Below are 57,671 nucleotides of genomic sequence, written 5' to 3'. Positions count from 1 at the left end.
ACGTAGGTCGATAACTTGCTGATAGCTCTCGCGGTCTTTAGGCACCAGACAAGCCATAATAGCGCGAGGACGAATGGCAACTCCCCATAGCTGCCACTGAGAAGAGGTTAACTCGGAATTCGAATGTTGGTATTGTTGAAAACTTAATTCGACTTGTTTCCTTAACTGCGATTCAAAGTTGGGATTTTCTACGATAACTTGGAGGTAATTATTTTCCCAGATTAAGTCTGCTAGAGTCAGGTGAAAGCTACCTGGCGGTAAGGGAACGAAGAACTTTGATTCTAAAGATAACGATAATTGTCGCTGAATGGTTGCTATTTGGCGGTAAAAGCTTTGGTTGACAGTATCTTCTTTTCCGGGAGGAGTAATGACGCTGTAGCCTGGAAAAGAGGTAGCTTTTCCTTCGACAAATTTCGGCGACTGTTGAATGGTATCTAGCTGTAACGAACAAGTAGCGGGTAGCGTTAGCCTAGCTACTCGATTGATGTAATCTTGGTATGACTCGTCCAATCTTGCCTCTCTTTAGTTAACTTAACTAATATTAATAACAACTTTATATGGTTTGAACCACTGGCTCTGTGGTCAATTATGCTTTTTATACACTGATACTATTGTGCCTTCAAAGACAGTATTTGGGCGAATAAGTTACTTAAAAGCTGGGTTAAAAAACTGATTCAACCCAGCTTCGTATTGAATAAGCTCGGTAATTAAATAATGTTAAAGGTACGTAAACCAAAATATAGTCCGAGAGCAATACCCGTATATAAAATCATAATTGCCGTGAAATAAATTACACCAGTCATTTGCTTGGAGCTCCTTGTGTTGAATAGTTTATCGCTCTAAGCTGCTATTTTACCCGATCGCCATACTTTTAAGCATCGTTAGAAGGTTCGAGCAGGCGATGCACAGGCAACTCCGAAGTTTAGATAAAAGATCGTATTCGGCAGCAGAAAAACCCACTGGCAACTGAGTAAATTAAGTTTTTACTTAATGCAATATATTTTTAATAACTATACAATCTGCTTCTTACCTTTTCAAATTTTGTGTCTGCGCTGCAAAATACCTGTAATTATTCCCAGAACAAAGATACCTAGAATAGCGAACCCTAGCATTAGCTTGCCCGATTCCAATAAGCCCGCCCCTAACGCAACTATCGGCGGATTGGAAATAGCAACACTAATCAGCAATGCAGGAATAAAATTTTGCCAGGGCGTTCTTGTCAATCCTACTCCATAGCTGACAAAATCAAACAAGCCTGTCATTAAAAAAGCAGTCATTAGAAAAAAATTATTCTCTAAATTTCTTTGACTCAGGCGATCGAGGCGACTGAGAGCACGATCGCCTACTAGCTTAATAATCAAACTCCGACCATATCGCCGAGATAGATAAAAACTCAAACTACAAGAAATTATATCTGCCAAACAAATTGTAATTAATCCAGGCATAAACCCAAATAATCCCCCTGCTAAAACCGAGTAAGCCGTACCAGGAAGGGCAGGTATAATAACGCTGGTTAAACGCAATCCTCCAACAGCTAGAAAACCCCAAATACCCAACTGTTCTACGTTAGCCCGAATTTTAGCAACCCCGAAGCGATTGATAAACCAAATTCCCAGAATAACTGCTAGGGCAGTCGCACTAAATTTTATAATTTGAATTAATTTACTATCAAAATTTGAATTCTTCATTGCGATCGATTAAATTTATAATCTTAATTTTGCCTCTGCTCCATAACTTTGTTCTTTGTCAACGAATAGCGCGTCTTGCGGGTGAACACCAGTTTCTTTGTTTCTCAATTAATGAAAATTAATATCATTAAACCATGCCGAGAAAATTGATGAAAAACTTATCTAGCAAAAATCGCAAACAACGGCTGCCTTTATGTCAATCTGAAAAAATGAGAACCGTAATTGAAGGATGAAACTCAACGAGATATTTAAATACAAGATATTGCTTTTCGCTTCAGTTCCCTAGCTATAATAAAACTATAGGATAGCTTGAAATATAGTCTTTGAGTTATTTACTACCCATACTCTACCGATTGCAGCAATGAGTATAGACGATCGCGAATCTGAAAAAAATCTCTCTATTTACCGCCAACTTCAACGGGGATTTATATTTTTTAGTGCCGCAATAGCGATTGTTTTATCGGCTGAATCTGGTTTAACTAGTGAAAAAAACAGTAAGCTAGCCGTATCGACAACTAGTTACCCCATAGTAGAATCAGCGAGTTTAGATACCAATTTAGATGTTCCTTGGTCAGAGCCAGTCAGAATTCAAGACCCATTTGAAGGTGAGTTTGTCGGCATTTTCGACCGCCACTTTTTCTATAGTCGAGTGCTCGATACTAGCGCTAGACTAGAAGTAGTTAGTTTGTGGAGTCCAGATAAAATTCGTTTTCTATTAGCCTACAGCGATCGCGACTGTTATTACAGCTCTAGTTTTTACCACCCGACATTAAGCAGAGATTGTTTGGCATCTAATGCCGCACTTAAAATTACCGATGTTTATCTCAAACTCGGCGAAGAAGTCTTTCGTCTCGAAAGTGACAATAATAGATTTGAAGTTGACGAGAAATTAGCAACAGCACTCAAAAACTCGCCGACAGAAAATGTGGATATTCGATTGATAGTAGAAAATGGCGAAACGGTGGATAGTTTGATAGGTAAAGAAACAGTCAAAGCCTGGCAAAGTATTTATTAATTGTTAGTTATTAATTGTTAGTGGTTAGTTGTCGATACTCATTACTTGTTCCCAAGCACCTGCGTCTGGCTACTTTTCTATCTCACGCAATACAGGAAAAGCATAGCCTCCTAGAGCGATGGTCAAAGCCATACCAGCACCAACTCTACTGCCAAAAATATTGCTAAAAAGCCTAGACAACGTGAGTTCGATGAAAAAATTTGGCTAAAAGAAAAGCTGAGAGGTAAACTTCAGAATGCCTATTCAAAAGACCATCTCAGCTATGACAACTATTGTATCTCGCCTCGAGCTCACGCAAGTTTTCTGTGATGTAGATGATTTCTACCAAGATTTGGAACGGAAGTATCGCTATCTACTCAACGGGTCGCGGCTTTGTGGAAAGCCGCGCTTCTGTTGAGCGTTGCTCAAATTATCTACACAAGAGCAACACAAACCCTGTCGCTCTCGCTTATGTGTGAGCGAAGTGATGATAATCGCGATCGCTTTTCATGGCTCAGGAGACAAAACTTTCAAAGAATTCTATACCAACGAAGTCTGGAAACACTGGCAGTCCGATTTTCCCAATTTAGTCAGCTACAACCGTTTTGTCGAGTTAATTGTTGTTATCTTGTTTTCTCGATACCCGTAAAGGGCAGATGACAGGAATCGCCTTTGTTGACTCTACGCCAATTGAAGTCTGTCATCCTTGTCGTGCTAGAAGCCATAAAGTCTTTGGCAACTTACCACAATGGGGTAAAAATTCGGTGGGCTGGTACTACGGCTTTAAATTGCATCTGATTACTAATGACAACCGTTATTGCTTATTAAGGGGCGTGGACTCGCTCGCTCGTTACTTATTCAGAAATTGGTAAACAGACGCTAAAACAAGTTCTGCCAGGATTAGATTCCACAAAAATAGAACCCTGATGGCGATTTTCGACAATACGCCGTACCGTTTCTAGTCCCAATCCCGACCCCTCTCCAACGGACTTAGTGGTAAAAAATGGCTCAAAAATCCGCGATCGCACTTCTGGGTCAATACCGCTACCCGAATCGATAAGCTCGACACGAATCAAGTTATTTTGCTGTCGGGTAATGATTTCTAGTTTTCCCCGACCCTTCATGGCCGAGATCGCATTATCGATGAGATTCGTCCACACTTGATTTAATTCGCTACCGTAAGCCATAATTTGGGGTAGTTGCTTGTCATAGTTGCGCTTGACTTCAATTCCCTGTTTGAGTTGATGGATAAATAGTTTGAGGGTGTCTTCGATTCCCTGATGCACGTCTACTTTTTGGCGCACTCCTCGATCTAAATAGGAATAAGATTTCATCGAACAGACTAGTTCGGATATTCTTTCTGCACCCCGCAAACCATGTTTGATTGCCGACATCACTTCAAAAGAAAGAGCCAACCAGCGTAGCCCCATTTCTCTTAATTCCGTAGGATCGTCTCGCCAACGTTGGGTCAGACGAGCTAAAGTTTCTGTTTCCATTCCTGCTGCTGCTAGAGGTTCGGTGAGTTTCCAAGCATCTGCTACACCGTAATTTTCTAACCATTCCTCCAACATATATTCGCGATCGCTCAAGGTAACTGGGTCGATGCGATCGTTAAGAATTGCCTCGTATCCCGCATCTCTAACTTTGAGCCATTCCTGAGTGTGTGCCTCTTCCACATTACGCTGTCCGTAGACCAAATTCATTCTTTGTAGTTCCAAAATTGCAGCAGGCATTTCTTTTAAGGAACGTACCAAAGCAGCAGTAGGGTTATTTAGTTCGTGAGCCAAACCTGCTGTCAAAGTCCCCAAAGCAGCCATTTTTTCTCGTCCGCGAATAAAAGATTCCAAACCTCGCATCCTCCGCTCGAAAACCCGGAAAATAATGCGCTCGAAGTCACGACATTCGTGAAGTAATTTGCGAAAATTATCACCGTCTATTTCATATAGATAACAATCGCTCAAAGCTCTGAGAGTAACAGGTACGAGGTTATCGGTCAACACTTGTACTTCCCCAAAAAAAGCTGGCGCATCGTGCCGTCCGATGGGAATTTCCGCCCCTTCGCTACGACGGGTAATTGCCATTTCGCCTTTAATCAGGACAAAAAAACCGCAATGGGGTTCTCCTTCTTTAACTAAAATCTCTCCAGTAGTTAATTCGACTACTCTGGCGCAAGCGCACACCCATTCTAATCGTTCTCTGGGAAGGTGTTGGAATGGTTCGAGGGCAATTATTTCTTCAATACAGAGCATGGTGGTAAAAAATGAAGGATAAAAAATGAGTGATGAAAAATAACTATTAAAACTTACTTAAATAACGGTGAATGAATTGAACGGAGATCGCTCCTTCCCCGACTCCCGATGCTACTCGTTTGACCGAGCCATGACGAACATCTCCTGCAGCGAAGATACCAGGGACGCTGGCTTCTAGTAAGAAAGGTTCGCGGTCTAAATTCCAGCCTTTGGGTGGTTTGCCGTCACGCATTAAATCCGAGCCAGTCAAGATAAACCCTTTTTCATCCCGTTCGACGATGCCATCAAGCCAGTCGGTTTTGGGCATTGCACCGATAAAAATAAATAAGGAGCTTGCCTCGATGGTTTCTACTTTTGCCGTGTTGTTATTCTTAACGACAATTACCTCTAAATTTTTCTCTCCTTTAACTTCTTCTACTACACAACCTAAACGAACAGTGATGTTAGAAGTTTCATCGATCTGGTCAATTAAATATTGCGACATACTCTTATTCAAGGGCGAGCGCACTAACATGATTACTTTCCTAGCATATTTAGAAAAGTGCATTGCTGCCTGTCCTGCGGAGTTTGCTCCACCAACTATATAGACTGTTTCTCCCTTACAGGCGATCGCTTCAGTCATGGCTGCACCGTAGTAGACTCCTGCACCGGATAATCGCTCAATTCCAGGAACATCGAGTTTGCGATAGGATACCCCTGTAGCAATTAACAAGGCATGACAGGCAATTTCACTACCGTCTGCCAACTGTAGTATGCGATATGAATTTTGCCGGCGAATTCCTGTAACTTCTTGAGGAGTGAGCATTTCTACCCCAAAGCGTTTGGCTTGGGTAACGGCGCGACGAGTTAAATCTGCCCCACTCAAACCGACGGGAAAGCCTAAATAATTTTCGATACGGGAACTAGAACCTGCCTGTCCCCCTGGTGCTTCCCGTTCTATGGTAATAGTAGTCAATCCTTCGGAAGCTCCATATACAGCTGCTGCCAGTCCTGCTGGTCCACCTCCGACGATCGCTAAATCATAGAAAGGTCTTTCGGGTTGGGTTTGCAGACCGATTTTACTGGCCAGCTCTAAATTAGAAGGCTGAATCGAGTGAGAACCATCGGGAAATAAAACTAAAGGCAAACATTGCTTACCATTGGTTTGGGCGTAGGTTAATAATTCCGTTGCTTCTGCTTCTAGTTCGATATCCAGCCATTGATAGGGTATTTGGTTGCGTGCTAAAAAGTCTTTAGTTTGATGGGAAAGGGGCGACCAACGATTGCCAATTACCCGAATACCCTGAAAGGGAGGACAAAAGGCAGCCAACCAATCATCTAGTAGATCGTCTAAAATGGGATAAAGTTTTTCTTCTGGTGGATCCCAGGGTTTGAGAAGATAATAATCGAGTTTGGCACTATTGATCGATTGAATGGCAGCATCGGTATCGGCATAGGCGGTAAGTAAGGCTCGTTTGGCATCGGGAAAAATTTCTTTGGCTCGTTCGAGAAACTCTACTCCACCCATTTGAGGCATTCTCTGATCGACGAGAAATAAAGCTACCGATTCATGGCGTAATCTGATTTGCTCGACCGCACCTAGTCCACTCATCCCCGAATCTGCCCGCACAATCCGAAAGCGATTGCCGTATTGATGCCGCAAATCCCGGGCCACTGTTTGCAAAACATCTGGATCGTCATCGACGGTTAATATTACAGGTTTTGCCATAACTCAATTTAAAAAATCTGCTTATTGAATAATTTATGCTGTTTGGGTAATTTAAAAAGCTCTTAGGGAACAGTAACCCTTCATTGATAATAAAATAATATTCAGTTCTCAAAAGTAACAGGAGCTTTAAATTTTTAATCTTTAGAAAGCAACTATAAATAAAATATTAAGCAGTAAAATGATTTAGCATGAGTGGAATCATCGCTATATAAACAATAGATTTCCTGACTTCGGGTAGTCTTTTATAATCTTTACTCAATCTTCTGTGCTTTCCCAACCAGGCAAAAGTCCTCTAGATTACTAATCTTCGTCGTATCTACTTTTCTTTTGAATAAAAAAAATGGAACAGCCTAAATCATACTTACGATCGAAAATTTAGTCAATCATTAACCATTTAGTATTATCTTTTAAGTGTTTGGTTTACTTTTTACCGAGTAAAATTCTGCCAATACGAAACAATTGCTTTGTCGTGCTAGTGCGATCGCTGAGATTACTAGCTGGGATAGTAAACACTTCATATTCTAAATTTTCTAATTCATCTTGAATATCGCGATCGCGTCGCTGTCTATCCGAGTTACGGTGAAGATGCCGACTCATACCATTTAATTGTTTCTACTTTGAGTAAAGCAGATATATATATATAGTTAAACAACTTAGGCTCGCACCATGCCATCTTAATCATGCCATCTTAATAAGGTTGATGAGGTTTATTTTGTATTTATATTATGAGAATTACTCCGAGGCTCGAAAACATGGTTGCTCGATCGGAGGCTAGTACATACTATTTTCGGCTTAATTTTAAGACCGCGATCACCAATTAAGCTACTAATACCTAAAAAAGTGCGATCTTGTTTGAAGGTTACCAAAACATGATTCTTTTTGTTTAAAAATAACTGTTTTCCTTCTGTAGATATCTCGATCGCTTGACCCTGACACCATCTTTTAGTTTCAGAATCTTTTAAAATAACCGATGATAGATGGGTTAATGCCGACTCTGGGGCGATCGCGGTAAAAGTGTTTTCCTGTAGCTGGCTTTCTAGCTCGGCAAAAGTCAGGCTATTTTCTAGCTTCATGCCACAGCTTTTAGTACGGATCAAATTGGCTAGAGTACCTCCCGTGCCTAACATCTGTCCTAGATCGCGAGCGATCGCTCTAATATAGGTTCCAGAACTACAGCTAATATCTACCTCTATTTCGGGAAACTCCGCCGCTAGCTCAACAGCGATTAGTTGGATATTTTCTATAGTTACGGTTCTGGAAGGAACGTCTACTTTTTCTCCTTTTCTGGCAAGTTCGTAGAGTTTTTGACCATCTCGCTTAATGGCACTGTAGATCGGTGGAACCTGTTCGATGGTACCGACAAAATTAGGTAAACTAGCAGCAATTGTTTCTCTGTCTATCTCGATGGTAGGAGCCGTAGCCACAACCTCTCCTTCGAGATCGTCAGTAGTGGTAGTTATCCCCAAACGAATACGAGCGCGATAGGCTTTATTTTCAGGTAAAAACTGTAATAAACGCGTTGCTTTACTTAGTGCAATTGGTAATACTCCAGTAGCAGCAGGATCGAGCGTACCTCCGTGTCCAATTTTTTTAGTATTTAACAACCGTCTCAATTTAGCCACACAGTCATGAGAAGTAAAACCCGCCGGTTTGTTGAGGTTAATAAAGCCAAACATTACAATTACCACTTACTGAATACTGATAAGAGAGGAGAAATGAATTTTAAATCTTTACTGTTGACTGTAGGGTAATACCAGTTATCCTATAATTCTAAATTTGAAAACCAAGTTCTATTTTATCGACCTCTATGTCTACTCAGATAGTTACGGGCGTCGCGGGTTTTATTGGCTCTCACTTAGCAGAAACACTTTTAAACCGAGGTGATCGCGTTATTGGCATCGATCGGTTTAACGATTACTACGATCCTCAACTCAAACTGCAAAACGTAGCTCATTTAAAATCTCATTCGTCTTTTAAGTTAATTAAAGCTAATATCCAAGATTTGAATTGGCAGGAACTTTTGGGAGAAACCGAGGTAGTCTACCATCAGGCAGCTCAAGCTGGAGTCAGAGCGAGTTGGGGTGAGGGTTTTCGTAATTATACGGAAAGAAATATTAATGCCACCCAAGTAATTTTAGAAGCGGCAAAACAAACTCCGTCTTTAAAGCGTATTGTTTATGCTTCGAGCTCTTCGGTGTATGGCAACGCCGAAACCATGCCCACTCCCGAAACTATTTGCCCTCAGCCCGTATCTCCCTACGGTATTACTAAGTTAGCAGCAGAACGTCTATGTTGGTTATATCAGCAAAACTTTGACGTACCCATTACCGCACTACGCTATTTTACCGTCTATGGTCCCCGTCAACGTCCCGACATGGCTTTTCACAAATTCTTTAAGGCGGCAATTCAAAACGAAACAATTTCTATTTATGGTGACGGCAAACAAACTAGAGATTTTACTTTTGTCAGCGATGCAGTGGCAGCTAATTTGTCGGCAGCAGAAGTACCAGAAGCAGTAGGGCAAGTATTTAATATTGGTGGCGGTAGTCGGGTAGTTTTAACCGATGTTCTCGATAAAATGGAACGGGTAATGGGAGAACCGCTTCGTAAAGAATACGTAGAAAAAGCCAGAGGTGATGCGCGTCATACTAGTGCTGACGTTACTAAAGCCAAAACAATTTTAGGCTACGATCCGCAGGTTTCTCTAGAAGAAGGATTGACCAGAGAATGGGAATGGATTAAACCTCTATATGGATAATCTGTATGGATAAAATCGGTTGTACGTATTGTCGACGAAAAGAAGACAGGGTATTGGAAGCCAACTAATCGAGAAAATTATCCGACAGGCTAAGCCACACTTCGAGGTACTAAATTTAAGAACTAATAATGGCAAAGCGAATAAATTCTACCTAGCGTAGGGTTTTCAACGAAGTTACGAGCGACCGGAATGTACGCACATTTTATATTTAAAGTAGATTGAGATCGAAGCCAATCGAGATGAAGACTAGGTTTTTTGAGGATCGCTCTAGCTAAAATTGATAATATCCTGGTTAAAAAATGCTCGATTGCGTCCTCCTGCTTTAGCTCGGTACAGAGCGCGATCGGCGGCAGCAATTAAGAGCTGGTATTCGGCTTCGGGGCTGGGAATCATACTAGACACTCCCAAACTTAAGGTGACGAACTGACTAATTGGCGATGATTGGTGACTAATTTTTAACTGCTCGACATTTTGACGTATTTTTTCGGCGACTTTTAAAGCTCCAATTTTATCCGTCAAAGGCAAAACAATGGTAAATTCTTCGCCACCATAGCGAAATGCCAAATCCCCCGGACGTCGAACCCCCTTAGCGATCGCCTGCGCCACTTGATAGAGACAGCGATCGCCAAGCTGATGCCCGAAAGTATCATTGTAAGCTTTAAAGTAATCTATGTCGCAGAGAATTAAGGAGAGATATTTTCCTTCACGAGCGCATCTCGACCACTCGTTGAAGATATATTTATCAAAACGACGACGATTGTAAATTTTAGTTAGGCTATCATAATTTGCCTGGGAGCGAAGCTCGATATTAGCTGTTTCCAAAGCAATTTCAATTTGCTTGCGATCGCTGATATCTCGAAAAGTCATTGCAAATCCATCTCCTAACTTAACAGCTACAATCTGAAACCAAGCCGCAAAGGTAGAGCAACTATAATAATATTCTTTATTTAAAACGGTGCACTTTTCTACCACTAGAACGAACGAATCTAATAATCCTTCGAATAAACTCGATGATTCTTCAGCGAACAAGTGCTTGCCAATTAGGTTTTCTTTAGTTTGTCCTACTGTCATTACTGCTACTGGATTGGCGAGTAACCATTTAAAATCGACAATTTCTCCCTGAACATCTCGAATAGCTTCAAAAGCTGCAACCCCATCTAAAGAACTATCTAATACCCCAGATAAAAGGCTTCTAGAACATTCTAATTCTTTTTCTGCAACTCGCCTTTCCTCTAGCTGCAGTTGGACAATTCGTTGGAGTTGTTGGTTTTTGCTCAGTATTTCTAAATGTTTTTGGATGCGAGCGATAATTTCTTCGATAAAAAACGGTTTGGTAATATAATCTACTGCTCCTACTTTGAAGGCTCTAACTTTATCAATTTCCGAATCTAAATTACTTAAGAAAATAACTGGGATGTGGCGCGTATATTCCTGAGATTTGAGAATCTGGCAAACTTGATAACCGTCAATAGTCGGCAAGAGGATATCTAACAAAACTAGGTCGGGAAGCTCTGCTTTGATAATATGTAGAGCTACTTGTCCATCAGTAACGCAAGTAACTTTATAGCCATGTTTGATTAACAAACAAGACAAAAGTTGTAGGCTTTCTGGAAGATCGTCTACGATTAGGATATTTCTGGGCGATTCGAATTCATCTTTTTGGTTCATTTACCAGATGGTTGGTAATGAATAATTTTAATTACACTTACAGTAAAGTTAGTTATTCCAAAACATCTTCCATTTTGAACATTTTGAAGTTAAATACTAGATATAGATAAATCTAAACGTAAATAATGTAAATAAAGAAAAAATTTAAATTAAAACCTCGACTAACTTTATGTTCAGTTCGTCTGAGCACTCGAGCGACAATAGCAATTTGTCACCTAGATCTAGCATGGTTGCTTTATTCCGCTCCAGCTGTTATTTACAACTCGACCAGGTTAAATTAACAATACGACCTTTATATCACAGACACAAAAGTACTGTAAATAAATTGTCAAAAAATAGCCTAACCAGGAAATTAGATCGACCGTTAATTCGATCGAATATATTTGAGAAAAAATTAGGCAAAAACACTGGGTTTATCTGGCAACAGGCAACTCTAACACAAGATAATCAAGCCTGTACTCGCTTTTTTCTGAACTGCAAGAGCTAATTGGTTTGAAATTTCTACTTGACCCGAGCTCAAGGAATTAATACTCAAACTCTTCTATAATCCTGGCTAAAAGTTATGTCTATGGCTTAGGTCTAAATTTTTTAGATTACTTAACTTAATTATAGAGTGGTCTAATGAACTCAGATCACGTACGAGGCTAACTTTTTAAGATTAGATACTAGTAGATCTCTTGCATGAATAAATAATCAAAGCTTTTTTTCTTATGACCTTTCCCCTTTTCACCCTAGCTTGAGTAGTTAATGATGATTCGTGCAAGAAGTTTAGTAAAGACTAAATTTGCCTAAAATAATGGTTTTTCAAACTTTAAAGATTAAATGTTCGGATATTATAGTAGCTTTCTTTTTGAGTTTATCAGGTGGCTTTTTGCTAGAGGGACTAACTTCCGATCCACAAAATAACAGTCATAAAAATAATATTGACACCAGCAAACTTTATCCTTTTTGTATTGATAATTGTTCTAAATACGGCTATATCGATCGAGAAGGAAACGTAGCTATAAAACCTCAATTTGAAGTTGGTTACAGTTTAGAAAACCAGTTTAATTTTTTTAGCGAAGGTTACGCTGTAGCAAGCATTGGCAGTGTTTCAGGATATATAAATACTCAAGGTAAGTATGTTATTAATCCTAAATATTATAGCTCACTACCATTTTCAGAAGGTTTAGCTGGAGTTTGTGATAATAAATGTGGATTTATAGATAAAAAAGGTGATTTGTCTATTCCTTTGCGATATGATAATATTTTAAATTTTTCCCAAGGTTTATCCGCAGCCAAAATAAATGATAAGTGGGGGTATATTGATAAACAAGGTGACTGGGTTATTAATCCACAGTTTGACTATGGCTTTGGTTTTAAAGAAGGATTAGCTGCTGTTGTTATCAATGATAAAATTGGATATATAAATAAACAAGGTGAATACGTAATTAACCCTATTTACGATTTACATAATAGTTTTATTAGCTATTCTATTTTACCTTTTAAACCCAATATACCAAGCTTTTCAGAAAGTTTAGCTGCTATTTCACTCAATAAAAAATATGGATATATTAATCAAGAAGGGGAGTTGGTTATCCGCAATAAATTTGACAGTAATTTACCTTTTACAGAAGGAATTGCTGGAGTATTAATTGAGGATAAATGGGGTTTTATTGACAAAAACGGAGATTGGGTAATAGAGCCAAAGTTCGATCGTGTATCACCATTTTATGAAGGTTTATCTGCTGCTAGTCTTGGTGGTAAATGGGGATTTATAGACCGACAAGGAAAATTTGTAATTAATCCACAATACGATTTTTCTACACGGTTTATAAATGGTTTAGCTTTGGTGACAGATGAAGATGATGATAATACGAATTTTTACTACATAAATAAAAACGGAGAAATAATTTATCAATACCGTATAGAAAAAAAAGAAAATTAGTAGCAAATATTTTTATTGAGAAAGTAATTTTAATTAATGAATACCTCAAGCAAATCCTCAAGGCTGGAAAGCATTCTGTAAAGACAACCATTCTTTTCAGTATAGGTTTGATTATCTATTTTCAAGACAGATCTAATGCTCGCTATTAATAAAACCAAACGATCGAGCCATTAATCGAAATAAATAGCTTTTTTTCTCATTATCATTGTCTAGAATAGTTAGATATTAAAAAGTTTGAGTTTTTCAAGTGAAAACTCAAACGATATGATTTCAAAATATAATTAAATAAAAAATTTAAAAACTTTGGCGGGATGCTAGTTTTTCCACAATTGCCTGAGATTCTTGTAGCATTTGTTCCCTGCTATCTGTTGCTTTGGTAAGAGTAGGTACTAAGTTGCGAGCCTGTAATGCCATGTGTAACTGCAATTGAGCGACATATTCGCTAATATCTTCACGAAATAATTCTGGTTCTTTATCTGCGTGCTTAATATTCATTAATTCTGTCCCAGTCAAATTTTGTATAGTACGGTACTTTTAAAAAGTACCACGAGCTGTAAATTCGATCTACTAATTGAGTGTAGTTTAAATATTTTGCAACATAACTCGAGAAATACATTGGTTTAAATTTGATGTCTGCGCCGATCGCCTGGAGCGACGATCGTAAACAGTAGGGAAAAATAAGACAAGTTTAACTGGGGAAGCTCGCTGAGGCGATGGTAAATTTTTTGGTCGGGAAAAGTAGCTTTTTCCACGATCCAACTAGACTGAAGTAAGTTTCTGGCTCGTAACACCTGCCATACTTGTCGATACACCGAATTAACTTTGAGCAACACCAGCGCATCTGCCCAGTCGAGTACGGCTTCGAGTTCGGCAACGCTGTAAATAGCTGGTAAGATAGCCAGACGTTCGCTGTTAACAGTAAGGGGTAAGTTCAATTCTGAAGCGATCGCCACAGGCGAACAAACTCCCGGTACCGTTGCTACCCGTGATTCTGGATAGAGTTGGCATAAAGTCTGGGATAGATAAGTAAAAGTACTATAGAGACTGACATCTCCCAAACAAGCAAAAGCTACATCTCCCAGTTGCAAATATTGCCAAACTTTCCTAGCCGCAGTCTGCCAAGCTTGCTGTAACATAGCCTCGTCGTTAACGTAAGGAAAGTTTAACTCTAAAGTTTGTTGTTCTGGTTTGAGCCAGGCTGAGATAATCTCTCGTGCTATCCCAGGACGACCGCCTCTACCACAAGGAAAAGCTACCACGTCAGCTTGTTGCAGAATACGCAATCCTTTAAGAGTAATTAATTCCGGATCCCCAGTGCCGACGCTGATGCCATAAAGTGTACCCAATCTCTCAATCTCGATTAGCGATGTTCGATCTATAGTTTTTACCACAACGCGATCGTTATTCAAATAAATGCTTAACTTAAATTAATCGAACTAATTAGAGGAGATTTAACAACCGTGAATGCATTCGAGAGAGCTAAAACTTTAGACATGACTGCTAAAATTGCTTCTGTCGTTAATCTATTCAAGTTGCAGTTTCCCGATGCCAAAGCCGATCTCAAACCTTGGAAAAACGATCCCGAAACTTTAGAACTAGTCGATCCAGACTCTATCGATATCGGGTTTCATTTTCCAGGCTGGAGTAGACGTTTTCAAAGCAATAGCATTTTAGTTCAAATTCGCTTTCATCGAGAGGCTTTGGAGGTAAGAGAAAAGCTGATTGGAATCGAAACCGCCGGTTTTAGCCATCTGGGACGAGTTTGGCGATTTTCTACAGTCGAGAATTGGCAGTTTGTCGGTCAATGCCAACCCTCTGAAGATGTCGAACAAAAACTCAAACTATTTTGTCGTCAAGTTTTTGAGTTGTTCGGCATCTAGCTATGCCGATCTTGTTTCGGTCGTTTGATTAAAGATCGAGCTTTCGAGAGTCAAATACAAACTTTCTCGATTTTTAAAACTGTCTAATCTCTGTAACAAATTACCGTTGTCAAACAACAATAAAGTCGGCAAATTTTGAATGCGGTAAGTATTAGCTAACTTAAAATTCTCATCAGCGTTAATTGAAATTAACTCGAGCGGGCGTTGAAAATCTGCCTGCAATTTTTCCAGCATAGGTTCGATCAGTTTACACAAACCACACCATGGTGCCCAAAAGTGGACTAATACTAGTCGATTCTTTTTTAAAACCTCTCGTTCAAAGTTATGTTCGTCGATCACAGATGACATATTAATTGAGTATATTAATTGAGTAAATTTTTCGATCTTATAAAAAAAGTTTAATTTGAATTATGCTACTATCGATCGGGAGCTAGTGAAAAGCATCTTCAGCTAAAACTACCAAGATACTCTAGCAGTTGCCTGCATCAGCCAGGGATGAGCCCACCACAGGAGTAAAACAAAAGCCAAAACTCCCAAATAAGAAGGACGTAGAAACTCTTGCCATTTTAAACGTTGACGACCATCAATAATTGCCAGAAAAGGAATTACCGAGGTACGTTGCTTTACTTTTAAAAAAGCCGAGCCGTATTTGCGTTCCCAACGGCGATCGCCATGCCAAACTGCAAACAAGTGATGGGCAATTAAACCCACTGAAGTCAATAGGGTGAATGTGGTACCTAGCCAAAGAGTATGAGCGATACACCAAATAACTTGTCCGACCATTTGAGGATGGCGACTGATGCGGATGATTCCCGTCTCATACAGATGAACTTCTGGTTTTTGCACGGCGGCAATTTCCAGTAGATTAAATGTAGCAGGATAGAGAAAAATAAACGACATCGCCGACAGCAACCAAACCAACTGGAACGTACCCGTTATTTCCCGAACTTGCCATAACTGCAGACCATCATAGCGATGATTGAAAAAGTAAATAATCAACACAGTGGCAAATGGTATGCTTGCAGTAGCAAAAATAACTCGATAGAGTCTCGCGCCTATTCGAGCTTCAGCCCACGGTCTTAAGGCTGCCAAACCACTATGCACCAAGGCAAACCCTAGAAGCAGTCCTAACATAATCCCATGACTGGCAGTAAACCAAGTCGAAACAGTCATACAAATACCTATATAAGTGTGATTTATCATAATCGATAGTAGCAATAATTAACTAAAAATCCGAGCCGATCATGGTAGGGTGCAAATTGTAATAAAAACTTTTTAAAGATTTACACTCCAACTACAAATTAAATTAAAATTTGACTTTATAAAAATAATATGTATGATATTCCTTTTACTTTGGATCAGCTTCGCATTCTCAAGGCAATTTCCTCTGAAGGAAGTTTTAAAAGAGCGGCTGACAGTCTCTATGTCTCTCAACCCGCAGTTAGTCTCCAAGTACAAAATCTAGAGAAACAGCTAAACGTACCTCTATTCGATCGCGGTGGTCGTAGGGCACAGTTGACCGAAGCGGGACATTTATTATTAAGCTATGGGGAAAAAATCATTTCTCTGTGTCAAGAAACCTGTAGAGCGCTTGAAGATTTACAAAATTTACAAGGAGGTACCTTAATTGTCGGTGCTTCTCAAACTACGGGAACCTACTTAATTCCCCGAATGATTGGTATGTTTCGCCAAAAATACCCCGATGTTTCGGTACAGCTACAGGTTCACTCAACGCGCCGTACTTCCTGGGCGGTAGCTAATGGACAAGTAGATCTGGCAATTATTGGCGGAGAAGTACCTGCAGAACTCGGCGAAATTCTCAAGATCGTTCCCTATGCCAATGACGAATTGGCTTTAATTTTGCCCACCGTACACTCTTTAGCACGAGAAGAAAGCATTCACAAAGAAGATTTATACAAATTGCAGTTTATCACCCTCGATTCTCAATCGACGATCCGCAAAGTTATCGACAAAGTTTTAACCTGCTACGAAATCGACCCTAAACGCCTCAAAATCGAGATGGAACTCAACTCGATTGAAGCGATTAAAAATGCCGTACAGTCGGGATTGGGAGCAGCTTTTGTTTCGACGACGGCGATCGAAAAAGAATTGCAAATGGGCGTGTTACATCGAGTTAAAATTGAGGAGGTTACTATCGAACGGACACTTTCGGTAATTATCAATCCCAATCGCTATCGTTCTAAAGCAGCAGAAGCTTTTAGCAAGGAAATTCTGCCTCAGTTCTCGACGTTCGAAAATTTTCAAGCCCTGGATATTTCATGCCATCACCCAATTACGGTCGGCTCCGTCATAGAACCATAGAAGCGTACGGTTTTTGTCCACCAGACCTCATAAAATACGGCGCTTCTCAGTACTTCATCAATAATCTATTAGTTGGGAACTTGCTTGTAAATTAATCGTATTGGCAAGCAAGTTCGATAATCGTGCAGATAGTTTCGCTCAACCTGCGGCTTCGGCTGGTTTTTGACGGGAAACTCTACCAGCTTGACGGTTGGCATTTCTGCGGCTCATTTCGTCTGCTTCTTCTATAGGTGCAAATTCAATATGATTTAACAGAGTAGTTACGAAGGCAAACAGCAAGAAAGGTAAGGATAATACTAAAACAATGCCCACAGTTGCCAAAGCATAAATTTGACGAGTACTGCTCCAAAGAGCCAAAGTAGTAGCTAGACTAATGAAAATAACAATTAACCAGACGATAATCTGACCGTAAATATCGCCAAATTTTAGGGTGCAGATCATCTTATATTTTTGGAGTTCGTTATCCATGAGTTTGATTTTTCTCGTAATATTATTTTTCGTATTATCTTTTAATGTATATAAAAATTTTACGACCGCTCTTTATTCATCACAACATCTAAATATTTGTTTCAATCCTGCAATATCTGTTTACAATTTACGTGGTAACTAACAAGTATAAATACTCAAAGATTATTTTTCCAGCGAAACAACTTCTAGAGAGTTGTAGGCTAGAAATTTATGTTCGATCTTTAGTTTAAGTAACTTTAGCTTGGGCTTGTTATGAGCTTAACTCAAACCAAAAATCAGTTTATCAAAGGTGATCGTAACTATGGCTGAAGGTTCTATTATAGAAGACCGCGATTATACATTGATTATCGATAAAAGCGGCAGTATGTCTATCAACGACCGCCCGGGAGGTAAAACCCGTTGGCAATCTGCTCGAGATTCTACTCTAGCATTAGCAAAAAAATGTGAAGAAATTGATTCTGACGGTATTACCGTTTATCTATTTTCTGGTCGTTTTCGCCGTTACGATAATGTTACTTCCGACAAAGTAGATCGGATCTATGAAGACAACGATCCTATGGGACGTACCGATTTATATAGTGTTCTGTCAGATGCTCTCGATAACTATTTTCAGCGTAAGGCCGCAGGAAAGACCAAAGAAAATGGCGAAACGATTTTGGTCGTAACCGATGGCGAACCTGACGACTATAAATCGGTCATGCGTTTAATTATCGATGCTTCTCGACAAATAGACCGCGAGGATGAACTGGGTATTTCCTTGATTCAAGTCGGCAACGATCGCAAAGCAACTCAGTTTCTCAAGGCTTTAGACGACCGCCTACAATCTGCGGGAGCAAAATTCGATATTGTCGATACGGTTACGATCGACGATATGGAAGGTTTGACTCTATCGGAAGTATTGCTCAATGCGATTACCGATTGAAGTATCAATTATTTTAGATAGAGTGCCCTTAGAGGGGGTTTAAAATTAGTGAAGGGTAACAGGTAAGGAGTAGTCTAAGGGCGAGGCACTCGGCAGTAAGTCAGATAAATTGCTTCGTTGCCAATTCTACTCTTATCTCTTACTCAAACTAAACCTATTGCCGCTCGCCGTTCTAATGATTATGGTCGCTTATCTACCATGCCGGATCGTCATAAACGTTGACTGTGAACTCAGGGCGATCGCCAGGTACGGAACTAATACAAGAACGTATCGCCGTTCCGTCCTCTAATTCTACCTCGCAAGCGTGACAGCTTCCCATCAGACAGCCCGTAGCAATAAATATCCCAGCCCGTTCTGCAACCTGTAGCAGGGGTTCTCCTGGTTCTGCTGCCACGGTGACATCATCGGGCAGAAAACGAATTTTGACACTCATACTTTTTTGTTAGCTCTATATAAAATTTAGCTTCCGCTCTTGCTTTCTTATTACTAATTTACTAAGATTTTATCTGCGAGTTAGTGAAAATGTACTTAAGTCGAGATTTTGCTCCACCAAGCTAGCGATCTCATTCAAGGCGGCTTCTCGTTGCTCTCGATAATTAGCAATCCCCGTTGCCAAAGAAGGTATTCCCCGTTGTTTGCGTAGTTGATTCAACCAAGAGCGTCGCCAAGCTCCATTATCAAATAAACCATGAATATAGCAGCCCCAAATCGACTGACTTTTATCCACCATTCCTAAATTGGGATCGTCAAAAATTGGTTGGTAGTTAGACTCTATATCTTTGTGTTTGTATTTGCGAGCGATTCGGCTTCTTCCCTGATGGATTTCATAGCCATCAACGGGCAAACCTACTTGAGGTAGGTTAGAAGTAACTTGTCTTTGACGAGCAACTTTATTGTTGGCTAGGATGGTGGTTATCGGTATCAAACCGAGCGCATTAAACTCTCCTGCTTCTCCTTCAATTCCTTCTGGGTCGATAATCTGTTGTCCGAGAATTTGATAACCGCCACAAATACCTAAAATCGTGCCACCAGCTGCGGCGTATTCTTTGATTTGCCGTGCCATACCGCTTTGTTCTAGAGCTAGCAAATCGGAAATGGTGGTTTTAGTTCCCGGAATGATTACCGCATCGGGGTATCCTAAAGTTTCATTGATGCCGACATATTTAATTGAAACTGTCGATTCGGCATTTAAAGGATCGAAATCGGTAAAGTTGGCAATTCTGGGTAGACGGATAACGCTAATTTCTATGTCTTTGTTAGCCTGCTGAAATTTTCTTTCTAGTAAATCGAGTGAATCTTCCGCCGGAAAAGCCGACTCTTGCCAAGGGATCGTTCCCAAAACAGGAATTCCGGTGTGCTTTTCGAGCCATTCGATTCCTGGGTCTAGTAACTTTTTGTCGCCACGAAATTTATTAATAACTATACCTTTAACCAATGCTCGCTCTTCAGGTTCTAGTAATTCTAATGTGCCGACTACATGGGCAAAAGCTCCTCCCCGTTCGATATCGACAACTAAAATTGTCGCTGCTCTCACATGCTTGGCAACTCTCATATTAGTTAGGTCGCGATGTTTGAGATTAATTTCTGCTGGACTACCAGCTCCTTCACAAATAACTAGATCGAATTCTAGAGATAGGCGATAGAGAGATTCTTGAATAACTTCCCAACCAAAATTAAAATATTTATCATAGTATTCTGTGGCATTAGTAGTTCCTACCGCTTTGCCCTTAATAATTACTTGAGAGGTCATGTTGCCTTGAGGTTTGAGCAAAATCGGATTCATATCCACTTGCGGTACCACTCCGGCTGCCCATGCTTGTACCGCTTGAGCGTAACCAATTTCTCCTCCTGTAGCAGTCACATAGGCGTTAAGAGCCATGTTTTGCCCTTTAAAGGGAGTTACTCGCCAGCCATGTCTTGCTAAGATGCGGCACAAAGCAGCAGTCAAGAAGGATTTTCCTGCATGGGAGGTAGTCCCCACCACCATAATCGCTTTCATCAATCTAGCCCCTGCTTATTTATAATGTATTCACTGTGACAACGGTCGCTAACTTATCTAAAGTGACCATTTTAACCAACGATTTAGCCAATTGGAAACTCTAGCGATCGAGTTAGGCTGTGGCAGTGAATTGGCACCTCGTTCGTAGGAGGCTACTATTTGTCTGCCTAAAGGAGTTAGGCGAAAACTATCGGTCAAACCCTGTCCGTCTACCTCTCGCCGTAATAAACCAACTTGGATCAACCATAATAATCGAGCTTCTGCTCCAGATTCGGTTAGTGATTTTTGAGTATATCCTGCTTCAACTCCCGTAACACCTGCAATCTCGCTCAAGAGAACGCTCTGATTTCGCATTGCCTGAAATAATTTTAGTTGAAATCCAGAGCAAGTTAAGGCTCTGGTAGCTCTGATAATGGTACGGCGAGGATAAACTAAGGATTTGGAAGTAATGCTGGAGGTCATTTCAATAAAATTTTAATTGAAAAATTACCGAAGAATTAATCTCTGATTATAATTAAGAACAACATTTTGACAAAAGTTGATGCAAGTTAATTCATCCACAGAATCTACTCTTATTATGACAGGGTTTCATGCCCTTTCCGTTCCTTTACGTTTGGCTGTGGTCGATTTATTAAAAGACCGAGAATTATGTGTATGCGATCTTTGCGAACATTTAAATGTCAATCAATCGAAGCTTTCGTTTCACCTTAAAACTTTAAAAGAGGCCGAATTAATTCGTTCTCGTCAGCAGGGACGTTGGATTTACTACAGTCTCAATTTGCCGCAGTTTGTAATTCTCGAACAATATTTAGCTGAGTTTCGTCGTTACGCTACCATTTTTCCCTTAAGAAATTGCGATGCTAAGTTCTAGTGCAAGGAATTAAACAAGACCCCAATGCTCTAGGATATTTTGGCTATGCTTATTATGAAGCCAATCAAGACGACTTAAAAGCCTTGGCGATCGCTCGCGGCGATGGAGCAGTTTTACCTTCTCGCCAGACAGTAGAAGCGGGGGAATATCAGCCTCTGTCTCGTCCGCTGTTTATTTACGTTAACTCCAGTGCCGCGCAGAATAACCCCAATCTCAAAGAATTTGTAGAATTTTATCTAGATGAAGTTCCCCAAACTGTCAGCGAAGTTGTTTATATACCGCTACCAGAAGATGGCTATCAGTTAGATAAAATTCATTTTGCCAGAGGTAAAGTCGGTACGGTGTTTGAGGGACAAGCCGCTCTCAATCTAACCATTGGCGAACTGTTACGCAAACAGGCAAACTTCTAAGATCCTTAAATAAATTTGAGTCAAGATTTCCATGTTATCGACTACTACTAACTTATCCGAACAAAAAGTCAACCAGCAATACGACAAAATGGCTAGTTGGTACGATCGCCGGTGGCAGGGTTATATTGACAAAACGCTTGCTTTTTGTGTGGATTGGTCGCAAATTTCCGAGGGAGAAAGAGTTATAGATGTGGCTTGTGGTACTGGAGAGTTTGCCAAACTAATTCTCCAACGAAATTCCACTCAGCAAATTTCAGGAATCGATCTTTCTGCCAATATGCTTCAGGTAGCTCGTCAAAAATGTCGGGCATATCCTAATGTTGAATTTCAACAAGCAAAGGCGGATAAATTACCCTTTTCGGCAGAAAGTTTCGATGTTATCGTTTGTGCTAGTGCTTTTCACTATTTTGACGAGCCACAGTTAGCTCTATCGGATATGAAGCGAGTTTTAAAACCGCAAGGTAGACTGATAATCTTAGATTGGTGTCGGGATTTTTTTACGGTAAAGTTTTTAGATCTAGGACTAAAACTTTTCGATTCAGCCTATACGGGATGTTACACTCAAGCAGAACTGCATTGCTCTCTATCTTCGGCAGAGTTCACCATACTTAGAGCTGAAAAACGCAAGTTAGATTGGTGGTGGGGGGTGGCGATCGCTACTGCTATTAAATAAAAAACAAGATTTAGTTCGATCGAGAAAAAGTGTTTTTAATTATTTTAGTAGCATACAATAAAGCTGCTAATGCGGCGAGCGCACCGATGACTGAAAATAAGATTTGTCTGGGATCGTTATTTCCAGACAGTAAATTAGCCCCTACCGAAGCAAGATAAACGTACAGTCCGATAACCGGAATCGTGCCTAGCCAAGAAACCAGCAAATATTGCCAAAAATTAATTTCAGTTAGGCTAAAACCATAGTTAAGTAGATTAGAAGGTACGATTGGAGCGAGACGAGCTAGAAAAACGATTTTCCAGCCTTTTTGAGCTACAGCGCGATCGAACTTTTCCCATTCGGGACGTTCGGCAATCCACTGATTGACTTTTTGACGGGCGATAGTTCTACCCAAAACATAGCAAATGGCAATACTTAGAGTATCGGCAACAGAAACCAGCAACGAACCGGGAATGAATCCAAATAAACTACCAGCACCAATAAACAAAAAAATTGTCGGTAGTCCAATCGAAGTTACCACAATATACAAAACTATAAAAGTAGGATAGGCACCGTAACCTAGAGAACTGAGCCAGTCTTGTCCTCGTGTCAGCCATGCTCCGATCGAAAACATAAAATAAAAATAAATATGGTGACTTTGCAGTGACTAGATAGTTTACAGTTTTTTACAAATTCATTATGACTCTTAAACGCCATAATTTTCTGTTATTTTTAGGGGCTACTGTTGGTACTCTGCCCGTAAGAGCGATCGCCAAATCTCAAAATAGCTGGCTTACTACAAGCGAGGGGGAACGGCAACTGCCCAAGCCCAGATAGAGACCACAATCCCTACTCCAGGTTTTCAACCAGTAAGGTTGCCACTACCATTGTCTCAGAAAAGATTTCGCCAGAGGAACAGATGATAACCTAAAGCAGCTATGAAGTGCGAGACGATTCAATCTTACCGGAAGGATATACTTACGATGTAATTACTACTTGGGGTGATGCTGTAGGAGATTCTAGAGTTTGATTATAACAATGGCATACAATATACAATATTCTTACAGCAAATGAAAGCCCACGCTTTCCAAGCGTATGGATGAATCAGCCACGAGTTTTCTGTTGAGCAATGTACTTTTCGATGGTAGAGGACGAAACATTGCCAGCAGTAGAACAGAAATAGCTTCTTGTCCACATCGAAGGTAATTTCATCAGCTCTGAAAATTCTTGTCTGAGATATCGAGCAGTATAGCCTTTGATTCGGTGCATCACTTGTGATGGAGCAATTGTAGGAGGACAGTTGAGAAAAGCGTGAATATGGTCGGGCATCACTTCGAGAGCCACAACTTCAAGATCGATTTTTAGAGCAGCCTCGTAGATTAACTGTTTTAGCCTTGGTTGTACTAAACCAATTAACACTTTTCTACGCCTTCGCGGACACCAGACGAAGTGATAGTTAATCAGGCTGACAGAAGTGTTTTGGTGCCTGTATTTTTGTCCCATACAATCCTAAAATGTGTCTATTTTCTAAGTTCGTCGAACTCACTTTAATATTAGGCGCTCGCGCGCTATCATTGTTGACTAATTTGAGCGATCGCTCGCGGTAAAATTACGGTAAAAGTCGAACCTTCACCCAACTGCGACTGCACTTCTATCTCTCCTTGAAACCGCTGAACTAGTTTATTGACGATCGCCAAACCCAAACCGGTGCTTTGAGGAAGATAATCTTCCGGGCTACCGACTCGATAAAAAGGCTCAAAAATTCGTTTTTGGTCTTCTTCGCTGATGCCTCTACCGGTATCGCTAACGGAAAATGTCCAGCGATCGCGATCTAGCTGTTGACAGACGATCTCGATCTTACCCGAGTCACTATAGCGTAGAGCATTACTAATCAGATTAGAGATAATCTGCCGCAGGCGCAAAGAGTCGCTTAAGACTATTTCTGGGGCGCGGGTACAATCTATTGATAGTTCTAAGTCTTTATCGCCAATTGAAGTTTCTAAAGCGGCAGTAATATCTCGAATTAGAGTTTTGACATTGACAGTTTCTATATTTAACTCGATACGATCGCTTTCATAGCGAGAAACTTCTAGGGCATTATTGATCAGACGCAACAACTGTTGTCCATTGCTTAAAACTCGCTCGATAGTTTGTAAATTTAAAGAAGTACCTTCTTGTTGTCTGGTTCTTTGTTGTTGCTGCAACAAGAGAGTCGAGAAACCAACGATCGCGTTGAGAGGATTTTTTAATTCGTGTGCTAGATGGGAAAGGTTGTCTTTTTGTGTTTCTACCAAGCGAGTTAATTCTTGATTGGTGAGTAACAGTTGGTTTCGCACCTGTTCGACCTCATGCATTCGCGCCTCGATATAGCTTTCTAGAGATGCCGCGGTTACTTCATCTAGTACGATATCGATTGTCTTAACTGCTTGTAACACTTCCCGTCCCGAACCAGTAAGTAAGCAAGGTTCTAAAACCGAAAAAATAACTTGCCGCAATAAGCGATATTCTCGAACGATTTCAGCAGCGTCATATCCTTGTTCTGCTCTAGTTAAACCATGTTCAAAACTCTTTTGTTCGACTTCTTCGGGATCGTCATCAAGTCGAGACTCGGTTAGTAAAGTAGCGATCGCTTCAATAATAAAGGGAATACTGTTTTTTACTGCCTGATGAGTCAATTCTCTGGCACTATCTATTTCTACGTCTCGGCAAACTGCTTCAATCCAGTTTTCGACAATCACCTCTCTTTTTGTCAGCAGTTCTTTACCGATATCTTTCATGTACGTTACAAATTAGACAGAAACTTAAATTGCTTTGGGTTACAAAAAGTTTATTATTACATCTAACGATTGCTACTTTTATCTATTAAATCCTCGTCAGAGGTTCGAGGGAGCAGATCTTTAAATAATGAAATAAAAATATAGTGCCAACAATCATGCTCGCACTATACTTCAGATAAGTTAAATTTTAGTCAAATCTTAAGAGGCAGTGTTTACTTTCTACCGCCAAACCATTTAGCAGCTATTGCACCCAAAGCCGCTCCTACTAAAGGATTGCTGAGAAACTTGACGATGGCTGGCTGGTCTGCCATAACTTCTTGGAAAATATCGGGATGAGAGTGATAGGCAAAGTTAGCAAGTTTGCTTACATCGTCGGCATTCATGCGGCTGGCATGATGGGTAGACAAACCCAACTGTTTTTCCAAGTCGCGCTCGCTCAAGCCTCTTTTTTTGAAATGTTTGAAGAATTCTCGCGCCACATCATCCCGTTCGTTGGGCTTAATTTTGGCGATCGCCTCTCGCAATTCTGGCTCCATTTGGGCTGGCGGAATGTTATTGTGGTTGAAAGAACGACCAAACAAACCCCGTCTCTCTTCTCTAGAGGAACGCTGGGCAAAGTCATCAAAGTTTTGATATTGACTGGCCAAATTATCTGCAGTAGTATCGTCAAGAGACTCCACATCCCCTTGCGCCAAGTCATTCATAATTTGGCGTTTGTATTCTCTATTACTAGACATATTTTTATTTACCTCGTAAACCTAAGATTTATATTGAATTTGATTTAATTTTTGGTCGTACTGAGCCGTAAGAATCAACTCTTTATCTGGTGCGTAGATTAAGACTGCCAAATTGCGATCGGGAAAGTTTTTATGAAACCCTTGAGTTAGGGATCGCGCCAAAGTTTTCACTTCCTCTGGTCTTACTTGGGGCGTAATTACCACTCCCAATTTATTGTCATCCCGTACGTAAGCATCTTGAATCAGTCCCCTGCTTTTACTAACAACCCAGTCACCAAACTGTTGACCCGCAACGCTATTGCCTCGTTCTAGCTGGCTATAGACCTGTCCGTTACCTACGGGAGCTAGTTCTCTATTTTGGGCTGTTGGTGCACCGCCACAAGCGGTGACGGTAGTCAAGATTAAAACTAAAACTGCCGTCACGATTAACTGACGACTTTTTTTGAAAAAAGCGGACACTTCTTCCTCCTAAATAAGTAAATTAAACCGAGTATATCGTTAGTATTTGTACATTATCGATATTCAATCTTAAATAAAAAGCTCTATTTATCGCTCCAGCAAAAGTATTATTTTTCGTAGGATCGACTACCATTATTATTAATTTTTGTAAAAAACCGCTCGTTCGCCAAGATCGATAAATAAATATTTGCGATTTTTTGTTGGCTATTGCCTACTTGCCGAATCATTCATTTCCAAAACTGTGATGAAATCGATTTTTAGAAAAGCCAGTACCATTTTACTCGCCCACTACGCCCATATGCTCGAATACAGAGCCGAAATATTTTTATGGGCTTTGTCTAACTCTCTACCGATCATTCTTATGGGAGTATGGGTTAAAGCATCTCAAAATGCTGATTTTGGGTTGAGTTCGGTTGACTTTATTCGTTATTTTTTTAGCGTTTTTTTAACCAGACAATTTACAAGCATCTGGGTAATTTGGGAATTCGAAAGGGAAGTGGTCGAAGGAAAACTCTCTTTTCGCTTGTTACAGCCTATCGATCCCGTATGGCATCATGTCGCCCGTCACTTAGCCGAAAAGTTGACTCGTATCCCCTTGATAATTTTGTTTGCAGGTTTGTTTTTCCTGCTCTATCCCGATGCAGCTTGGATACCGAGCACTCGACAGGGGTTGCTATACGTTCTGGCGATCGCTATTGCCTTCAGCCTGCGCTTTATCATTCAATACACCTTTGCGATGTTGGCTTTTTGGACGGAAAGAGCCAGTGCGGTGCAGCAGTTTTGGTTCTTATTTTATACTTTTCTGTCTGGAACTATCGCCCCATTAGAAGTGTTTCCCGCCACCATCAGACAAGTAGTTCAGTGGACTCCTTTTCCCTATTTAATGCATTTTCCCGCAGCTTTGCTGACGGGATTAGAAGTTAATATCGGACAGAGCATCGCCATAATTATCGGCTGGACGATAGTATTTGCGATCGCCAATCGTTGGCTCTGGCGTAGAGGTTTGAGGCAATATTCGGGAATGGGAGCCTAAAGACTTTTGCAGAGACAACGAAAGGGAAAAAAGTCAAGGATAATAATTGTTTTCTTGCCTCCTCGTCCCCCTGTCTTCAAGTTCTTTCTTGCTCCTCTGCTTGCTTATTACTATTTTCTTTCATTCATCGCCCAATCAAAATGATACTTCTCATTCAAGATCCTAGCTATTTAGAGCGACTTAAATCCCTGGTTCGCCAAAAATATCCCGTTCAAGCCAAAAAAATCGAACAATTTTGGAATACCCACAGCGGGGATTGGCATTGGTTATCAGAAAAACCCATTCCTATCGCCAGTCTCAATCGCGATTTGTGGCGCGCTTCCGTACCTTCTCTGAGTTTTCATTTTCTCTTGGGTATGTCGGGCATTATCGCCACTTTTGGTTTGTTGGGCGATAGCGTTGCCATTATTATTGGAGCGATGATTATTGCACCTTTAATCGGACCGATTGTCGGCATCGCCTATTCCATCACAATTGCTAACCGTCGCTTGCTCAGACGTTCGGTTTTGACTCTGTTTACAGGTGTCAGTCTGACCATCGCAATTTCTTGGTTGACCGCACTCATCGTCAATTTAAAAACTGTTGGACCCGAAATTTTAGCCCGTTCTAACCCCACTCTCATCGATTTGGGAATTGCTTTAGCCGCCGGAGCCGCAGGAGCTTTTGCCAACTCCCGCAGACGCATTGCCGATGCTCTACCTGGTGTGGCGATCGCCGTCGCTCTCGTACCGCCGCTAAGCGTCATCGGCATTGGTTTGGCTTTAGGGGAAAAATCTCTCACTCTCGGTTCGTTAGTATTATTCTTAACTAACTTGACGGGAATTGTATTTAGCGGCGTAATTATTTTTTTATGTCAGTCCTACGGTAGTATCGAGCGAGCCAAGCACGGTTTAATATTTGCAGTAGGAATTTTAGTATTACTGGGCTTACCTCTGACTTTGTCTTTAAGAACTTTAATTATTCAAAAAAATGTCCGTTATACAGTTAATGAAATAGTCCGCGAGCGATCGCCAATTTTTGCTCGCTCTGACATTCGCTCGATCGCCGTTAAACCCCAAGAGGATTATTTACTAGTAGAGATGGAAATAGCAGCTCCTGCCAATTCTATCTCACGCGACCGCCTCGAACGAGCGAGAAATTTGTTGGCTAGCGAACTAAATCGACCCGTAGAATTGAGAGTCAAAATCATTCCCATCGATATCTTAGAAATTCCTCCACGACCACTATAGATTTAATTCTCCAATATGATTCCATCCTGGCTAATCATCGGCGCAGCTACCTTAATCGTCGCTTTTGGTTTCAATCGCACCCTCAATTCCAAAGATCTCCGTTGGTTTAAACGCCTGACTCGTCCCAGTTGGCTGACATTTGAATGGGCAATTCCAATTATTTGGACGGTAGTTTTTATTTGCGGTGCTTGGTCGGCATATATTGTCTGGGAAGCTAACCCCGGCACTACTGGCACTTGGTTGTTGATGGGGTTTTATTTATTAGTTGAAATTGCGATCGCTCTCTACACTCCAGTAATGTGCAAAACTCGCAGTCTCAAAATTGGCACGATTATTGGCGGTACTGGTTTTATCTTGGGCTGTTTTTTGGCTCTGACGGTTTTACCGATTAGTTCTACCGCAGTCTGGTTACTTCTGCCCTACTTATTATGGAGTCCCGTCGGTACATTTGTAACTTGGCAAATGATGCAACTCAACCCGATGGAAGTTTGACGAAAATTCGATGATGACTGAAAACTCAAAAATCTAAACCACAAATTAATCTCGATCGACGAGGTTGGCAGCAAACTGTAAGGCTTCTTGAGGCGTTGCAATTTTTTCTTCTAGATAAGCAATGTAAATTTCTGTGAGCAGCTTACCAACGAGCGGAGAAGGTTTAAGATTCAAGTTGGCAATTAGCTCGTTACCGGTAACTAGGGGTTGGGGATAGACTACGCGATCGTCAAGGTCGAGATAGCGTTGAATTAAAGGTGTGGTAATTTCTCGACTGACTCCTGTGGCGATCGCTCTAGTTATCAAAATGGGAAAAATATCTCGAACCTGTTGAAAAAAGAAATACTGTTCCCTCAAACTCATTAGAGATTTGGCTGTTTGTAATTGGGGTAAGTGCTTAACTGTCGCCACGATCGCTTTGATCTCAGCACGAGAATATTTTAAATCGCTCAATTCGGCTTCGGCTGTCTCTGGAGAGGAGGAAACTAAAGTAGCAATTTTGGCTGAATTTTGCCAGTTAGGACAGCGTTTGCCAAAACCCTCCCAGGTGGAAGTTAAATAATTTGCCGCCTTTTCTACTGCCGTTAGCTGCTGAATCTTGTCGGCATCGACTGTCGGAAAATAAAGTTCTAGTAACCCATCTTGCCACAAAGCTGCCAGCCACTTATTGCCTAGATCGCTGTCAATGAGATATTCAAATTCTGTTCGCACTCTTTCAGCCGCAACTTGGGGTAGCCACGATGCTAGGGAAACGAGCGTTTTTCTGGTTTTAGCTTCAATGGTAAAATCTAGCTGTGCTGCTTGGCGATAAGCTCTTAATATCCTTAAAGGATCGTCTTGCAGGTTGGTTGGTGAAATCATGGCGATTTTACCCCGTTCGAGAGCTTCTACTCCACCAAAAGGATCGATTAATTGTTGAGAGCGAAAGTTATAGGCGATCGCATTAATTGTAAAATCTCTTCGTTGTAAATCGTCGGTTAAACTGTCTCCTTCTTGTAAAGCAAAATCTAGGGTTCCGGTAGGAAAAACTACTCTAGCAATCTGTCTGGCTTCATCTAGGACGACAAATCCACCCCGATAACGACGAGCAATTTCTCGCGCCGTTTCTATTGGTTTGGCTGGTAAAACTAAGTCTAAATCGAAACTAGCTTTAGTACGCTTAAGCAATCCATCCCTTACCGCACCACCAACTAAATAGGCGGTATGGGGTAACGAACTCAAATCGAAAGGAAGGGCGATCGCTGAAAAATACTCGCGAAGCGTGGGGAAAATCATATAATAATTATTTCAACAAATACTCAAACATAACTTAAGTTTGAGCTAGTTTAATAAGTAAGGTAAGAGCTAATTTGGAATCAGGTTATGTGTATTTGTGTAAATTGCTACTTCGTAGACCAATGTCAAACTTATAACGCAGTAGAAACTCAACATCAACAGCCCCATCTCACCGAAACCCCAAGTTTTGAACCTGTAGAACCGACAATTAATGTCAATATTCGCACTAATTCAGATACTATTGAAATGGAATGGGACGTTGTCGGCTGCGCTAGTTTCCGCCAAGAAGTAGGCAAATGGGCTAAACTACGTCCAGGCGAACCAATTCCCACTTAGGTTGAGGAATGGCGTTTGCTAAACCCTCTAGTCCCCACGTTCGTAGCTAAATGTCCATCGAGTTACTCAGTTTAGATAATGCTTTAGAAATTGCCCGTCAATATGGTTACTGGGCAGTATTTTTAGGAATAGCGGTCGAAAATACAGGTATTCCCATCCCAGGAGAAACCGTCACCATAGTAGGTGGTTTTTTGGCGGGAAGCGGTAAATTGAGCTATTGGTGGGTGTTGGCTAGCGCGATCGGTGGTGCAGTTTTAGGAGACAATTTTGGTTACTGGATCGGTAGATGGGGTGGCTGGACTCTACTGGTTAAAATTGGCGGTTTCTTCAGAATTCAGGAGCAGCAGTTAGAGTCTGTCAGGGAACGCTACAGTAAAAATGCCCCCCAAGCCGTTTTTTTCGGTCGTTTTGTAACCTTGCTCAGAATTTTTGCCGGTCCTTTAGCAGGAATTACTGAGATGCCCTACAGACAGTTTTTACTCTGTAATTTTGGTGGTGCGACAATCTGGGCTGTTACTATCGTTAGCTTATCTTTTTTTCTGGGCAAGATAATTTCCTTAGAGCAGATCGTTAGTTGGATTTCTCGGTTTGGAGTTTTGGCTTTAATTTTAGTGATTTTATTTCTCTTAGCTCCGACTCTTTGGGAATACGGACAGACCAAGATGTTATCTAAAGATTAAAATGTCTCTACATATTAGCTTATAGGTTCAACTGACAAATTAAGATTAGAAGCTTTTCTTAACTTGCTGCGATTTCTTCACCCTATTACCTTCTTCTCCCCCATCCTTTCTGCTTTTCAGAGTTTCTCAGCCCAACAGTAACCATAAAACTAAAGGCAAAGTAGCAAAACTAATTACGGTCGAGCCAACAATTGCTCTGGCGATAAAGTTCACATCTCCTCCAAACTCGCTGACTATAACTAGAGAATTAACGGCGGTAGGCATAGCACTTTGCAAGACTAATACCTGTAAACTTAATTCTTCCATTTGTAAAACCCTGCCGACTCCATAAGCGGTTAGAGGTGCGATTAATAAACGGATGGCGATTGCCAAAGTTTCTCGCTTACCCAACTCAAAACGGGTAGTGGACAGCTGCATTCCCAGCAAAATTAGGGCTACGGGTATAGCTGCCGCTCCTAATTTTTGGATCCCCGTATCCAGTTCGAAAGGAAATTGTACGGCAAACAATCGTAAAATCAAACCGATTAGAATCGACCAGATCAGTGGTAGCTTCACAGTTAATTTGATACCATACCAAATTCCTTTGCCTTGCAAAATAGCAGGACCGAAACAAAACAATAAAATGCTAGAAGCAATCAGACAGACGACCGCTCTTTCCAATCCCGCCGTACCCAAAGCAAATGTCACTACTGGTAATCCCATATTACCGTTGTTGGCAAAAACTGTTGCCGCAATTAAAGCTTTATTCGAGGCTGTAGATAACTGCGCGATTTTACCTAGCAACCACATTCCCAGATAAATTAATAATGAAGTTAGAGTAAAACCTATCAGTAATTTTTGGGAATTTTGTAGCGATAAAGTCGTTCGATATAAACTATCAATTACTAAGGCTGGGGATAAAACAAATAAAATTAACTGAGAAATAGTTTGTCGCTGTAGTGGTAGAGTACGTCCCACGATAAAGCCTACTAAAATGATCGAAGCGACTGGCAAAACCGCAGGTAGCAAGGTAGTCATATAAATTATTAACTGTTACCGAACAATAACTTTCCGCAGTATTAATTTATCTTAAAAGCCAATTAAAGGTAGCTGTTTGACGATCGCGATCGCCGTCATTGGGTATTTTATTTTGTTATGTTGTTAATAACAATTACAATGATAAATAAATGTGTATGTATGACTACAATATCCTTAGTAAATGACACGATACCGGAAACTTGTATTCTAAAAAAAGCTTGGCAAACAATTCACGAAAATAGTTGTCCTTATACGTACAATTTTCATCTACACACCGTATTTTCAGACGGCAGATTGACTCCTGAGCTATTAATGCAGCAAGCGGTAAAAGTTGGACTAAAAGGTTTGGCGATAACCGATCACCATTCAGTTGATGGCTATTTGGCAGTGCGACGCAATTTGGACAAATTACGCCAGCAAAATAACGGTAAAACTTTACCTCATGTTTGGAGTGGAGTTGAAATAACTGCCAAGCTTCTGAGACAAGAAGTACATATTCTCGGTTACGGATTTGCGATTGATTCTCCCTTTCTTCAACCTTATTTACAAGGTTATGCTCCAAGAGGTGAGCGAGCAGAAGCTGCGAGGGTAATTAACGGCATTCGGCAAGCAGGAGGGTTGGCAGTTTTGGCACATCCAGCTCGCTATCGTCTTCCTCCTCAGAAATTAATCCCTGCCGCCGCTAAATTGGGTATAGCGGGAGTAGAAACCTACTATGCTTACAATAATCCCAAACCCTGGCAACCTAGCTCGGCACAGACTGCAACAGTCAAACACTTAGCGGTTAAATATAATCTTTATAGCACCTGTGGCACTGATACTCACGGCTTGAGTTTATTGCAGCGTATCTAAACTGTTCTTTACTTTCGAGAATCTTTATTAGCATAGTTGAGCGGTCGAGGTTAATCTAGTTGTATAGCGACCGCCATACTATCTTCAAAGCTTTACCAATAGCTCAAAAATAAATAATTTCATTTAGAAAGGTCAAAATAATTAAGAAAAAGACCAAAAAATCTAATATCGGTCTTATAACAGCGTCGATCGTCTCAAAAACCGCATGACTGTTCTCTACAAGATATTTTAGTGTTCGACAAATTGCTGAAGACTATTGTTACTAGTCTCGATTGAGTTGCATCTAAAACATTTAATTATTTTATGTTGCGATTTTACCTGGCGACATTTACCATGATTTTTCAGTAACGCCATCCCTTCAGCTCAATCGATGTATCCCTCGGCTCGAGAAAACTAGATAACTGGACAATATACTTAAAATTGTATTTACCAAGATTTTCTAAGGAATATTGTATGATTCTTATTTTAGTAATGTCAATATCAAGAATTTAATAGTCGTCTATGTTACCTCATATTATTTTGATTGACACGAGCGATCGCTATCTTATACTACTCTTAGGGAAGATACTCACAGATGAGTTTATATACCAGAGTATGTTTGGTTAATTGTAAAGATAAATAAAAGATGCTTACCTATTTGTCGAAAATTCTATACGTTCTTTCTAGTTCGAAAATTAAGCTTATATTCTTATTGCTGTGCTTTACAGTTTCTTCTATTTTAGAAGCTATTAGTATTGGTTTACTCAATCCATTTATTAGCTTCGCTTCCGATCCCAACTTTGATGATTTACCATTATTTTTATCTAACACTGCGATTGAACTTAACATAGATACTAGTAACGAACTATTGTTGTTTTTTGGTTTAGTAATAATCGCATTTTTTTGCATTAAGTCGATATTATATTTTTTGGCTCGATCGTATATTATTTATTTCAGCCTCAAGCAAACAAGGAAGCTGATGTCTAGACTAATGACAGCTTATTTAACAGTTCCTTATGAATTTCATTTAGGTCGAAATTCTGCCAATCTAATCAAAAATCTTATTCTCGAATGCACTCATTTTTATCACTTTTGCATTTTGCCTTTTCTCAATCTCGTTGCTAATTTTGTAGTCATCTGTTTCCTTTTACTATTACTAGCTCAAACAAACTCAATTTTATTGGCAATAATTTTAGGAATTTTTCTACCTATTTTTATTTTATTTCAGCTACTAGGAAAAAAATTTCAACAATGGGGTCAGATAGCATCTCAATCGAGCGGAGAGATAGTTCGTGCGATCAATCATGGATTGGGAGGATTAAAAGAAACGCGAGTTATTGGCTGTGAAGCATATTTTCAAGAACAAATGGAATGGCAAGCTTATAGAAATACCAGAGTAGCAACTTTATTTCAAAGCTCTCAAATACTACCCCGCGTTCTAATCGAAACAATCGCGATCGTATTTTCAGTATTATTCATATCTCTGTCCCAAATTTTATTAAGGCAAAATATACAAGATTTTACTGGAGTACTCGGTGTTTTTGCAGTTGCTTCTATACGCTTACTGCCAGCATCTAGTCAATGTATACAGTCACTAAATCAGATGCGCAAAGGTTCTCACACTCTCAATCTGCTTTATCTAGACCTTAGAGAAATTGAGAAAGAAAAAATAGACGACTATTTACATCCTCTAGCTAACTTAAGAAATACAAAAACACCCTTTAAGAAGATAACGAGTCAAGCAGTTGCTTTTAAAGCTCGCGTGGAACTTAATAAAGTGTCTTATCAATATCCTGGAGCCTCGGGCAAGGCGATCGATAATATAACTTTGAGCATTAAAAAAGGCGAATCCATTGCTCTAATTGGTAAATCTGGTGCGGGTAAGACTACATTAGTAGATATTATTTTAGGTCTTTTAGAACCAGCTAGTGGGGATATACTAGTTGATGATGTATCGATATATAACGATCTTCGTTCCTGGCAGAATTTGGTCGGCTATATACCTCAGTCAATTTTTCTGCTAGATGACACGATCGAAAAAAATATTGCTTTTGGTGTTTCACATAGTTCGATTAACTCAGAAAGATTAAATAAAGCGATTGAGGCGGCTCAGTTACGAGAACTAGTCGACGAGCTACCTAGTGGTATTCACACAGAGGTAGGCGAAAGAGGAGTACGCTTATCTGGAGGTCAACGCCAACGAGTAGGAATTGCTCGTGCGCTGTACCATGAGCGAGAAATTTTGGTTCTCGATGAGGCTACTGCTGCATTGGACAATGAAACTGAAAAACTCGTAAGTGAAGCAATTAAATCTTTGGCTAGAACGAAAACTTTAATTATTATTGCTCATCGTCTTTCTACAGTCGAGCATTGCGATCGCGTTTATGCATTAGAGAAAGGTCGTATAGTTCGAGCAGGTAGTTATCAAGAAGTAGTTTTAAGATCATTTTAAATATTATTTAGTGTGAATTAAAAAGATTATTATGAATGAAAAAGAGTAGGCAAAGCGAAATTAATAATATACAATTACTTACAATAAATTAGTTATGTAAATAAATTAGTTATGTAGTTATGAGCATGAATAGCAAAGTACACAATAAAATCACTGTTGATTTTTTAAATGAAAATCCAAGACTAGAATTTATTGAACTTATTAACCAAGCTATACATGAGATAGAAAATCTAAAGATAAATGATTCAGCGGGATGGATTAGATCTTACATCTCCAAGATGAAAAATAGTCCAACTTATCCTTTAGACATTTCTTTAGTAAACAAATATTTGCCTCAACATGCTTCTATCTGCGAATACGGAGCTGCTCCTTTCGTTTTGACAAAAGCTTTAAGTTTAAGAGGATTTGATATCACTGGTATAGATTTAGCACCAGAACGATTTAAGTATTTAGATAAATTAAAGATAAATATAGTTAAGTGTAATGTAGATAATGAACCATTGCCTTTGCAAGACAACTACTTTGATGCAGTAATTTTCAATGAGTTATTTGAGCATTTAAGAGGAAATTTGGTATTTACAATGCAAGAAGTATATCGAATATTGAAACCTGGAGGTATTTTATTTTTATCTACTCCTAATCTAAAATCTTTAGTTGGCGTTATAAATTTTTTTTTACGAAATAAGAGTTATTCTTGTGCAAGTGACTTATTTCATGAGTGGAATAAAATAAATACTATTGGTCATATGGGTCATGTTCGAGAATACACTGCTATTGAAGTATCCGAATTCTTGTCTAAATCAGGATTTTCAATCGATTGTATTATTTACAGAGGCTCTTATAAAAATATGAGTAAAAAGTTAAAACTTTTAAGTATTCCATTCTATGTCTTACCAAATTTAAAGTCATGGTTGAAATCTAATTTTACTGTTGTTGCATTTAGGCCATCTAAAAACTACGACTACTGAGGTGTAAATAAATAACTTAAATCAATAGTTAGTATGGTTAATATACAGATGGACGAAAATTCACAGAAACCAGAGATGTTCATCAATAATTCTAATTAACATTATAGCTTTTATATATTAAAAATTATCGACCAAAAACTACATCAAGAGTTAATTTAAATGATTTTAATTAATTTGGGAGTTTCCAAACCTTAATTCATATCAAGTGTATTTCATGAAAACCACAATGCTAACAAATACTAAGTTACAAAGAATAATTTAAATGTTTCAACCAAGAGATAAAGTTTTATTTATTTTAAATTTATGGAAAATAGAAGCTCAAAAATATATATTCACATAGGGTATGCAAAAGCTGCTAGCACTACCCTTCAAAAGCATCTATTTGATAAACATCCAGAAATTAATAATCTTGGAATATACCCGACTAATAATCTTGGAAAAGATAGTAGCGAAATAAATTATAAATGTGCATATTTTGAAAATGAAAGTCTAAGAAAATTTTACCATAATCTTGTTATGACAGATGGAATTGAATATCGTCGTAGTAACAATATTCAATTATACAAAGAATCAATTAAGCCACTGTTTAAACTTGAAACTATTAATTTATTTAGTAACGAAAGATTTACATCGGTTGCTTTTTCTCATAGTGATATAAAAAACAAAGCTGATAGATTAAAAGAAATATTTCCTGATGCAAAAATTATAATAATTTTAAGAAATCAGTCAAATATAATTATATCCAAATATAGAGAATGGCCCTTCGATCCGCGTTGCGTAATGATTGGCAAACCCGTGTCTCTTGATAATTGGATTAAAATTGCTCTCGAAGATAATCATACTAAATATCTTAGTAATTTAAAATATTATGAAATTGTAGAGCTCTATTCTGAGATGTTTGGCAAAAGTAATGTAGGTTTATTTCTTTTTGAAGATCTAGTTTACAAGCCTGAATATTTTGCTCATAAATTTTCACAGTTTCTAGGTATAGAATTAAAATACACACAATTGGCTTTCAGGAATAAACATGAAAATTCGTCCTTGTCTTACAGATATAATATATATAGGATGCTCTGCAGAAAAAAACTATTGCCTAACTTGAATTCAAACAAGCTAGATAAAATTATGCCAGATTATTTTAAACAAATTATCTTGGATTTTTTAAGGAGTGGGAAAAGAAAAGAATATAAAATTAGTCCGTTTATGCAAATTAAAATAAATAATTATTTTGGGAAATCTAATAGCAAGTTGCAAGATAAATATAAATTAAATTTAAGCGATTATAATTATCCAGTTTAACAAACTGTTAAATATCTAAGTTTTAAGAAAAATAAACATATGAAAATTGAGCAATATTTGAAATCATTTTCTGGTGAACCGATATATTACTGTCCTAATCCAGGTAACTCAGGCGATTCTTTAATTGCTCATGCAACTTTTCAAATTTTCAAAAAAAATAATATAAATTATCAAATTATAAATTTTAACGAGTTCAAGCCAAAAAATAAAATACTATTTTATGCTGGTGGAGGCAACTTAGTTAATAATTATTATGGACATGCAAGGAACATAATTGAGGCATTTCATTCTCATGTAAAAAAATTGGTAATATTACCACACACTATTAATACTCATGAAGATTTGCTTCAAGAATTAGGTAATAATGTAGAAATTATTTGTAGAGAACAAATTTCCTATAATCATGTAAAAAGGTTGGCAACAAAAGCTAATATAATGCTAATGGATGATTTGGCGTTTAGTTTAGACGTAAAAGATACTTTTGCTCAAAAGCCAGTTTCATTATTAAACAGTTTAGGTATCAAAATGGTTTCTAAGTTAAAAAAAGATGAGCGGCTAGAATATAGTGTTCCTTCACCAGTTGTTATGTTAGAAGATTATCTTACTAGGTTACAAAAGTCTATTGAAAGAGTATTTACCAGTGGTGAAAAAAAGATTTTAAACTGTTTTAGAACAGATGGAGAAAGAACCGATCTCAAAATCCCTAAAAATAATGTAGATCTGTCACTAAAATTTAAATATGGAACAAAAAATGAGCAACTTGCCTTTAATTCATCATACCGATTACTTAATATAATTAATCAATACGATAAGATAAAAACTAATAGACTGCATTTAGCTATTGCCGGAGCACTACTCGGAAAACCTGTTGAATTTTACTCTAATAATTATTATAAGTGTAAAGCAGTATATCTATATTCCATGAAAGATAAATTTACTAATGTCCAGTGGATGGAATGAATTGTAAAACTAGATAAATTAAAAAATGTTAAACAAATGTGCAAATAATATATTTTAATATATATTTTTTTGATGTTACATAAAATTAAAGTAGGATTTTATCTACAAAATCAAGGATGTAGTGATGTAGATCTGAGGTATCCAGAAAGAGGAAATCCTGGGGTTGGTGGTACTCAGTTTACCACAATTGCCACAGCATATTATCTAGACAAATACTATGGAGATCGCGTAGAGCCCATATTACTTGCTAATAGTCTAGAGTTATTGCCTCCTTCTTTGAAAACTTATCATGTAGAAGGCGATCTCGATGCCGTCGCAAAAAGTGAAACTTTAGAATGTGACATTTTGGTCTTTAGGTCACAAATAGGAAATCATCCAATATACGATCGCCTAGAAAAATCTAAACTTAAGGCAATAGCCCGTTCCAATAATACACCTGATTGTCGGGGATTAGAGCGAATAGCAAACTGTCCTCAAATAAAAGCTCATGTTTGTGTAGGTCACGAACAGCTAGATCTACTACGGGATCATCAAATTTTTGCCAAATCAATCCGTATTTTTGACCTATTTAGTTTTGAAAATTTTGTTCCCAAGCAGGAAATTATTAAAGAGGGCAATAAGGTTGTGTTTCTGGGAAACATTATTCCACCAAAAGGATTTCATCATCTCGCTAGAGTTTGGCCTTCTATTACTAAAAAAAGTCCTGATGCCAAGCTCATTGTAATCGGAAGCGGACAGCTTTATGACCGTGTCAGTAAACTAGGAAAATGGGGAATTGCCGAAGAAAATTATGAGAAACAATATATCCGTCCCTTTTTGTCTGACAAAAACGGCAAGATAATGAAGTCCGTCTATTTTGCTGGTTTGTTAGGCACAGAAAAAATTGAAATTTTGCAAAATGCTGATGTTGGAGTTATCAATCCTTCTGGTTTTACCGAGGTCTGTCCCGCAAGTGCTTTAGAAATTCAAGCTTGCGGTACGCCAGTAGTTTCTGGTGCCAAGTGGGGACTACTCGATACCGTACTTCACAAGCAAACGGGACTATTAGGAAACAATGACAGGGAGCTAAGGCAAAATATTTTGTATCTTTTGAATAATCCTACCGTAGCTAGAGAGCTTGGTGCGAATGGAATTGATTTTGTCAAAAATAATTTTTCTCCTCAACTAATTACTAAACAGTGGTTGGAGCTGTTTGTGGATATTTGTAACGATAAACCTCCACAGCCTCAATCAATGAAACCCAACTATTATTACAATGCCAAGTTTGTCAGAGAAAATATGCGCAAGCTCAAGTATTGGGTACCACTGCTACGAAAACTTCCTGCCGTCGTCGAAGTTAAATCACTAATTTTAAAAGCCATCGGTCGAATTTAACTAAAATTGGTAGTGCTCGAGATGTAATGATTAAGAGTGTAGAAATTTTTGCCATTGTGATCGACTCATGCCGACTTGTCCCAATTGTACTTCTTCTCAAACTGTCAAAAACGGGCTCATTTCTGGGGTATCTTGCCAAAATGCTCTTCTATCGATTCTTTCAGGGACTCTTTCCTCATGGGAATAAATATCTTATTGTCCCATTCTTCCCTCTATCCGTTTGATGCGATTACCCTGAAGTAGAAAAATAAAAAACTACAGGTTTCAAATTAGACGCGATATATATTCCCTATTTGACCCTACATGTAGTATGTCTACTTTTAAATTTGCTTCTGTAACTTCAGATCGCGCCTCAAAAATACTTCCATTTTTATTCTTGCTATTTTTTATCTCTGGTTTTAATGCCCTGCTATATCAAGTTGCTTGGCAGCGAATGTTGGGCTTGTTTTCTGGTTCTGATGTACGTTCAGCGACAATCATTATCACTTCCTATTTGTTGGGCTTGGGAGTAGGAAATACCATAGGGGGGATAATTGGCGATCGCCTCAATAATCCTCAACGGGTGAGAACATATGGCTGTTGTAATTTGGGAATTGCCAGTTTCGCAATTTTGAGTCGGTTTTTATTTTACGATTTATTGTTTCTCAAGTTTAATTATCTGGCAGACTCTTTACCCCTAACTCTAGCGATTGTTTTTTTTTGCTTGCTAATTCCCACAACTTTAATGGGAATTTCTTTACCTCTCTTGTCTCGGGTAGTCAGCAACAGTATCGCTCAAGCTGCTTCTCGGATCGGTTGGCTGTATGGGTTTAATACTCTAGGTTCTGGTTTGGGTACCTTGGTTTCTGGCTGGTATCTTGTCGGTACTTTAGGTTATGCGGGTACGGTTTATTTGGGTGCGGTTGCTAGTGCTTTAGTGGGGATATCTGCGTTAATCTTATCTTTTCAGTTTACCTCTCGAGGTAGAAAAACTGGAAATGCTGTCAATAATGAAATTACTGCGTCTTCTATCGGCGAAGAAACCTCACTTCAAAAATTGCCTTCTCCAACCACTTCGCCTGCAGAATGGTATTGCTTAGTATTTTTATCGGGTTTTGGAGCTATCTGCCTCGAAATAATTTGGTTTCGGGTATTAGATATTGCGCTTCAGTCTAATGCTTATACTTACGCTCACCTGCTGGCTTTTGTGTTAGTTAGCAATGCCTTGGGTAGTATATTGGGGGCAAAGGCAGTTAAATATATTCGTCAGCCTAGGCAGGTATTCTTACTAATTCAGGGAATGGTTGCTGCCTATAGCGCGATCGCCATCTGGGGAATTAGTATCTATTGGCAATGGCATCCAGAGTTGCGCTCGGATATTGGCTATATTAATCCTAATAACATTGACACTGCAGTATGGTTTAAATATTTAGTAGTGCCTACGGTAATGATGGTCATCCCTAATTTACTTCTAGGCTTTTACTTTCCCATCGTGCAAAAAGCCGTCCAAACGCAGCGCGATCGCATTGGCAAAAGAGTTGGTTTTTTAATGCTATTTAATATTTTGGGCAATACCACGGGAGGTTTACTAACTGGCTTAGTATTACTAGATAAATTAGGAACTTCGGGTTCTTTGAGATTGCTTGCCTTGCTCGGCTTGGGCTTGATTTTTGCGATTCGTCCTAACTGGCAGCCATTTAAATTTACCACTGTTTTGGGAAGTATTTTAGCAGTTATCATTATCTTTTTTCCCAATAATAATCGCCTTTGGGCTGCCTTACACGGAATTAAACCCGATACTTACTTCATTCATGCCGAAGATTCTACCAGCGTCGCTGCGATCGCTGAAACCGAGGAAAACAAAAAAGGCATACTACTAGCTAGCGGTCAAATTCAGGCGAATTTTCCCTATTTACACCTTCACGGCTTACTAGGTAGCGTACCCGCCTTATTGCATCCTGAGCCTACTGAAGTAATGATAATCGGCTTGGGTTCGGGCGGTACACCCCATACGATTGGCGTTAACCCAGATACCGAATACATACGCATTGTAGAACTTCTAGGGGCAGAATTACCGGTATTAAAAGAATACTCACAAACCCCCGTAGGCAAGCCTCTTCGTTACTTGTTTTCCGATCCACGTTATGAAATCATCATCGGTGATGGGCGCAGAGAATTAACCCTGGCAGAGCGACAATTCGATATCATCGAAGCCGATGCCATCCAACCCTGGCGATCGCGAGCGGGAATGCTTTATTCTGCTGAATTTTTTCAACAAGTGCGATCGCATCTCAAAGCTGGAGGCTTTTTTGTCGAGTGGGATGTGGGTGCGGGAACCCTACAAACCATGCGTAGTGTCTTCCCTTACGTTACCAGAGTCGGTATGAGTGGAAATCTCTGGATTTTAATTGGCAGCGATCGTTCCGTGGAGTTCGATAAAAATAGTTTGTTGGCTGAGTTCGATCGCCCTAGAGTTATAGATTTTCTTAGCAAAGCAGGGTTCAATCTTTCGGCTATGCGCCGCGATATCAAAAACGCGAAAGTCGCAATGTTTTCTCATCTCAAAGACGGACAACCCCAACCGCTCAATAGCGATCTCTTTCCACGAGGAGAATATTATCTCAATCGTTCTCAAACTAGGAACCAAAATTAAAATAATGCCTATAACGGCGATCGCGTATGTTTTTTGGACGCTCACGTAGCACTACAAATTTCCGAGCTATACCCTTATGATATAGTATGCCATTTGCCTACTCTATATCGTGACTGCTAACAAAAAATCTTCTCCTTCTCTAGCTGGTATTGCCAGCATTGTCGCCCTTGCCACCTTAGTTAGTAAAGTTTTCGGCTTAGTCAGAGAACAAACGATCGCTGCCGCCTTTGGCGTAGGGGATGTCATCAATGCCTACGCCTACGCTTATGTTATTCCCGGCTTTTTATTAATTTTGCTAGGAGGGATCAACGGACCATTTCACAGTGCTTTGGTTAGTGCCTTAGCTAAAAGAAACAAAAGTGAAGCGGCACCGATAGTAGAAACTGTAACTACATTAGTTACTTTAAGTCTGTTTGTAGTAACTCTAATTACCATCGCTTTTGCAGGAACTTTTATCGACCTGCTTGGACCAGATTTAGCGCCAGAGGTTAGAGAACTTGCCGTGCTTCAGCTTCAAATTATGGCACCAGTCGCCATGCTAGCAGGATTAATCGGTATTGGCTTTGGTACGCTCAATGCTGCTGATAGTTATTTGCTGCCTAGCATTAGTCCTCTATTTTCTAGCGTTACCGTTATCGTTAGCGTTGCTTTTCTGCTCTGGCGGGTAGGAGAAAGACTCAATACTCCTCAGTATCTCGAGTTAGGAGCAATTTTCTTGGCGGGTGCCACCCTAGCAGGAGCTATTTTACAATGGCTGGCGCAATTAATTACTACCTGGCGATCGGGTATGGGTGGATTACGTCTGCGGTTTGACTGGGGTATTTCTGGGGTCAAAGACGTACTAAAGGTAATGTTACCCGCTACTATGTCTTCGGGAATGTTGCAAATTAACGTCTACACCGATTTATATTTTGCCTCGGGAATAGCTGGTGCTGCCGCTGCCATGCGCTTTGCCAATTTTATCGCCTTGACTCCTTTGGGAATTATTTCTAACGTAATTTTAGTGCCTTTTCTACCAGTATTTTCTCGTTTGGCAGCACCAGAAAACTGGCAGGAATTAAAGGTAAGAATTCGTCAGGGTTTATTTTTAAGTGCCTTGACGATGTTACCTTTTACGGCAATTTTTGTCTCTTTGGCTTTACCAATTGTTAAGTTAGTTTATCAGCGAGCACAATTTGATGCCGATGCAGCTCGCTTTGTCGCTCCTCTACTGGCGGTGTACGGTTTGGGAATGTTTTTCTATTTAGGCAGAGACGTTTTAGTTAGGGTGTTTTATGCTTTGGGAGATGGTGAAACCCCGTTTCGGATCAGCATAATTAATATCTTTTTAAATGTCGTTTTCGATTATTTTTTAGTTAAAGCTTTTGCCGCACCTGGTTTGGTTCTGGCTACTATTGGGGTAAACCTGACTTCAACGATAATTTTTGTCTGGATCCTACATTGCCGTTTAGATGGTTTGCCCCTGCTAGACTGGAGTAAGAATTTGATTGCCCTACTTATTGCTAGCGCGATCTCCGGTTTGTCTAGCTGGCTAGTCTCTCAGGGTTTCGAGCGAACTATTGGTAGCGATAATTTATTATTATTATTTTTAGAGTTGGGCATCGCCACATTAGTAGCAATCGGAATTTTTGTTGCGATCGCCATGCAGTTAAAATTACCAGAGTTGACGATGTTGGTAACTAGAATCAAACAAAAAATCGGTAGATAAGTAAATATAGAATAAATTAGTTATGGCGATCGATTCAAATACTAAATCTTCTACTTCTAGCGTTTGGAACTATAAACCTTGGTGGTGCCAACCTTGGAGTATAATTTTAACTGGAATAAGTATAATAGGCGGCAGTTGGTTGTTATTTAATATTATTTGGATTAGCGTCTTAATCTCAATTCCTATTGTTGTTTGGTGGATATATTTTTTGATTTTCTATCCTCAGATGATGAAAAAATATTTAACTTCTCAGTCATCTGAATTTAAAGCAAATTAGTTAAAAATTCATTAAGGTTTTAATTAAGGTTTTATGGGTATAATTAATACCCCCTAGGAGTTTGACTGTTATCATTATCTAAAATTTTTCTTCTAGACTTCTAGAGAATTTTCTAAACAAGGATTTTAAAATATGCCAGTTCTTAAATGGCTGCGAAGTTTTTTTTCTTTATTGTTTGTAGTGTCTAGCTTCTATTCTTGTGGCGCAAATAAAAACTATCGTACTCAAGCAAACGAGGTTCAAAATTTACCACAAAAGGTAAATTTATCATTAAATTCTACTCAGCAATTCAATGCAGACTATTTAAGCAATCTTGTTGACTTAGAAGGTAAGCTACCAATTTTTTGGTACGATAATACATCCATTTCAAAAAAACCTCGAAATGATAGTGCTAACATTATCGTTTTATATACTGGTAGTCATTTTTTTCGTGAGTACAATCGACAAGGCAAGGGAAAGCGGTGGCATTCAATTAGAGAATATCTCGATCGCGCTCATCAGATGAACAAAAAAGTCGTACTGAGTGTCAAACAAACCAATCAATTCCTATCTAAAAAAATCGATCCTAAAAACCCTACTAAGTTTGCAAATCCAACTAATAAAAAAATAGAAGGGGAAAAGATAGATGCGATCGAGATGCTCAAAAATTTTGTGAGTGATTTTGGTTCTCATCCAGCAGTCATTGGTTGGTACATAGCAGACGAACCTACATACAACAAAAAAATGTATACAGCCGATGGCGATTGCAGGCTCAAGCTTAATAAAGATTATAAATGCAAGACATATAGGCAGGTTCAAGGTTACACTAAGTGCCATGCAATCAAGAATACGATTCGTTCTGCTCCCAGTTTACCTGGTTCTACAAAACCTCTTTTTGTCGCCGTAGCCATGCATGAAGGGGTTTTTATCCCCTTTCCCAGAGACGGTAGCAGGAAAAATACCCTCGAAGCAACTGCGGCATTTCAACTTAAAGATTGCTACGACGTGCTGATGACTCATCTCTACTCAATTCACCGAAATTCCTCTAGATCGAAAATTGAGGAGCGACTAGATCTAGCTGTAGCCAAATATCAATGTACCTATGAGCGTTTGACAGCAATTGGTAAGCCCTTTATGCTCACAACTCAAACCCATGGAACGCACAACACCCGATTACCTTCAAAAGCGGAATTTGAATTTATTACTTTCGCCTCCCTAGCTATAATTCCCAATATTAATGCTTTCGGATTTTATGGACGTCATGCATCAATGGCATCTCCAGCAATTGCCGAGACAGCGAATACTCCTTATATACCTTATAAGAAAGACGGTAAAGTATGGCTAAAAGAAATTTGGGATGAAACAATTGACGACCTAAATGCATTTCGCTGTGCCTCAAAACATCGAGTTGCCGATCTCAATCCTCAAGTCATTGGGAACCAGATTCGCTATGTTAAAGGCGATCCCCTTCAATATATTCAAGGCGGATTTTACAAGTGCCCGGGTTCTAATAAGTGGTATGCATTGGTGGTAAATACCGATACTGCTAAAGCCAAAAACTTTCTCAATCAGACCATATTTCCTAGAAAGAAAATTGCAATTCAAATTCAGATCCCCAATTCAGGCGATCGCGCCAGACTTGACGATGTTGCTAAAGTAGTCAATAAGGAATACCATCTGCCAGTTAAAGAACGGGGAAAATTAAATCTGTTAATCGAACCGAGAGGAGTACGATTGATTTCTTTTGAACTAAAAGAAGCTAGTAACCATGAATGACGAAAGACAATTTACCGAACTATTCTGATAACTTAGTTAGGATTGCAATATCTATCTTTTAATAGATAATTATTACGACTTATTATAGAAGACACCGTTGTTTTAGAGTATGTTAGATAGATACTTAATTCTTTTATAAGACTAAAGTGAGATAGAAAATCGAGTTAGATTTCTACATAATTTAGATTAAGAAATATAAATTAGTTAGTTACCGAGCGATTGCCAACTGCCTTTAGTTCGGTAAATGGCAGTTTTATTTTTAAAATCTAGACCTCATCCAGAGAAGATTCTAGAAAAATTTTAAACTTAATCGATATTAGTAACGATATGAATCAACGCGAAGTAACAGTAGCCAAAGTAAATGACCTGCGATCGGGTCAAATGCAACAAGTTGACCTTGGCGACTCCAAGATATTACTCGCCAAAATTAATGATAAATTTTATGCCACCAGTGCATTTTGTACTCACTATGGCGCACCTTTAGCTCAAGGAGTGTTATGCGGACATCGGGTTGTCTGTCCTTGGCACAACGCCTGTTTCAATATAACCAATGGAGATCTGGCAGAACCTCCTGGTATGGACAGTTTGCCGAGTTTTCCCGTCAGGATCGAAGGAGAAGACGTAATCGTAAGATTACCAGAAACCATACTCGATCGCCGCAAGGAAATGATAATCAAGTCCGAGTCGGATATCGACAGTAGGGTATTTGTAGTTTTGGGTGCTGGTGCGGCAGGTAGTATTGCAGTAGAAACCCTGCGCCATCATGGCTATCAAGGAGCATTGCGGTTAGTAAGTGACGAAACCAACTTACCTTACGATCGCACTAAATTAAGTAAGGCATATTTACAGGGCGGTGCGGATGAAGATTCTTTACCTTTGCGTTCTTGTGAGTTTTACGATAACAATGATATCGAACTGCTGTTTGGTAAGGCAGTAACTAAAGTAGATGTCAACCAAAAATCGATCGCCTTCGAAGATGATTCCACTCTTAATTACGATTCGCTGTTACTAGCTACAGGGGCTAAAGCCAATCGTCTCAACATACTAGGTTCCGATTTAGATAACATCTTTACCCTTCATGTGACTCAAGACGCAACAGAGATTTTAAAACAAGTAGAATCGGCTCGCAAAGCGGTAATAATTGGTTCTAGCTTTATCAGTATGGAAGCCGCCGCTAGCCTGAGAAACCAGGGATTAGAAGTGGCGGTAGTTTCTCCCGATCGCTTTCCCTTTGCCAAAATTTTGGGTGAAGAGGTAGGAAAAATGTTTCGCCAACTCCATGAAGATAATGGAGTTAAGTTTTATTTACAAACCAAAGCCAAAGAGTTTCAGGGAGATGGTAAAGTCGATGGGGTCATATTAGACAACGACGAGCGTCTAGAAGCAGATTTAGTCATCGTTGGCATTGGCGTAACCGCAATTACTGACTATTTAGAAGGCATCGAACTCAACGAAAAAGACCATAGCGTTCCTGTCAATGAATACTTAGAAGCCGCACCAAGTGTCTATGCTGCCGGCGATATCGCTCGTTTCCCCTATGCAGCTACAGGAGAACCTACCCGTATCGAACACTGGCGACTAGCCGCCCAACACGGACGGATTGCGGCTCTAAATATGTTAGGAAAAGGAATAAAATTTACTCACGTTCCCTTTTTCTGGTCTGGTCAGTACGATCTCAAACTGCGCTATGCCGGTCACGCCGAAAAGTGGGATGAAGTTATTATTAATGGCGATCTAGATGCTCGAGAATTTCTCGCTTTTTATATTAAAGACAGCAAGGTGTTAGCAGTAGCAGGATGCGGCAGGGATAAAGAGGTAGCAGCAATTACCGAACTAATGCGCCTCGACCAAATGCCCGACATCGAAACGATTCGCAACGAGGCGATTGACTGGGTATCGAAATTATCATCTTAACTGCATCTATAGAAAAGAAAATTATCGGCAAATAATTCCTCTTAGCTGCAAATTTAACCTGAAATACTTAAATGTTTGCTACTAATAAGAAAATTTAGCACCAAGAGTAATTTCTCCTGCCCCCTGCCACTTGCCTCTCAAAACCTATGTGTAGCATTCTTTTTTAACAACCTATCTTTGATACAGGATTGGAGGGAGTAATAGCAAAATTTAACTGATGATTGAGCCTTAACTATGACGAGACAACACTACGATTTAATTATTATCGGTGCGGGTGCTGGAGGCGGCACATTAGCTTATGCTCTCGCACCTACAGGTAAAAAAATTTTAATTCTCGAACGGGGTGATTATATTCCCAGAGAAAAAGATAACTGGAATCCCGAAAAGATCTTTCAAGAACAAAAATATCAAACCACAGAAGAATGGCTGGATAAACAAGATCGCGCCTTTAGTCCTGAAGCCTTCTATCGCGTTGGCGGTAATACCAAGGTTTATGGTGCCGCTTTACAAAGAATGCGCGTCGAAGACTTTGGTGATATCCAGCACTACGAGGACGTTTCTCCCGCTTGGGAACTGAGTTATGAGGATATCGAACCCTATTACGTCCGTGCTGAAAGTTTGTATAAAATACACGGACAGTCCGGGGAAGACCCTACAGAACCACCCATGTCTGCCGATTATCCTTTTAGAGCGATCGCTCACGAACCTCGAATTCAAGAAGTAGCAGATAGCCTCCAAGCAAAGGGATTGCATCCCTTTCACCTTTCTATGGCATTAAATCGCGATGAGGAAAATCCCCACAATCGTCCCTGTATTAAATGCGATACTTGCGATCCCTATCCTTGTCTGGCAGATGCCAAAAGTGATGCTCAAGTTACCTGCATCGATCCAGCTTTAAACTACGAAAACGTCGAGTTAAAGATCGAGGCATTAGTCACTAAGCTAGTTACCAATGCCAGTGGACAAAGAGTAACAGAGATAGAAGTAGAATTAGACGGCACGACTCAAACTTTTAGTGCCGACACTTTTGTGGTTTCCTGCGGGGCGATTAATTCAGCCGCACTGCTATTAAAGTCTGCTAACGACAAACATCCCAACGGTTTGGCAAATTCTTCTGGTCTGGTAGGACGCAACTTAATGCTGCACAATCATTCGGCATTAATTTCAGTCAGCGACAAACCCAACCACACTGGATTTCAAAAAACTTTAGGGTTTAATGACTTTTATTTTAAGGGACCTCACCAAGACTATCCATTAGGTCAGATCCAGCTTACGGGTAAAGCCAAATGGAATCGCTTGGATATTTTTACTCCCGACTCCGTTCCCAGAGAAACTTTAGAATACATGGCGAGTCATTCCGTGGATTGGTGGCTGACTACTGAAGATTTACCCCGACTAGAAAACCGCGTCACGGTTAACTCGGCAGGGAAAATTAAAGTCGATTACCAAGCCAATAATCTCCAACCTCATGCCGAACTAATTAGCACTTGGGAACGGTATTTAAGAGAAGTCGGCTTTTTCCTCTTTTTCGCCAAAAAAATGCCTTTAAGTGTAGTTTGGCATCAAGGAGGTACCTGTAAATTTGGTTTGGATCCTCAAACTAGCGTTCTCGACCTTAACTGCCGCACTTACGATGTCGAAAATCTTTATGTAGTCGATGCTAGCTTTATACCTAGTATGGGTTCGGTCAATCCCACTCTGACGATTGTTGCCAATACCTTACGGGTAGCAGACCATCTTAAAACAGCCTTGGGCAAGTAGGTTAAATTGAAGAGTAAAACCTAACATCGGTAAACTACTTGCTATTTGCTACTTAATTAAAATCTATGCGAGCTTTCTTAACGGGTGGGACTGGTTTTGTTGGGGCTAATTTAGTTAGGCTACTGCTGCAGCAGGGATATGAAGTTAGAGCTTTAGTTCGTCCTAACAGTCGTCTGGATAATCTTGCTGCTTTAGATGTAGAAATAGTACGAGGAGATTTAAATTCCCCTAGCTTATCCAAGCAAGTGCAGGGCTGTCAGGTACTATTTCACGTCGCCGCCCAGTATTCTCTTTGGCAAAGTGATCGCGCCGCGCTGTATCGTAATAATGTGATGGGAACCCGTCACATCTTAGAAGCCGCACGTCAGGCTAAGATCGAGCGTACCGTCTACACTAGTTCGGTGGCGGCAATTGGGGTGGGTAAAAACGGCAACCCCGTAGACGAAACTTATCAAAGCGAAGTGGGTAAGCTAGTAGGAGATTACAAAAAATCTAAGTACTACGCCGAACGAGAAGCAGATAAAGCAGTGCAGTTGGGGCAAGATCTAGTTATCGTCAACCCCAGCACCCCTATCGGTGCCTTAGATCTCAAACCTACTCCTACGGGAGAGATTATTTTACGTTTTCTGCGTCGGCAGATGCCTTTTTATGTCGATACTGGTTTGAATTTAATTGACGTTAGAGATGTTGCCTGGGGACATTTACTGGCTTTAAAAAAAGGTCAAACGGGCGATCGCTATATCCTGGGCAATCAAAACCTCACTTTCCAACAGCTACTAGCCAAATTGGCTGCAATAACTAGTTTGCCAGCACCACGACAGCAGATTCCCTACTGGATCCCCTACACTGTAGCTTGGCTGGATGAAAAAGTCCTCGCACCTTTGGGTAAAAAACCATCCTTGGCTTTAGATGGAGTAAGAATGTCGCGACAAAAAATGTTTTACGATGCTACCAAAGCGGTCAAGGATCTGGGTTTACCTCAGACGGCGATCGACCTGGCGTTAGCAGAAGCAGTAGCTTGGTTTAACAACCACCAAAATTTAAAAGATCGTTGAAAATAGTAAAAAACTTAAGGTAGTAGAGTAGGTAGATAATTGATGGAATTTCCCGACCGTTTGCAAATCGAACGAGTTAGAACCTATATCAAACAAACGTGGAAGACTCTAACTCGTTCTCAGAAAGATCTCTTAGCAGCAGCTAAAGATCCCAAGCTAGAACATAGTGCCGAAAAACCCTGGTTGGTTTATATTTCACCTCAAGAAGATTTCGAGTGCGTTAAAGCCGATTTACAACAAATAATTCCAGCCGAAGAATGGCAGCAACTAGAACTACGGGTTTTACCTACTGAAATCGAACTAATTAAAGAACATGGTTTACTTTATCTACCCCATCCCTACGTAGTTCCTGGGGGACGTTTTAATGAGATGTATGGTTGGGATAGCTATTTTATTATTTTAGGACTGTTACAAGATGGAGAACTCGAACTCGCCAAAAATATGGTGGAGCAATTGGCTTATGAAGTGGAGCATTTTGGCATGATTCTCAATGCCAACCGTACCTATTACTTAACGCGATCGCAACCTCCCATACTTACTCACGCGGTTCTCAAACTCTACGAATATACCCAAGATAGACAGTGGTTGCAATCGCTTTTACCCGTAGTTGAAGCTTACTATTACTATTGGGTAGTACCACCTCACCTCAACCAAGCTACGGGACTATCCCACTACTCTAGCTTTGGTTATGGTCCCGCTCCAGAAGTAGTTGCGTCTGAATTAGACGAACTAGGGAGAACTCATTTCGATCGCGTCAAAGAATTTTACCGTCAAGTTCATTTTGACGATTATGATGTCAATTTATACTACGATCGCCATACCAATCAATTGTCCGATTTATTTTATAAAGGTGATCGCTCGATGCGCGAATCGGGGTTTGACATTACCAACCGTTTTGGACCTTTTAGCGTCGATATCATTCATTACGCTCCTGTCTGTCTTAATGTCTTGCTGTGTCAAATGGAGGCAGACACCGCCAAGATTTACGAGCTTTTAGGTTATTTTGAAATTGCTCAACAGTGGCGCGATCGCTCTACCTTACGTCACGAACGTATCGACCATTTTTTATGGGATGAAGAAGCCGGACTTTATTTCGACTACAATTTTCGGACGGGCAAGCGGAGAAAGTACGAATACGCCACTACCTTTTATCCCCTCTGGGCGGGTATCGCTTCCCCCGAACAAGCCGAAAGAGTCTGGCAAAATTTAGCCAAATTTGAAGTAGCAGGGGGCATACTTACCAGCACTCAAGTTAGTGGCAATCAGTGGGACGCGCCGTTTGGTTGGGCACCTTTAAATTTAATTGCCGTAGAAGGCTTGATGCGCTATGGATACAAAGAGCAAGCCAAACAGATCGCTCAAAAGTTTTTGACCATGGTAGTTCAAGAGTTTGTCAAGGATAGGACTTTAGTAGAAAAATACGATGTCTGTGCTGTTTCTTCCGATGTTTCTGACGAAATTCTCTTTGGCTATAGCTCTAACGAAATTGGTTTTGGCTGGACTAATGGCGTATTTTTAGAGCTGTTGGATATTTTAGAGCTTAAGAATAAAAATTAACCTACACCAATTTTCTGTTTTTTTCAGACATAACGAATCAAAATTCGCTGGATGCTCACGTTCTACTTTAGAAAATGGGTAGAGGTTTATTCTAGCCGGATTTATCTATGTTGCTGAAGTTGAAGGCGCGATCGCTGGATTTGGCGAGCTTGAAGTGAACGGTCATATCGAATGTTTCTATTGCCACAAAGTTTTTAGTGCCATGGCGTGGGTAGCTTAATCCATCGAGCAATAAAATCAAAGGCAGTCAAGTTGTCAGTCAGCCGTTTATTTAACTGAAGCCACCCTGATTGACTGACAAAAGATGAAGAGCAAGCACTGGAAGCAGGAACTGATAAAAGATTCAGAGACTTGACAAAAGTGATGAGGAGTCAGCATTCTGAAATTAGATACCACAAAACAACACTACAAACTTTTGCTGAGTACGGATTAAGATTCGACATCGAAGAAAGCTTTCTTGACGACCAATCTGGAGGCTGGAATGTTCAACATTCGATGATACGAAATGTTTGTGCCTTGTCCCGATTATGGTTTATTTTGGCTATTGCTACTCTCTATGTCAGTGTACAAGGAGTTGAAGTAGTTGATAGTGGTAAACGACGATGGGTTGATACTCATTAGTTCCGGGGTAATAGCTATTTTCGTATCGGTTGGGACTGGGTCAAAGCTGCACTTTTGAATGGTTGGAAATTACTTCATTCTGTAACTTTTTCTAGTCATCAAGATCCTACTCCTGCCATAGCCTCACTCAACAAACATCGACAACGCTTGTATCAATTGGAATTTAAAGTACAGACCTATTCTTATGCTGTTTCATAAGTTTTGTCAGTCAACCAGGAAGCCACCATCACTGCCAAGCCTTTCTTTCAGCGCATGGGTTTTAAATTTTGAAAGAGCAAAAGGTATTTCGATCTTTGTACGCAATTTATTTTATATATTCTAGAATAATATAGTGATTCAGATACTAAACTCTTGAATTCTTACGAACTTTACTTCTTTCATACATCTCCTCCGCGTCAGTCATAAATAAATAAACCGGAAAAGCGGCAGCTTTTATGTTATGTTTCACAGCCTAATTGCTTTTACTTGGCTTTTACTCTAACGGTTTCAAAAGAGTAGTTTTCTTCTTCTCTATGTTTGGTTTTTATCTTCACTTTTTCAAAACCTGCAGAGTATACATCAACATCAGCATAATGCTTTTCGCTGACCGCCAATGCAATTCCCTCGCCATTTGCTTTTACTTTTTTTCCCTTATTTTCAAGAACGACTTCTGTAGTAGCTAGAGTATAAGCATTATCTCCTTGTGCGGAGGCATGGGAAGTTATTGCTAATAAATAATTACCACCTGCAACTTTTTCGTCATATGAAACTGTTTCAAGGTAAGGTAGATCGGAAATCAACATTTTTAAAACCTTCTGTTTTAATATATAATTATCCGAGGTAAACGCATCTTATCTCTTTTTGTCAGTTTCCCAGACTGCGATCGCTAAAACCATCATACTGACACGACTTGGGAAGTTTCTGTGAAATCTTTGCAACTTAAGGAGTCTAGAGCTCGAACATAGGTACTGTTTTAGCAGAATTAGGTTGTTTCAGCCATGCTTAAAATGCTAACCTTCTAAGTCGTAACACTGAGGAAGATACTTTAGATAATGGAATATGAAACAGCTCTTGTAGATATACTAGAAGGATTAGAGCTAGTTAAAGTAAGAGAACTAGATCTACCGTCTTTACTTACAATTTGATATCCAGATTCACCAGTTTTGGAATTTTCTAACTTTTTGACAACAGTTTCTGAATCGGAATAGATTTCTGTTTTCTCGTAGCCATCTAAATTATCAAAAATTTCTGTTGGTCGATTTAACCAAGATGAACCGAAATATTCCAATAAAGATCTTCCACCTGTTACCTCTAAGTTTTTTCTCGATATTGCTTCGCAATAACTTAAATCCAGAATTTGTAATCTGCTCATTAGACATCCCCACGTCTTAATTTACTTGGTTTAATCTTATAGTTGCAAGCTCTCAAAATGTTGCCATTCTGGCAAATTTATTGCGACAAACAAATCTAAGACAAATCTTAAGAAAGCACCTATAAATAAAAAAATCTTAGGTTATTGAAATTAATTTATTATGGCAGATTAAGAGACTGTTTGTTAAACAAAAATTAAATGCTTGTGTAGGTTGGGTTAGGCGAGTATTTTTCTAGAATTACTCTTATGATTTGCTATTCGCCGTAACCCAACAAAATTAAACGTTATACTCGTCTTAAGATTTACTTTATAAACAATCTCTAACTTATTGAGAAATTATTAACATTAATCTACTGCGTCATCTCATTCTATTGGTCGATTTTCAAAAATTTGAAAAGGTAGTTTTATTATTACGCAAACAAAAAAATCAATACCAATCAATAATGCGCTTCTATTGTTATTAACATGTTAGAGCAGAAATACTATTACCATTCTGATGTAATGTTTGTAACTCTAATGTCTCGTAACTAACTTTCGCATCTTGCTCTTCTTGCCAAATTTTCCAGGGTGCTTCACCACTATCCCAAAGTCGTTGTAGGCGCTTTTTATCGCGCAGAGTGTCCATACATTGCCAAAACCCGGTATAACGGTAGGCTATTAACTGTTCATCCTTAGCCAGACGTTCGAGGGGTTCTTTTTCCCACAGCGTTGAATCGTCATCAATGTAATCATAAACTTTTGGTTCTAGTACAAAAAATGCACCATTAATCCAACCTTCATGTATTTGCGGCTTTTCAGAAAATTCTACAACTCGATCTCCATCTAAAGTTGGTAGACCAAATCGTGCCGGAGGTCGTACGACCGTCATCGTAGCTAATTTGCCGTGCTGACGGTGAAATGCCAGTAGGTCATGTAAGTTCAAATCTGAAACTCCATCTCCCCATGTCAACATGAAGGTTTCATTGTTCATGTAAGGAATCAACCGTTTGATGCGTCCACCTGTGTTTGTACGAAGTCCAGTTTCAATCAACTCAACTATCCAGTCTGGCTTGTATCCACCGTGCATATTAACCATACCGCTTCGGAGGTTAACGGTTAGATTACTGTTAAGTGAGCAGTAATCCACCATATATTTTTTAATGACTTCGCCTTTGTAACCCAAAGCAATAACAAAGTCCCGATGATTGTAGTGATAGTAGTGTCTCATGATATGACAAAGAATGGGTTGTCCACCAATCGGCACTATGGGTTTAGGCTTGGTTTCTGTTTCTTCAGCTAGGCGTGTACCTAGTCCTCCAGCGAGAATTCCTATTTTCACGATCTTTATTTCCTTAATGAATTACATTTTTGATTTGAGCCAGCTAAATACTTCTATACCAAAACTTATTTTGATACCAATTGGTTGAGTTCGACCAATTGGTTGAGTTCGAGGGTTTGCCAATTGAGTTTCTCTAGTTTCTCTGTTAAGGGAGCCGCCCTTGGTTGTTCTAACCAACGTTCTAATTTAGCGATCGCCCTGCGGGACTTTGTTTGGTTGAGGAGGATTATCTCGATGGCTAGCAGGAGAACTTACAATTATCGGCAAGGATGGAGCGGTTACACCTCCTGATTTGCCATTTATCGATGCTGGTGCTACTAGAGATTTGCAGTCGGAGTTTCGATCCCAAGCGCTGACTAACGTGGGAGCAAGTTCGGAGAAAGTTTGCCAATTTTGTTGAGACAACTGATAAACCGATAAATTTGTCTGGGCGAGCCAAGCTTTGGGAATCTCGGCTGGATATCCCCAAGAACTTCCGAGCTCTATATCTTGGTCTTTAATCTGCCCCCTACGTAGCCAGAAGCGACCGACCTCATCAGCTCGAGCCACAGGTTCACCTGCGGTAATTTGTTTTTCTTCCAAGTACGGTAGTAGCTGTTTCAGACGGTGGCTAGATATGGAACGCAATTCGGTTAGAGTTTTAAAAAAGATTAACTTTTGACGCTCTCGAGCCTCAGTCTGCCATTTTGTTTGAAGTTCTGGTAGTTTTTCTAGAAAAGCCTGTAGTTTCGCTAGAGAAATTCTGGCAACTCGAACCTTACTAGCTGCGATCGCTCTATATGACAAGCAAGTTTTACACCAAAAGGAGTCTCCTCCAAAAGTCGCTCCTTCTGTAAGTAAGTAGGTAGAAACCTCTCGTCGTTTATGTACGTCAAAGCCAAGTAACCTCAACCTTCCTTCACGAACCCAAAAAAAATACTGGGAGTTTTGTTTGTGAGGAACAAAATCAGAATGAGAAGCTGGGTAATTTAATGAACAATCGCCTAATTCAAATTCAACAATTTCTACCTCCTCACTTAAATAGTTGACTAACTCTGCTCGCTCTGGGGTTAATTGCTCTGGCTCCAAAAGCAATGGTAGGATTGACCCCCTATCTTGGCGCTCGAGTGCAGGAGATTTCAATTTCTCTGTGTTATTCACTTTTCTTGCTCCATAAATGACTATCCCAAATCACTCGTTCAATTGCACGTGTAGGTATTCGCAAACATACGGTCTCTCATAACTAACTTGGATTACGAAAAGCTTCTAATGCTTCAGGAAATGTCTCCAAAGGTTTGTTCGCCCAAC

Annotated in this window: 56 protein-coding genes and 2 pseudogenes (1 of these 58 running past the window's edge); 31 read left to right on the top strand and 27 right to left on the bottom strand. The window is 39.7% G+C overall.

Annotation, left to right across the window (positions count from 1 at the left end; all coding sequences use genetic code 11):
* From ACLFKQ_RS28730 to ACLFKQ_RS28720, 3 genes are all read right to left on the bottom strand, one after another.
* Positions 1–510: the 5' portion of a DUF1868 domain-containing protein gene (locus ACLFKQ_RS28730; protein WP_449003048.1), read on the bottom strand. Its footprint begins 276 nt before the window's first position; the window shows 510 of its 786 coding nt (coding positions 1–510); the start codon lies at positions 508–510; its stop codon lies beyond the left edge, outside the window.
* A gap of 197 nt (positions 511–707) precedes the next feature.
* Positions 708–803 (bottom strand): cytochrome b6-f complex subunit PetL, encoded by a 96-nt coding sequence (gene petL, locus ACLFKQ_RS28725; protein ID WP_449003047.1) that lies wholly within the window; start codon positions 801–803, stop codon positions 708–710.
* Between the two features lie 231 nt (positions 804–1,034).
* A complete protein-coding gene (locus ACLFKQ_RS28720) occupies positions 1,035–1,688 on the bottom strand; it encodes a TVP38/TMEM64 family protein (RefSeq protein ID WP_449003046.1) in 654 nt (217 codons plus the stop codon).
* Positions 1,689–2,049: 361 nt separating this feature from the next.
* Here ACLFKQ_RS28720 and ACLFKQ_RS28715 point away from each other — a divergent pair, with 361 nt between their 5' ends.
* Positions 2,050–2,703 (top strand): hypothetical protein, encoded by a 654-nt coding sequence (locus tag ACLFKQ_RS28715; protein ID WP_449003045.1) that lies wholly within the window; start codon positions 2,050–2,052, stop codon positions 2,701–2,703.
* Positions 2,704–3,139: 436 nt separating this feature from the next.
* Positions 3,140–3,491, top strand: a pseudogene (locus ACLFKQ_RS28710) (transposase); the annotation flags it as partial.
* A 45-nt stretch (positions 3,492–3,536) separates the two neighbouring features.
* Here the strand turns inward: ACLFKQ_RS28710 and ACLFKQ_RS28705 are convergent.
* The 4 genes from ACLFKQ_RS28705 to truB all read right to left on the bottom strand — a co-directional run bounded on the left by ACLFKQ_RS28705 (position 3,537) and on the right by truB (position 8,315).
* A complete protein-coding gene (locus ACLFKQ_RS28705) occupies positions 3,537–4,931 on the bottom strand; it encodes a sensor histidine kinase (protein WP_449003044.1) in 1,395 nt (464 codons plus the stop codon).
* A gap of 46 nt (positions 4,932–4,977) precedes the next feature.
* On the bottom strand, positions 4,978–6,639 hold the full coding sequence (locus ACLFKQ_RS28700) for an FAD-dependent oxidoreductase (protein WP_449003043.1): 1,662 nt from the start codon (positions 6,637–6,639) through the stop codon (positions 4,978–4,980).
* A 420-nt stretch (positions 6,640–7,059) separates the two neighbouring features.
* Positions 7,060–7,236 (bottom strand): hypothetical protein, encoded by a 177-nt coding sequence (locus ACLFKQ_RS28695; protein ID WP_449003042.1) that lies wholly within the window; start codon positions 7,234–7,236, stop codon positions 7,060–7,062.
* A 110-nt stretch (positions 7,237–7,346) separates the two neighbouring features.
* Positions 7,347–8,315: a tRNA pseudouridine(55) synthase TruB gene (gene truB, locus ACLFKQ_RS28690; protein ID WP_449003041.1), complete on the bottom strand. Its 969-nt coding sequence runs from the start codon at positions 8,313–8,315 to the stop codon at positions 7,347–7,349.
* 131 nt (positions 8,316–8,446) lie between these two features.
* On the opposite strand from truB, the gene ACLFKQ_RS28685 reads away from it, so the two are divergent.
* Positions 8,447–9,397 (top strand): GDP-mannose 4,6-dehydratase, encoded by a 951-nt coding sequence (locus tag ACLFKQ_RS28685; RefSeq protein WP_449003040.1) that lies wholly within the window; start codon positions 8,447–8,449, stop codon positions 9,395–9,397.
* 19 nt (positions 9,398–9,416) lie between these two features.
* Positions 9,417–9,557 (top strand): GNAT family N-acetyltransferase, encoded by a 141-nt coding sequence (locus ACLFKQ_RS28680; protein ID WP_449003039.1) that lies wholly within the window; start codon positions 9,417–9,419, stop codon positions 9,555–9,557.
* Between the two features lie 107 nt (positions 9,558–9,664).
* Here the strand turns inward: ACLFKQ_RS28680 and ACLFKQ_RS28675 are convergent, their stop codons facing one another.
* Positions 9,665–11,065, bottom strand: a complete 1,401-nt coding sequence (locus tag ACLFKQ_RS28675; RefSeq protein WP_449003038.1) for a diguanylate cyclase domain-containing protein — start codon at positions 11,063–11,065, stop codon at positions 9,665–9,667.
* Between the two features lie 796 nt (positions 11,066–11,861).
* Here ACLFKQ_RS28675 and ACLFKQ_RS28670 point away from each other — a divergent pair.
* The gene (locus ACLFKQ_RS28670; RefSeq protein WP_449003037.1) at positions 11,862–12,992 is read left to right on the top strand and encodes a WG repeat-containing protein; all 1,131 of its coding nucleotides are present in this window, start codon (positions 11,862–11,864) and stop codon (positions 12,990–12,992) included.
* A gap of 294 nt (positions 12,993–13,286) precedes the next feature.
* Here the strand turns inward: ACLFKQ_RS28670 and ACLFKQ_RS28665 are convergent, their stop codons facing one another.
* Together ACLFKQ_RS28665 and ACLFKQ_RS28660 are read right to left on the bottom strand one after the other, a co-directional pair.
* The gene (locus ACLFKQ_RS28665) at positions 13,287–13,487 is read right to left on the bottom strand and encodes a hypothetical protein (RefSeq protein WP_449003036.1); all 201 of its coding nucleotides are present in this window, start codon (positions 13,485–13,487) and stop codon (positions 13,287–13,289) included.
* 125 nt (positions 13,488–13,612) lie between these two features.
* On the bottom strand, positions 13,613–14,347 hold the full coding sequence (locus ACLFKQ_RS28660; RefSeq protein ID WP_449003080.1) for a precorrin-2 C(20)-methyltransferase: 735 nt from the start codon (positions 14,345–14,347) through the stop codon (positions 13,613–13,615).
* Positions 14,348–14,452: 105 nt separating this feature from the next.
* Here ACLFKQ_RS28660 and ACLFKQ_RS28655 point away from each other — a divergent pair, with 105 nt between their 5' ends.
* On the top strand, positions 14,453–14,872 hold the full coding sequence (locus ACLFKQ_RS28655; protein ID WP_449003035.1) for a hypothetical protein: 420 nt from the start codon (positions 14,453–14,455) through the stop codon (positions 14,870–14,872).
* Here ACLFKQ_RS28655 and ACLFKQ_RS28650 read toward each other — a convergent pair whose 3' ends face one another.
* The gene (locus ACLFKQ_RS28650) at positions 14,873–15,220 is read right to left on the bottom strand and encodes a thioredoxin family protein (protein ID WP_449003034.1); all 348 of its coding nucleotides are present in this window, start codon (positions 15,218–15,220) and stop codon (positions 14,873–14,875) included.
* Positions 15,221–15,328: 108 nt separating this feature from the next.
* The gene (locus ACLFKQ_RS28645; RefSeq protein ID WP_449003033.1) at positions 15,329–16,045 is read right to left on the bottom strand and encodes an NnrU family protein; all 717 of its coding nucleotides are present in this window, start codon (positions 16,043–16,045) and stop codon (positions 15,329–15,331) included.
* Between the two features lie 159 nt (positions 16,046–16,204).
* Here ACLFKQ_RS28645 and ACLFKQ_RS28640 point away from each other — a divergent pair, with 159 nt between their 5' ends.
* Positions 16,205–17,194, top strand: coding sequence for a LysR substrate-binding domain-containing protein (locus ACLFKQ_RS28640; protein WP_449003032.1), 990 nt, complete (start codon positions 16,205–16,207; stop codon positions 17,192–17,194).
* Between the two features lie 138 nt (positions 17,195–17,332).
* On the opposite strand, the gene ACLFKQ_RS28635 is transcribed toward ACLFKQ_RS28640, so the two are convergent.
* Positions 17,333–17,662, bottom strand: a complete 330-nt coding sequence (locus tag ACLFKQ_RS28635) for a hypothetical protein (protein ID WP_449003031.1) — start codon at positions 17,660–17,662, stop codon at positions 17,333–17,335.
* Positions 17,663–17,978: 316 nt separating this feature from the next.
* Between ACLFKQ_RS28635 and ACLFKQ_RS28630 the strand changes: the two genes are divergently transcribed.
* Entirely contained in the window at positions 17,979–18,584 is a 606-nt protein-coding gene (locus ACLFKQ_RS28630; RefSeq protein WP_449003079.1) for a vWA domain-containing protein, read from the top strand.
* Positions 18,585–18,777: 193 nt separating this feature from the next.
* Here the strand turns inward: ACLFKQ_RS28630 and ACLFKQ_RS28625 are convergent, their stop codons facing one another.
* The 3 genes from ACLFKQ_RS28625 to ACLFKQ_RS28615 all read right to left on the bottom strand — a co-directional run bounded on the left by ACLFKQ_RS28625 (position 18,778) and on the right by ACLFKQ_RS28615 (position 21,045).
* On the bottom strand, positions 18,778–19,017 hold the full coding sequence (locus ACLFKQ_RS28625; RefSeq protein WP_449003030.1) for a 2Fe-2S iron-sulfur cluster-binding protein: 240 nt from the start codon (positions 19,015–19,017) through the stop codon (positions 18,778–18,780).
* 69 nt (positions 19,018–19,086) lie between these two features.
* A complete protein-coding gene (gene cobQ, locus ACLFKQ_RS28620; RefSeq protein ID WP_449003029.1) occupies positions 19,087–20,583 on the bottom strand; it encodes a cobyric acid synthase CobQ in 1,497 nt (498 codons plus the stop codon).
* A gap of 57 nt (positions 20,584–20,640) precedes the next feature.
* Positions 20,641–21,045 (bottom strand): Npun_F0494 family protein, encoded by a 405-nt coding sequence (locus tag ACLFKQ_RS28615; protein ID WP_449003028.1) that lies wholly within the window; start codon positions 21,043–21,045, stop codon positions 20,641–20,643.
* Between the two features lie 79 nt (positions 21,046–21,124).
* Between ACLFKQ_RS28615 and ACLFKQ_RS28610 the strand changes: the two genes are divergently transcribed.
* From ACLFKQ_RS28610 to ACLFKQ_RS28600, 3 genes and pseudogenes are all read left to right on the top strand, one after another.
* Positions 21,125–21,454 (top strand): ArsR/SmtB family transcription factor, encoded by a 330-nt coding sequence (locus ACLFKQ_RS28610; RefSeq protein WP_449003027.1) that lies wholly within the window; start codon positions 21,125–21,127, stop codon positions 21,452–21,454.
* Positions 21,448–21,864 (top strand): annotated as a pseudogene (locus ACLFKQ_RS28605) (hypothetical protein); the annotation flags it as partial. The gene ACLFKQ_RS28610 and the pseudogene ACLFKQ_RS28605, both read left to right, overlap by 7 nt.
* 31 nt (positions 21,865–21,895) lie before the next feature.
* On the top strand, positions 21,896–22,537 hold the full coding sequence (locus ACLFKQ_RS28600) for a class I SAM-dependent methyltransferase (protein WP_449003026.1): 642 nt from the start codon (positions 21,896–21,898) through the stop codon (positions 22,535–22,537).
* 10 nt (positions 22,538–22,547) lie between these two features.
* Here the strand turns inward: ACLFKQ_RS28600 and ACLFKQ_RS28595 are convergent, their stop codons facing one another.
* Positions 22,548–23,150: a TVP38/TMEM64 family protein gene (locus ACLFKQ_RS28595; RefSeq protein ID WP_449003025.1), complete on the bottom strand. Its 603-nt coding sequence runs from the start codon at positions 23,148–23,150 to the stop codon at positions 22,548–22,550.
* 65 nt (positions 23,151–23,215) lie between these two features.
* Here ACLFKQ_RS28595 and ACLFKQ_RS28590 point away from each other — a divergent pair, with 65 nt between their 5' ends.
* Positions 23,216–23,353, top strand: a complete 138-nt coding sequence (locus ACLFKQ_RS28590) for a hypothetical protein (RefSeq protein WP_449003024.1) — start codon at positions 23,216–23,218, stop codon at positions 23,351–23,353.
* A gap of 267 nt (positions 23,354–23,620) precedes the next feature.
* On the opposite strand, the gene tnpA is transcribed toward ACLFKQ_RS28590, so the two are convergent.
* From tnpA to ACLFKQ_RS28570, 4 genes are all read right to left on the bottom strand, one after another.
* Positions 23,621–24,019 carry an IS200/IS605 family transposase gene (gene tnpA / locus ACLFKQ_RS28585; RefSeq protein ID WP_449003023.1) on the bottom strand — a complete coding sequence of 133 codons (399 nt, stop codon included), beginning with the start codon at positions 24,017–24,019 and terminating at the stop codon, positions 23,621–23,623.
* A gap of 68 nt (positions 24,020–24,087) precedes the next feature.
* Complete coding sequence (locus tag ACLFKQ_RS28580; protein WP_449003022.1) at positions 24,088–25,293, bottom strand: sensor histidine kinase; 1,206 nt, start codon at positions 25,291–25,293, stop codon at positions 24,088–24,090.
* Positions 25,294–25,505: 212 nt separating this feature from the next.
* A complete protein-coding gene (locus tag ACLFKQ_RS28575; protein WP_449003021.1) occupies positions 25,506–26,030 on the bottom strand; it encodes a hypothetical protein in 525 nt (174 codons plus the stop codon).
* A gap of 21 nt (positions 26,031–26,051) precedes the next feature.
* A complete protein-coding gene (locus tag ACLFKQ_RS28570; RefSeq protein ID WP_449003020.1) occupies positions 26,052–26,489 on the bottom strand; it encodes a hypothetical protein in 438 nt (145 codons plus the stop codon).
* 244 nt (positions 26,490–26,733) lie between these two features.
* Here ACLFKQ_RS28570 and ACLFKQ_RS28565 point away from each other — a divergent pair, with 244 nt between their 5' ends.
* The 3 genes from ACLFKQ_RS28565 to ACLFKQ_RS28555 all read left to right on the top strand — a co-directional run bounded on the left by ACLFKQ_RS28565 (position 26,734) and on the right by ACLFKQ_RS28555 (position 29,243).
* Positions 26,734–27,522, top strand: coding sequence for an ABC transporter permease (locus tag ACLFKQ_RS28565; RefSeq protein ID WP_449003019.1), 789 nt, complete (start codon positions 26,734–26,736; stop codon positions 27,520–27,522).
* A gap of 140 nt (positions 27,523–27,662) precedes the next feature.
* A complete protein-coding gene (locus tag ACLFKQ_RS28560; RefSeq protein ID WP_449003018.1) occupies positions 27,663–28,751 on the top strand; it encodes a TIGR00341 family protein in 1,089 nt (362 codons plus the stop codon).
* 15 nt (positions 28,752–28,766) lie between these two features.
* Positions 28,767–29,243, top strand: coding sequence for a TspO/MBR family protein (locus ACLFKQ_RS28555; RefSeq protein ID WP_449003017.1), 477 nt, complete (start codon positions 28,767–28,769; stop codon positions 29,241–29,243).
* A gap of 45 nt (positions 29,244–29,288) precedes the next feature.
* On the opposite strand, the gene ACLFKQ_RS28550 is transcribed toward ACLFKQ_RS28555, so the two are convergent.
* Positions 29,289–30,518, bottom strand: a complete 1,230-nt coding sequence (locus ACLFKQ_RS28550) for a CCA tRNA nucleotidyltransferase (protein WP_449003016.1) — start codon at positions 30,516–30,518, stop codon at positions 29,289–29,291.
* Between the two features lie 87 nt (positions 30,519–30,605).
* Here ACLFKQ_RS28550 and ACLFKQ_RS28545 point away from each other — a divergent pair, with 87 nt between their 5' ends.
* Complete coding sequence (locus ACLFKQ_RS28545) at positions 30,606–30,854, top strand: Ycf34 family protein (RefSeq protein ID WP_449003015.1); 249 nt, start codon at positions 30,606–30,608, stop codon at positions 30,852–30,854.
* 50 nt (positions 30,855–30,904) lie between these two features.
* Complete coding sequence (locus tag ACLFKQ_RS28540) at positions 30,905–31,534, top strand: DedA family protein (protein WP_449003014.1); 630 nt, start codon at positions 30,905–30,907, stop codon at positions 31,532–31,534.
* Positions 31,535–31,660: 126 nt separating this feature from the next.
* Here the strand turns inward: ACLFKQ_RS28540 and ACLFKQ_RS28535 are convergent, their stop codons facing one another.
* Entirely contained in the window at positions 31,661–32,551 is an 891-nt protein-coding gene (locus tag ACLFKQ_RS28535) for an AEC family transporter (RefSeq protein WP_449003013.1), read from the bottom strand.
* Positions 32,552–32,710: 159 nt separating this feature from the next.
* On the opposite strand from ACLFKQ_RS28535, the gene ACLFKQ_RS28530 reads away from it, so the two are divergent.
* The 14 genes from ACLFKQ_RS28530 (at position 32,711) to ACLFKQ_RS28465 (ending at position 53,094) form a co-directional block, all read left to right on the top strand.
* Positions 32,711–33,403, top strand: a complete 693-nt coding sequence (locus tag ACLFKQ_RS28530) for a PHP domain-containing protein (protein WP_449003012.1) — start codon at positions 32,711–32,713, stop codon at positions 33,401–33,403.
* 625 nt (positions 33,404–34,028) lie between these two features.
* A complete protein-coding gene (locus tag ACLFKQ_RS28525) occupies positions 34,029–35,834 on the top strand; it encodes an ABC transporter ATP-binding protein (RefSeq protein WP_449003011.1) in 1,806 nt (601 codons plus the stop codon).
* Between the two features lie 125 nt (positions 35,835–35,959).
* Positions 35,960–36,802, top strand: a complete 843-nt coding sequence (locus ACLFKQ_RS28520; RefSeq protein ID WP_449003010.1) for a class I SAM-dependent methyltransferase — start codon at positions 35,960–35,962, stop codon at positions 36,800–36,802.
* A gap of 303 nt (positions 36,803–37,105) precedes the next feature.
* Positions 37,106–38,101 (top strand): sulfotransferase, encoded by a 996-nt coding sequence (locus tag ACLFKQ_RS28515; protein ID WP_449003009.1) that lies wholly within the window; start codon positions 37,106–37,108, stop codon positions 38,099–38,101.
* A gap of 39 nt (positions 38,102–38,140) precedes the next feature.
* A complete protein-coding gene (locus tag ACLFKQ_RS28510) occupies positions 38,141–39,061 on the top strand; it encodes a polysaccharide pyruvyl transferase family protein (RefSeq protein ID WP_449003008.1) in 921 nt (306 codons plus the stop codon).
* 72 nt (positions 39,062–39,133) lie between these two features.
* Positions 39,134–40,435 (top strand): glycosyltransferase family 4 protein, encoded by a 1,302-nt coding sequence (locus ACLFKQ_RS28505; RefSeq protein ID WP_449003007.1) that lies wholly within the window; start codon positions 39,134–39,136, stop codon positions 40,433–40,435.
* Positions 40,436–40,745: 310 nt separating this feature from the next.
* Positions 40,746–43,067 (top strand): fused MFS/spermidine synthase, encoded by a 2,322-nt coding sequence (locus tag ACLFKQ_RS28500; RefSeq protein WP_449003006.1) that lies wholly within the window; start codon positions 40,746–40,748, stop codon positions 43,065–43,067.
* A 109-nt stretch (positions 43,068–43,176) separates the two neighbouring features.
* Complete coding sequence (murJ, locus tag ACLFKQ_RS28495) at positions 43,177–44,775, top strand: murein biosynthesis integral membrane protein MurJ (protein WP_449003005.1); 1,599 nt, start codon at positions 43,177–43,179, stop codon at positions 44,773–44,775.
* A gap of 22 nt (positions 44,776–44,797) precedes the next feature.
* Positions 44,798–45,052 carry a DUF6737 family protein gene (locus ACLFKQ_RS28490; RefSeq protein ID WP_449003004.1) on the top strand — a complete coding sequence of 85 codons (255 nt, stop codon included), beginning with the start codon at positions 44,798–44,800 and terminating at the stop codon, positions 45,050–45,052.
* A gap of 132 nt (positions 45,053–45,184) precedes the next feature.
* Positions 45,185–46,807: a hypothetical protein gene (locus ACLFKQ_RS28485; protein ID WP_449003003.1), complete on the top strand. Its 1,623-nt coding sequence runs from the start codon at positions 45,185–45,187 to the stop codon at positions 46,805–46,807.
* Between the two features lie 327 nt (positions 46,808–47,134).
* The gene (locus ACLFKQ_RS28480) at positions 47,135–48,721 is read left to right on the top strand and encodes an FAD-dependent oxidoreductase (protein WP_449003002.1); all 1,587 of its coding nucleotides are present in this window, start codon (positions 47,135–47,137) and stop codon (positions 48,719–48,721) included.
* Positions 48,722–48,955: 234 nt separating this feature from the next.
* Entirely contained in the window at positions 48,956–50,482 is a 1,527-nt protein-coding gene (locus ACLFKQ_RS28475; RefSeq protein WP_449003001.1) for a GMC oxidoreductase, read from the top strand.
* Between the two features lie 65 nt (positions 50,483–50,547).
* A complete protein-coding gene (hpnA, locus tag ACLFKQ_RS28470) occupies positions 50,548–51,537 on the top strand; it encodes a hopanoid-associated sugar epimerase (protein WP_449003000.1) in 990 nt (329 codons plus the stop codon).
* A gap of 42 nt (positions 51,538–51,579) precedes the next feature.
* The gene (locus tag ACLFKQ_RS28465; RefSeq protein ID WP_449002999.1) at positions 51,580–53,094 is read left to right on the top strand and encodes a trehalase family glycosidase; all 1,515 of its coding nucleotides are present in this window, start codon (positions 51,580–51,582) and stop codon (positions 53,092–53,094) included.
* Between the two features lie 1,082 nt (positions 53,095–54,176).
* Here ACLFKQ_RS28465 and ACLFKQ_RS28460 read toward each other — a convergent pair.
* The 4 genes from ACLFKQ_RS28460 to ACLFKQ_RS28445 all read right to left on the bottom strand — a co-directional run bounded on the left by ACLFKQ_RS28460 (position 54,177) and on the right by ACLFKQ_RS28445 (position 57,524).
* Positions 54,177–54,497, bottom strand: coding sequence for a hypothetical protein (locus tag ACLFKQ_RS28460; RefSeq protein ID WP_449002998.1), 321 nt, complete (start codon positions 54,495–54,497; stop codon positions 54,177–54,179).
* 242 nt (positions 54,498–54,739) lie between these two features.
* Positions 54,740–55,066 (bottom strand): hypothetical protein, encoded by a 327-nt coding sequence (locus tag ACLFKQ_RS28455; RefSeq protein WP_449002997.1) that lies wholly within the window; start codon positions 55,064–55,066, stop codon positions 54,740–54,742.
* Between the two features lie 460 nt (positions 55,067–55,526).
* The gene (gene rfbF / locus ACLFKQ_RS28450; protein ID WP_449002996.1) at positions 55,527–56,384 is read right to left on the bottom strand and encodes a glucose-1-phosphate cytidylyltransferase; all 858 of its coding nucleotides are present in this window, start codon (positions 56,382–56,384) and stop codon (positions 55,527–55,529) included.
* A 186-nt stretch (positions 56,385–56,570) separates the two neighbouring features.
* Complete coding sequence (locus ACLFKQ_RS28445; protein WP_449002995.1) at positions 56,571–57,524, bottom strand: cyclic nucleotide-binding domain-containing protein; 954 nt, start codon at positions 57,522–57,524, stop codon at positions 56,571–56,573.
* Between the last annotated feature and the right edge of the window lie 147 nt (positions 57,525–57,671).

The sequence above is a fragment of the Myxosarcina sp. GI1(2024) genome, assembly GCF_053543375.1.
Note: the sequence above shows the minus strand (reverse complement) of the source record. Positions and strands in the feature narration are given on the sequence as shown.

What these genes read in the sequence shown, in the direction of transcription:
- petL (WP_449003047.1), bottom strand. Translation starts at nt 803, where the DNA reads ATGACTGGTGTAATTTATTTCACGGCAATTATGATTTTATATACGGGT.
- ACLFKQ_RS28720 (WP_449003046.1), bottom strand. Translation starts at nt 1,688, where the DNA reads ATGAAGAATTCAAATTTTGATAGTAAATTAATTCAAATTATAAAATTT.
- ACLFKQ_RS28715 (WP_449003045.1), top strand. Translation starts at nt 2,050, where the DNA reads ATGAGTATAGACGATCGCGAATCTGAAAAAAATCTCTCTATTTACCGC.
- ACLFKQ_RS28705 (WP_449003044.1), bottom strand. Translation starts at nt 4,931, where the DNA reads ATGCTCTGTATTGAAGAAATAATTGCCCTCGAACCATTCCAACACCTT.
- ACLFKQ_RS28700 (WP_449003043.1), bottom strand. Translation starts at nt 6,639, where the DNA reads ATGGCAAAACCTGTAATATTAACCGTCGATGACGATCCAGATGTTTTG.
- ACLFKQ_RS28695 (WP_449003042.1), bottom strand. Translation starts at nt 7,236, where the DNA reads ATGAGTCGGCATCTTCACCGTAACTCGGATAGACAGCGACGCGATCGC.
- truB (WP_449003041.1), bottom strand. Translation starts at nt 8,315, where the DNA reads ATGTTTGGCTTTATTAACCTCAACAAACCGGCGGGTTTTACTTCTCAT.
- ACLFKQ_RS28685 (WP_449003040.1), top strand. Translation starts at nt 8,447, where the DNA reads ATGTCTACTCAGATAGTTACGGGCGTCGCGGGTTTTATTGGCTCTCAC.
- ACLFKQ_RS28675 (WP_449003038.1), bottom strand. Translation starts at nt 11,065, where the DNA reads ATGAACCAAAAAGATGAATTCGAATCGCCCAGAAATATCCTAATCGTA.
- ACLFKQ_RS28670 (WP_449003037.1), top strand. Translation starts at nt 11,862, where the DNA reads ATGGTTTTTCAAACTTTAAAGATTAAATGTTCGGATATTATAGTAGCT.
- ACLFKQ_RS28665 (WP_449003036.1), bottom strand. Translation starts at nt 13,487, where the DNA reads ATGAATATTAAGCACGCAGATAAAGAACCAGAATTATTTCGTGAAGAT.
- ACLFKQ_RS28650 (WP_449003034.1), bottom strand. Translation starts at nt 15,220, where the DNA reads ATGTCATCTGTGATCGACGAACATAACTTTGAACGAGAGGTTTTAAAA.
- ACLFKQ_RS28645 (WP_449003033.1), bottom strand. Translation starts at nt 16,045, where the DNA reads ATGACTGTTTCGACTTGGTTTACTGCCAGTCATGGGATTATGTTAGGA.
- ACLFKQ_RS28640 (WP_449003032.1), top strand. Translation starts at nt 16,205, where the DNA reads ATGTATGATATTCCTTTTACTTTGGATCAGCTTCGCATTCTCAAGGCA.
- ACLFKQ_RS28635 (WP_449003031.1), bottom strand. Translation starts at nt 17,662, where the DNA reads ATGGATAACGAACTCCAAAAATATAAGATGATCTGCACCCTAAAATTT.
- ACLFKQ_RS28625 (WP_449003030.1), bottom strand. Translation starts at nt 19,017, where the DNA reads ATGAGTGTCAAAATTCGTTTTCTGCCCGATGATGTCACCGTGGCAGCA.
- cobQ (WP_449003029.1), bottom strand. Translation starts at nt 20,583, where the DNA reads ATGAAAGCGATTATGGTGGTGGGGACTACCTCCCATGCAGGAAAATCC.
- ACLFKQ_RS28615 (WP_449003028.1), bottom strand. Translation starts at nt 21,045, where the DNA reads ATGACCTCCAGCATTACTTCCAAATCCTTAGTTTATCCTCGCCGTACC.
- ACLFKQ_RS28610 (WP_449003027.1), top strand. Translation starts at nt 21,125, where the DNA reads ATGCAAGTTAATTCATCCACAGAATCTACTCTTATTATGACAGGGTTT.
- ACLFKQ_RS28600 (WP_449003026.1), top strand. Translation starts at nt 21,896, where the DNA reads ATGTTATCGACTACTACTAACTTATCCGAACAAAAAGTCAACCAGCAA.
- ACLFKQ_RS28595 (WP_449003025.1), bottom strand. Translation starts at nt 23,150, where the DNA reads ATGTTTTCGATCGGAGCATGGCTGACACGAGGACAAGACTGGCTCAGT.
- ACLFKQ_RS28590 (WP_449003024.1), top strand. Translation starts at nt 23,216, where the DNA reads ATGACTCTTAAACGCCATAATTTTCTGTTATTTTTAGGGGCTACTGTT.
- tnpA (WP_449003023.1), bottom strand. Translation starts at nt 24,019, where the DNA reads ATGGGACAAAAATACAGGCACCAAAACACTTCTGTCAGCCTGATTAAC.
- ACLFKQ_RS28580 (WP_449003022.1), bottom strand. Translation starts at nt 25,293, where the DNA reads ATGAAAGATATCGGTAAAGAACTGCTGACAAAAAGAGAGGTGATTGTC.
- ACLFKQ_RS28575 (WP_449003021.1), bottom strand. Translation starts at nt 26,030, where the DNA reads ATGTCTAGTAATAGAGAATACAAACGCCAAATTATGAATGACTTGGCG.
- ACLFKQ_RS28565 (WP_449003019.1), top strand. Translation starts at nt 26,734, where the DNA reads ATGAAATCGATTTTTAGAAAAGCCAGTACCATTTTACTCGCCCACTAC.
- ACLFKQ_RS28560 (WP_449003018.1), top strand. Translation starts at nt 27,663, where the DNA reads ATGATACTTCTCATTCAAGATCCTAGCTATTTAGAGCGACTTAAATCC.
- ACLFKQ_RS28555 (WP_449003017.1), top strand. Translation starts at nt 28,767, where the DNA reads ATGATTCCATCCTGGCTAATCATCGGCGCAGCTACCTTAATCGTCGCT.
- ACLFKQ_RS28550 (WP_449003016.1), bottom strand. Translation starts at nt 30,518, where the DNA reads ATGATTTTCCCCACGCTTCGCGAGTATTTTTCAGCGATCGCCCTTCCT.
- ACLFKQ_RS28545 (WP_449003015.1), top strand. Translation starts at nt 30,606, where the DNA reads ATGTGTATTTGTGTAAATTGCTACTTCGTAGACCAATGTCAAACTTAT.
- ACLFKQ_RS28540 (WP_449003014.1), top strand. Translation starts at nt 30,905, where the DNA reads ATGTCCATCGAGTTACTCAGTTTAGATAATGCTTTAGAAATTGCCCGT.
- ACLFKQ_RS28535 (WP_449003013.1), bottom strand. Translation starts at nt 32,551, where the DNA reads ATGACTACCTTGCTACCTGCGGTTTTGCCAGTCGCTTCGATCATTTTA.
- ACLFKQ_RS28530 (WP_449003012.1), top strand. Translation starts at nt 32,711, where the DNA reads ATGACTACAATATCCTTAGTAAATGACACGATACCGGAAACTTGTATT.
- ACLFKQ_RS28525 (WP_449003011.1), top strand. Translation starts at nt 34,029, where the DNA reads ATGCTTACCTATTTGTCGAAAATTCTATACGTTCTTTCTAGTTCGAAA.
- ACLFKQ_RS28520 (WP_449003010.1), top strand. Translation starts at nt 35,960, where the DNA reads ATGAATAGCAAAGTACACAATAAAATCACTGTTGATTTTTTAAATGAA.
- ACLFKQ_RS28515 (WP_449003009.1), top strand. Translation starts at nt 37,106, where the DNA reads ATGGAAAATAGAAGCTCAAAAATATATATTCACATAGGGTATGCAAAA.
- ACLFKQ_RS28510 (WP_449003008.1), top strand. Translation starts at nt 38,141, where the DNA reads ATGAAAATTGAGCAATATTTGAAATCATTTTCTGGTGAACCGATATAT.
- ACLFKQ_RS28505 (WP_449003007.1), top strand. Translation starts at nt 39,134, where the DNA reads ATGTTACATAAAATTAAAGTAGGATTTTATCTACAAAATCAAGGATGT.
- ACLFKQ_RS28500 (WP_449003006.1), top strand. Translation starts at nt 40,746, where the DNA reads ATGTCTACTTTTAAATTTGCTTCTGTAACTTCAGATCGCGCCTCAAAA.
- ACLFKQ_RS28490 (WP_449003004.1), top strand. Translation starts at nt 44,798, where the DNA reads ATGGCGATCGATTCAAATACTAAATCTTCTACTTCTAGCGTTTGGAAC.
- ACLFKQ_RS28485 (WP_449003003.1), top strand. Translation starts at nt 45,185, where the DNA reads ATGCCAGTTCTTAAATGGCTGCGAAGTTTTTTTTCTTTATTGTTTGTA.
- ACLFKQ_RS28480 (WP_449003002.1), top strand. Translation starts at nt 47,135, where the DNA reads ATGAATCAACGCGAAGTAACAGTAGCCAAAGTAAATGACCTGCGATCG.
- ACLFKQ_RS28475 (WP_449003001.1), top strand. Translation starts at nt 48,956, where the DNA reads ATGACGAGACAACACTACGATTTAATTATTATCGGTGCGGGTGCTGGA.
- hpnA (WP_449003000.1), top strand. Translation starts at nt 50,548, where the DNA reads ATGCGAGCTTTCTTAACGGGTGGGACTGGTTTTGTTGGGGCTAATTTA.
- ACLFKQ_RS28465 (WP_449002999.1), top strand. Translation starts at nt 51,580, where the DNA reads ATGGAATTTCCCGACCGTTTGCAAATCGAACGAGTTAGAACCTATATC.
- ACLFKQ_RS28460 (WP_449002998.1), bottom strand. Translation starts at nt 54,497, where the DNA reads ATGTTGATTTCCGATCTACCTTACCTTGAAACAGTTTCATATGACGAA.
- ACLFKQ_RS28455 (WP_449002997.1), bottom strand. Translation starts at nt 55,066, where the DNA reads ATGAGCAGATTACAAATTCTGGATTTAAGTTATTGCGAAGCAATATCG.